The organism is Akkermansia muciniphila, from assembly GCF_040616545.1.
Classification (GTDB): domain Bacteria; phylum Verrucomicrobiota; class Verrucomicrobiia; order Verrucomicrobiales; family Akkermansiaceae; genus Akkermansia; species Akkermansia muciniphila_E.
This window is the reverse complement of sequence record NZ_CP156688.1, coordinates 2,938,900-2,996,570: the sequence shown is the minus strand read 5'-3', so window position 1 is coordinate 2,996,570 and position 57,671 is coordinate 2,938,900. Positions and strand designations below refer to the sequence as shown.

Here is a 57,671-nt window from a genome sequence, read left to right as displayed (position 1 = left end):
CCGTGGCGTCCCCGGCGGCATACGGCGCCCTGGTTCCGGGAAAATCCTCCAAGGCGGACGTTTACGACGTCCTGGGCCAGCCCTCCGACGCAGTCACCATGAAAAACGGGACGCTGTGGACCTACCGCTACCGCAAGGCTAAAAACAACTTCCTGGGGAACATCCCCCTCTTTGGCGTCAATCTGATTGCCGGAGGCAAAAACGGAGACGTCTATACGGTGCTGGCCCTGTTTGACCGGCAGGGCGTCCTGGCCTCCCGCTCGGCGGCGCGGCAAAAGCTTTACACGTCCAACCTGGCTTCCCTGAAACGCTCCCTGGACGGCATGCTGGAGGACAATTCGTCACACCAGCGGGTGGAAATGGAAATGAAGAAGGTAGGCCGTCCCTTTGACCCGTCTGCGGCCAAGGATGCGGACCTGCTGGAAAAGTCTCTTGATTAAAGGCCTGCGCGTCCTGCTTTACTTATTGTAATTAGTATGACAAGGAAGCGTTTTTTTCTAGTGGACTAAACTTCCTGCATACAGTAAGTAGGCGGCGTTCCCCGAAGGGGAGGGAGGATTCTCCCTGAATGCCTCCCGCTCCGGAGGGAGCAAACCCTATAGAAAAAATAGAATGAAAATGAAAAGAAAACTGGCATTGGTTCTGGCGAAGGCTTTCTCCGGAAAGTCCGTGCCGGAAAAGAAACGTGAAAAAGAGGCAAAGGCCTCCAGGAAACTGGAAGACTGGTTGAAGTCTTCCAGAATGCGCTCCTTCTAGCAAAGGCACGCTGACGGAAAAGGCGGATTCGGGCGCTGGACGCCCGGCTCGCCTGGGAGGCGGGGGAAAAAGTTGAGCCCTCCCTTTGTTCATCGTATGATGGAACGATGAAGCGTTTGAATGGGACGATGGGGCTGGAGCGGGAAGGGGGGACGAATGGATGACGGGCGTTTATTGCCGAAAGGAGGCGGATACAGGCAGCTTCTTTCATTCCGCAAAGCTCAGGTCATTTACGATTTGACGGTAGCTTTTTGCAGACGCTACTTGAGCCGCGATGCGCGTACCACTGACCAGATGGTGCAGGCGGCGCGTTCCGGCAAGCAGAATATTGCGGAGGGAAGCATGGCTTCCGTCACCTCCCGTGAAACGGAAATCAAGCTGACCAATGTTGCCCGGGCCAGTCTGGAAGAACTTCTGCTGGACTATGAAGATTATTTGCGTACGCGCAATCTGAGGCTATGGGAAAAGGATTCTCCGGAATCCCTCTTTATGCGGAAGGCTTCCCGGCGGTATGAGCATTCGGAATGGTTTTTGAACCTGGCTCTTTCCAGAAACGATGAAGTGTTTGCCAATATGGCGGTTTGTCTGATTCATCAAGCTGGTTTTTTATTGAAAAAACAACTGGATGTACTGTAAGAGCGGTTTTGCAGGAGGGCGGCTTAAGGGAAAGGATGACCCGGCTGCGGAAACAGAGAAGGAAGACGGGCAGCGCGTAAAAGCAATTGTCTCCCCGGTCTCATTCGTCCCAATGGTCATCCCGGGCAATTTACGGGCTGAGTAGTTGGTTAAAAGGTATGTCTTCATGACAGTTGCGCCTTGACTACGGCGGTGGAATGTCCGTTCATCTGAGCAGACATGACCATACCCGGAATTCTTGAAGAAAAGTTGTCCGCCGCGTTGAAAGCGGTGTTGGGGGAGGAGCTTCCCGCTGATTTTTGCGCCAGTGTGACGCCGTCCGCGGATTTGCGGTTTGGGGACTACCAGAGCAACGCCGCCATGGTGCTTGCCAAGCGGTGCCGCACGAACCCCCGCGCTCTGGCCCAGCAGGTGGTGGACCGGATGGGGCAGGACGACGTCTGTTCCCTGGAAATCGCCGGACCCGGGTTCATCAACTTCCGCATCAGGCCGGAATTTTACGCCGCGCGCCTGCTGGCCATGCTGGCGGATGACCGGCTGGGGGTGGAGAAGGTGCAGGACCCCAAAACGATCGTCATTGACTTCTCCGCGCCCAACGTCGCCAAGCCGATGCACGTGGGCCACATCCGTTCCACCATCATCGGGGACGCCCTTTCCCGCGTGGCTCGCTTTGTGGGGCACAACGTAATCACGGACAACCACATCGGTGACTGGGGCACCCAGTTCGGCATGATCCTGTGGGGCTGGAAGAACATTCTGGATGAACAGGCCCTGGCCGCCAACCCCATTGACGAGTTGCTGCGGGTGTACAAGGACGTGAACCTGATGTGCAAGGAAAAGCCGGAACTGCTGGATACCTGCAAGGCGGAGCTGGTGAAGCTCCAGGCCGGGGACGGCGAAAACCTGGCGATCTGGAAGCGCTGCGTGGAAGTCTCCAAATCCGGCCTTTCCAAAATCTACGACCAGCTTGACATCCACTTTGACTACTGGCTGGGGGAAAGCTTTTACAACGACGCCCTGGCACCGCTGGTGGACGGCATGATCGCCGCCGGAATGGCCAGGGAGAGCGACGGCGCCATCTGCGTGTTTTCCGACGGCTCCGTACCGCCCAGTGAAGACCCCTTCCTGGTGCAGGACAAGGGGGAATGGCGCGCCAACCCCTGCATCATCCGCAAGGCGGACGGCGGCTTCCTGTACGCCACCACGGACCTCGCGACGCTGGACCACCGCATCAAAACGTGGGGGGCGGATTCCATCTGGTATGTGGTGGGCGCCCCGCAGGCCCTGCATTTCCGCCAGATATTCTCCACGCAGCGCCGCCGCGGCATGGACGGGGACTACCGCCACATCGCGTTCGGCTCCATCCTGGGGGATGACCGCAAGCCGTTCAAGACACGCTCCGGGGATACCGTTTCCCTTCAGGACGTGCTGGATGAAGCCATTGAACGCGCCGCCCGCGTGGTGGAGGAAAAGAGCCCGGACATGCCGGAGGAGGAAAAAAAGCGCGTGGCGGAAGTCGTGGGCATAGGCGCCGTGAAGTTCGCGGAGCTCTCCCAGAACCGCATGACGGACTACGTCTTCAACTGGGACAAAATGCTGGCCCTCCAGGGGGACACGGCCCCGTACCTCCAGAACTCCTACGTGCGCGTCCGTTCCATCTTCCGCAAGCTGGACGGCAGCCCGCTGGACTGGTCCGCTCCCATTCAGCTTTCAGAAGATGCGGAAATCCACCTGGCGCGGCTCCTGGCCCGCTACGGGGAGGTGGTGCCCCAGGTGCTGGACGACTGCCGCCCGAACGTGCTGGCCGCCTACCTCTTTGACCTGGCCCGCGCCTTCCATTCCTTCTATGAAGCGTGCCCGGTCCTGAAATCGGAAGGGGCCGTGCGGCACTCCCGCCTGGCCCTCTGCGAGCTGACGGCCCGCACCCTCAAGCACGGGCTGGGCCTGCTGGGCATCCAGCTTCCGGACAGAATGTAACCCGCTCCTGACATGAAAGCCTCCTTCCGCCATGCTCTCCTGTCCGCCACCCTGGCGGGCTGCTGTTCTGCCGCTCCGGGCGGGGAACACGGGTACTGGATGAGCAGTCCGTCCCTGAACGGCTGGCGGGAGGCCGTCTTCCGCGCCGGCGTTCCGGCCCAGCCTGCCGTGCTCCCGCCCGGCGTGGAGATGATGATGGTAGGCTCCTCCTCTCCCGCCGTTCAGATTCTGGTGCTGGAGGGGATGACGCACCTGCTCACTTTCGGTGACATGCGCGCCACCCTGAAATTTGACGGCGCCCTCCGGCTGGACCCGGACTGCCTGATGGCCCACTGGGGGCGGTGCATGAGCCTGATGGGCGCAGGCCCGGAATTCCAGTCCCGGCGCGTCCAGTCCATGAAGCGCATGAAGGAGCTGGCGCTGCGCCCGGACTGCCCGGAACAGGAACGCGCCTATGCGGACGCCCTGGCCGTGCTGCTGATGGACGGCCCGGAGAAAGCGCGGGAATCATGGAAAAACATCTGCTCCACCTGGAAGCGCGATCCTTACGCCCCCCTCTTTTACGCCATGCTCCTGCGCGACGGCTTTGACGGAGACGGCAACCCCGGAGAAGGGCAGAAGGAGGCCGTCCGCGTGGTGGACGCCGTCCTGAAAGAACGCCCGGACTCCCAGGCGGCCCTGTTCATGCGTGTCCTGCTGGAGGAGGTGGCCCCGGTCATCTCTCCGGAGACGGTGGAAACCGCCCGCAAGGCCGCCGCGGCCAACCCCCTCTCCGCTTCCGCCCAGCATCTGCTGGGGCACTGCCTGTTCCGCACGGGGGACTATGAAGGAGCTTCCGCCGCCTTCCAGGCCTCTGAAAACCTGTGCCTGGCGTGGGAAAAAACGGAAAACGTGCCCCGTGCGCTGAATGACGCCTATTTCCGTTCCATTCTTTACCGTGCCGTCTCTGAATTCTGCGCGGGCCATTACAAAAAGGCGGAGGCCATCGCCTCCAGGGCGGCCGCCATGCCGCTGGACAGGGAACACCCCCTGGCTCCCGGCACGCTCCTTCAAATTTGGGAGGCCAGGACATTGCCCGTCCGGCTCATGCTGGCCAGGCCCTCCCTCCCCGCGCAGGCGCACCTGCTGAAGGCGTCTCCGGGGCCACTCCCCAAGGGATTTCCGGACTTGAGCAACGGCATGACGGCGGTGGTCACCCAGTACATGGGCGCCTGCTGCGCGGCCAAACAGGGCAGGCCGGGCGCCGTAGCGGCCGGCTTTGACAAACTGTCCGGCATCCTGCGCCTGTTCATGGAAGGCGCGGAAGCGGCCCGGCGCCAGATGAGCCTCTCCTACTGGGCGCGATGTCTTCAAATGGGAAGCCTTTACTCCTCGGAAATCCGTGCCCTCATGTTCCCGGACTCCGCCAACGTCTGGATGTCGGAATCCATTCGGAGCCAGCGTTACTCCTCCCTGCTGCTGCCCCCCGTGGTGCCGTACCCCGCGGAATGGAAGCTGGCCCAGGCCTACCTCCAGGGCGGCAAATACCGGGAATGCGCGGACATGTGCGGACAGGCGCTGAAGCGCTTCCCCAACCACGCCGGGGTACTGGCCACCATGAGCCAGGCGCGCGGCAAAGAAAAGGCCGCGCCCGTAACGCAGGCGCGGAAAAAGAACCGGACCAAATAAAATGGATACCTGTGAACGGCCGTATTTCCCTGGCGGGCGCCCTGGCTCCCTGGCGCGGCAACATTCCGGCAACCATTCATTTTCAATAACCACATACATCAATCAAATATGAACCATCCCTATCTGGACCCCTCCTTCCTGGTCTCCTGGTCACGGCTCACGCCGGACGCCATCAAGCCGGACATCACGGAGGCCATCTCCCGCGCCAAAGCCAACATCCAGGCCATCTGCGACCAGCTCCTGGACTCCCTCACTTATGAAAGCACCTTCGGCGCTCTGGAAAAAGCCTCGGAGGACCTGCACCTCGGCTGGGGCCGGGCCATGCATCTGGACTCCGTGAATGATGAACCCTCCCAGCGTGAAGCCATCGGTGAAATGCTGCCGGAGGTGGTGGCCTTCTCCTCCTCCGTGCCGCTGAACCCGTGCCTGTGGACGGTCCTGAAAGCCGCCGCGGCCTGTGACTGGGTGAAAGACCTCTCCCCCGTCAGGCAGCGCTTCATTCAGGAAACCCTGGCGGACTTCCGTGAAAGCGGGGCGGACCTGCCGGACGGCGTGAAGCCGGAATATGCGGAAATAGAAGCCCGGCTCTCCCTGAAGACCAAGAAATTCGCGGAAAACGTGCTGGACTCCACCAACGCCTGGGAACTCATCGTGGAAAATGAAGCGGAACTCTCCGGCCTGCCGGACTCCGCGAAGGAGGCCGCCCGGCTGGACGCCCTGGCCAATGGCCACGGCACGGAAGAAGCCCCCCGCTGGCGTTTTACGCAGAAATTCACCTCCCTCCAGCCCGTCATGCAGTTCGCGGACTCGGACGGCCTGCGCCGTCAAATGTGGGAAGGCTCCTGCTCCATCGGGAAGGACGGGGAATACGACAACGAGGCCCTTATTGCGGAAATCCTGGAACTGCGGGATAAAAAGGCCCGCCTGCTGGGATACGGGTGCTTTGCGGACTACGCCACCTCCCGCCGCATGGCCGGGAGCGGCGCCAACGCCCTGGACTTCATCAACGACCTGCACGACAAGGTGAAGCCCTCCTTCCTGAAAGACATGGAAGCCGTACGCCTCTACAAGGAGGAAAAAACCGGAAAACCCGTGGAAAAACTCTCACCGTGGGAAACCGGCTACTGGTCTGAAAAACGCCGCCGCGAGCTGTACGCCTTTGATGAGGAAGACCTGCGGCCGTACTACTCCGTGGAAAAGGTGATGGACGGCCTCTTCTCCATTTACTCCGGCCTGTACGGCATCACGGTAACGCCGCGCCCCACAGTGGCCTTCAAGCCGGGAGAACCCGGAGAAGTGCCGGAAGGCGCGGTGGAAGTATGGCACCCGGACGTGCTGTTCTATGAACTGCATGATGCGGAAAGCGGGGAGCACCTGGGCTCCTTTTATGCGGACTGGCATCCGCGGGACTCCAAGCGCGCCGGGGCGTGGATGAACTACCTGAGCGTGGGGGAACCCCCGCACGGCGGCAAGCCCCGCGTTCCGCACGTGGGGCTGATGGTCGGCAACATGACCAAGCCCGTGGGGGACAAGCCCGCGCTGCTCTCCCACCGGGAGGTGGAAACCATCTTCCATGAATTCGGCCACCTGCTGCACCAGCTCCTTTCCGATGTGGAGGTCAAATCCCTGGCGGGCACCAACGTGGCCTGGGACTTTGTGGAACTGCCCTCCCAGATCAATGAAAACTGGTGCTGGGAGCGGGAATCCGTGGACCTCTTTGCCGCGCACTATGAGACGGGTGAAAAAATCCCGGATGAACTCTTCTCCAAAATGCGCGCCGCCCGCAACTACATGAGCGGCACGGACTTCATGCGCCAGCTCTGCTTCGGCAAGCTGGACCTGGAGCTTCACGTGAACTGGCCGCAGTACAAGGGCGTTCCGCTGGAAGAAACGGATGAGCGCATCCTGGCGGACTACCGGGTGCCCATGACCCACCGCGGCCCCTCCGTGGCGCGCCGCCTGACCCACATCTTCGCGGACCCCACGGGCTATGCCTCCGGCTACTACTCCTACAAATGGGCGGAAGTGCTGGAAGCGGACGCCTTCAGCCGCTTCCTGAAAGAAGGGGTGCTGAACCCGCAGACCGGACGCGACTTCCGCCGCTGCATCCTCAGCAAGGGCAACAGCAAGCCTGCCGCGGAACTCTACCGCGACTTCATGGGCCGTGATCCGGACGCGGAAGCGTTGCTCGTCAAATCCGGAGTTCTTTAAATCAATTGATCATATAATCCTCATGCCTGAACAAAAAAGACTCTCTCTCGCCGGCATCGGGTGCGGCTCCCGTACGCGCACCTACATGAAGCTGGCCATGGAACAAAAAGACCGCTACCGCATTGCCGCCGCGGCGGACCCCGTCAAGCAGCGCACGGAAGCCGTGCGTGACTTTGCCCCGGAGGAGGAACGGGACTCCATCCGCCTGTTCAAGGACGCCGCCTCCCTGCTGGAGGAACCGCGCCTGGCGGACGTAGCCATCATCGGCACGCAGGACGACTACCACTACGGCCCGTGCAAAAAAGCCATGGAGCTGGGCTACCACGTCCTGCTGGAAAAACCCATCGCCAAGACGCTGAGGGAAGCGCTGGAACTGCGTGACATGGCGCGCCAGCTGAAGCGCCGCGTGGCCGTGTGCCACGTGCTGCGCTACACCCAGTTCTACCGCACCCTGAAAAAAATCATCGCCAGCGGGGAAATAGGGGACGTCATCACCTTCAATGCCAATGAAGGCGTGGGGGCGTGGCACTTCGCCCACTCCTTCGTGCGCGGTCACTGGGGCAACAGCAAAACCTCCACTCCCATGATCGTGGCCAAATGCTGCCATGACATGGACATCCTCTACTGGCTCATGGGGCGGCGCAAATGCCTCTCCGTAGCCAGCTTCGGGGAGCTCACCTTCTTCACGAAAAAAACGCTCTCCTCCCCCCGGCCGGAACGCTGTACGGACTGGACCTCCCCGGTGGGGGAAGACCCCTGGGACGCCCGCAAATACGCCACGGATGACGAATGCAAGCGCTGGCTGGGCATGGTCTACGACCGCGCGCAGGAAGCCACGGCGGAGGAAATCTGCGAGTGGCTCAAAACCTCGCCGTGGGGCAGGGACTACCTCCAGTGCGACAACGACCAGCCGGACCACCAGGTCTCCATCATGCGCTTTGAAGGTGGCCTGACCGGCACCTTCACGATGACGGCCTTTGAACAGGGACGCCATATCGAGGTATACGGCACCAAGGGCAAAATCCGCGCCGGAGCCTTCTACAAGGAAAACGGCCCCGGTGAAATCACCGTCACGCCCCACTTTGGCGGAAAAACCCGCGTGGTGGAGCTGGAAGAACTGGCCGGAGGCTACCAGGGCCACGGCGGCGGCGACTGGGGACTGGTGGACGCCCTTTATGACGACATGCTGACGGTGCCCACCCCGGCGGACATGACCACTTCCATTGAAGAATCCGCCCACTCCCATGTGATGGCCTTCGCCACGGAACACGCCCGGCTGACCGGCCAGGTAGTGGACGTGGCCGAATTCGAGCGCCGGGTCATGAGGGGTGAACTGGACTATTGATCCGGTAATTCAACGCCTCAATTTCCAGAAAACGGACGGGAAACCGTCCGTTTTTTGTTGATTCCGGGGCTGGAACCGTTGATGGTTGAAAACTTATTCCACCATGAAAAGGCAGAATAATTGGCCAAGTTTATAAATCATGATTCTTCCGGTTTTAAATGATAAAAAATAACTTATTGGTCAGGATGAAGTTATAAATCGGACGGATTTGGAATCCGGTATGAGTTCCCCAATCACGAAAAGCCGTCCTTCGCGATGCGCCGGGATGGCTTGCAGGAATGACAAGTTAACGCTCCATCAACATTTCCTTCATTACCTTTCACAGTTGCCTATCGCCTGGGAGTCAGCGTTCCGGCCCTGATGGCGAACCGCCGCCAGAATGCAAAGACGGTTATTAACTATTACTGGAACGCAAAGGAAGCCCATGCCTCAACAATACCTCCGGCAAATCACGGAGTATTGACGACTCAATTTCCTGGAACCATTTTTCTTTCAATTTTGTAGGCTTGACTTCGGATTCCAAATCCGGCATATATCTTGTGAATTGGTTAAAACCATGAAGAAATCATTCATTCTGCTATTATTGGCAGGGGCCGTCTCCGCGGCTTCTGCGGCTTCCTTGAAAATCAATCTGGGGTCTTCCTCCGCCGGGGATTCGGATTGGATCAGTGTGGCTACTCAAACGACTTCCATCACGGGAGGAAAAGCCACCTCCTACACTCCCATTGCTTCCTTGAGCAAAAACGGGGGCGCTGTTTCCTCTTCCCTCGTTCTAGGCAATCTGGATGGCCGGGACATCACGCTCAGCATGGCTTATAAAAGCACCGCCGCCATGAATGCGGGGTATCTGGACGCGGCGGGAACGGCTCCCTCCCTGAACTCCCTGTTCCCGGACACCGTAACGTACTCTTCCATCAACGGAAAGTGCAACGGGGTGAAAACTCAGGCCGTCGGCTTGCAATTCACATTGAGCGGCCTGGCGGCCAATACCACCTATTATCTCTACGTTCTGGGCAACAGCGGCTTCTCCACTAATAAAACCAGCATGACTCTTTCAGGCGGCGTCAGTGACGTCACCGGCAGCCTGATGGACGGTTATGAAGGTGCGGGAACGGTGGCCGGTTCAACCTTTCAGGGAACGACGGATTCCTCCGGCGTGGGGATGGAATGGACCTTCACTACGGACGGCTCCGGCCAGGTGACGCTCACATATGAACGCGCCGCGGGCGTGGCCGCGGATGTTTTAAGCGGGGATGTTGTTTTAAACGGGTTCATGCTGGCGACCGAGCCCATTCCTGAACCGTCTACGGCGTCTCTGGGGCTGGTCGCCCTGGCCGCATTGATGCTGCGGCGGCGCAAAAGATAGGAACATTCAGTTTTTTGACGAGATAACCGGAAAGGAGGGATGAAAGAGCATGGCAGCTGCCATCCCCCTTTCCGGCATTTTTTATTTGCAGAGCTTGATTTGTTAGATTATGTAGTAACTTTATATCTATGAAAAGGAAATCTCTCTTCTTTCTTTTTGGAGTCATGGTTGTTTCCGCTCTTTGCGCTCTGGGGAATTTGGCGCAGGGTGGGGGAACGGTGGAATCCTTCGGCGTGGATTTCGGCAATGCCTCCTCTGCGGCGCAGCCGGGATGGACGAATATGGGGGTAGTGACCACCGCCCCGTCCGCCACGCTGAAAAGCGTGCCCCTGCGGAGAAATAATCTGGAAGCCTCTTCCTCCCCCGTTCTGGCCGGAACATTGTTCGGGCGTTCCGTGTATCTGGCTGTGGCGGCCAAGTCGGAGGCAAGCGTGGGAAACATGTGTTACAACAACGCCAATTCCACGTGGCGGGAAAAGGGGGAAACCCGGGGAACGCAGGCGGGCGGCGTGCTGGAGGCGGAAAGCGTTTTCGCCTTCCCGAATCATGGGGAGGCGCTTAATACAAGTTTGATGCTCTTCACCAACGGCATGGCGGCCCGGGCCGGTACGGTACGGGTCTCCCTTTCCGGACTGGCTCCGGGCAAGGAATATGCCGTTTCCTTTTTCCTGGGCAGCGGAAGGCCTGCGTACCAGTCCGTTTCCCTGGTATCCGGAGGGCATGTGGACGTGAAGGCCCTCCAGACCTCCACCGGTTCCCGGACGGACGGCAAATGGAAGGGGGGCGTCAACACGGCGGATGCGGATACTTACATGGCGGTGGAATGGACTGCGGAAGCGGATGAGGCAGGGACGCTCGTTTTTGACGTGGTGAAGGAAGGAAGCTCCGCCGGAACAGGCTCCATGAATTTGAATGCGCTGACTGTCCGTACGGATGATACTGCGGCCCCTCCCGCTCCGGAGCCGCGGCCCGTCAGCGTGCTGCATAACAAGGCGCTGACCGTTCTTTCCTCCCCGGTGGCGCTTCCCGTTCCTGCGGACGCCTGGACCGGAAACGGGGAAATGACCTGTGAGCTGTGGATCAGGCCGGATGAGGACGCCGCCTCCGGCGCCATACTTTCCCTGGGGTCTTCCATGCTCTCCCTGAACGGGGGCCGTTTGCGCCTGGAAGCGGGGAATGCGGAAACTCCCGCTTCCCTGGAGGCTTCCGGCCAGTCCTTTGCCGCCGGAACCTGGCGCCATGTGGCGGTATCCCTGGGGGCGGAAAACGTCAGCCTGTATGTGGACGGAATACTGGCGGGGACCGCTCCCGCCGCGCCTTACCTCGCTGCCATGAAAAACGGCTGGACCGGGCTGGAGCTGGCGGCGCAGTTCAAGGGCGCCCGGGATGAACTGCGGCTTTGGAATGCGGAGCTGGGGGCGGAGGCGGATGACTTTTTCCTGACGGGGCCGTTGCCCATGGCACACCCCAGGTATGGCCGCCTGATAGGATTATGGAGGCTGGACGGCGACTTCCGGGACGCCAAATGGACGGAATTTGCGGGCAAAACGGGCAGTTCCTTCACCCGGCCTTACCAAGCGGTGACGCCGCCCGGAGCGGAATTCTCCATCGTCACGGACAACAACACCTTCCGGTACATGCTGGTGACCGGATACGTCCGTGAAAGCCATATCATGTGGAACTGGCCCTCCCGCCCCCACATGATCAATAACTCCGACCTCATTTACATCGGCGCCGCTTCCGCCGCCGCCAATGGGGACATCATCTTTTCCTACCCGGACAACGACGTGACGGAAAGCCGGGGCGTGCAGCTTCTCCCCGCTGACGGCACGCGGACGAACGTTCTGGAATTCACCGGAGAAAACGCTTATATGAACGTGGGCAACGGGCTGCTGGCGGGCAGCAATGCCAACGCGTTCACTATTGAAGTGAATCTGGCTCTATCCGCCGGGGAGCAGAATGTCACCCTGTTTGAAAACGACAGCGTGTCCATGACGCTGGCGTGGGCGGACGGCCATTACAAGGCGCGCCTGCAAGCGGGCTCCACCGCCGCCTGGGAGGCGGACCTGCCCGCAGTAGCCCTGCATGAATACTTCTGGCTGGCCTTCATCCGCAACTCCACGGCGGGAACGGGCGTCTTTTACCTGAACGGTTCCCCCCTGCAAACGGCGGCGGTTGCCGCCGGGGAGATGAACGGCACGCCGAATGCCGTCGTGGGCCGGAACCTGAAGGGGAAAATAGACGACATGCGCGTGTGGCATCTGGCCCGGCCCGTCAACCGCCTGGGCACGGAAGTGCAGCCCAACTGGAATGACCGCCTCATCGTGGCCCGCTGGGGGAACAGCGATGTCTTTGGCCGTGATACCGCCTCCTGGGCGGAACATGTGCGCACGCTGCGCGGCATGACGGAAGGGGTGGGAGGCATGCGCATCCGCCTGGGCATTGCCGGAGGAGCGTGGAGCGCCATGCTGCCTAATGCCGCCGCCCGCCAGAGATTTGCGGACGGCATCAGGGACCTGTTGAAAAAATATCCGCTGGACGGCGTGGACCTGGACTTTGAATGGCTGTACCAGGGAGACGGGAAATGGACCAGCTACGGCCAGCTGGCCCAAGCCATCCGGGAGACCAATCCGGACATGTTCTTTTCCATCTCCCTGCATACCGTCGCCTACTGGTTCCCCGCCGCGTACATGCAGTATGTGGACTACTTCACCTTTCAGAACTACGGGCCGTCCATTGACGTGAATACTTATAACAGCATGGTTTCCGCCTGCGGAAAATTCCGGAGCCAGGGCTTCCCGGACAACAAGATCATTTTAAGCGCCCCTTTCCAGGGAACGCCCGGAACCTCCGGACTGCCTGACGGCAAAAAGCCGGGGGACTACATCAAGGGATACAGGGAGATTGCCGCCAATTGCCCGGAAGCGGACAACCCCGACAATGACACGGCCGTTTATTCCTATTCCGGCCTGAACCTGACGCTGCATTACAACGGCGTCACCACCGTCAAAAAGAAAGCCAAATACATCAGCGGCCAGAAGCTGGCGGGCTTCATGTACTGGGACATGGGGCTGGACGTGGCGGACGCCACCGGAAGCAACAACTACTTTGACCGGCGCTCCCTGCTGCGCGCCGCCAACCGCTACGTGTCTTCCACGTCGTTCCCCGTGACGGCCTCCCCGTTCAGCCTGTCCCGGGTGGGGGCGTCCGTTCCCGCCGCCGGAGGCGCGGTGGATGTGGAAGTGCAGATGGAAGAGGAAGCCCTGGGCTGGGTGGTGGCGGAATCTCCGGAATGGATTTCCGTTTCCGCCGCCTCCGGCATTGGCCGCACCACGGTCATCCTGACGGCGGCGGAAAACAAATCCGCCGCCGCACGGTCCGGAACGGTGGTATTCCGCGCTTCCGACAAGCAGGAATGCGCCGTCACCGTCACGCAGGCCGGGGCCGACCTGGCGGGCTACGACAAATGGGTGCAGGACACCTTCCCGCCGGACGCCGCGGCGGACCGGACGGCTGCGGATGCCTCCCCCTCCGGGGACGGCATCACCAACCTGATGAAATACGCCACGGGCCTGGACCCGCTGAAACCCTGCGGAAGCGTCACGAAGGTGACGGCGGAAGAGGGCGCTGACGGAAAAATGCACATGGTCCTGCGCTGGCCCGTGAACCCGCAGGCGGCGGAAGTAAGGCATGAAGTGGAAGTCTCCCCGGACCTGGTCAACTGGACGTCCCTGGGGGAAGTGGAAACCGCCGGAAAGACGTCCGCCGAATTCCGGGATACGGAACCCGTGCAGGAGAGTGGAATGAGACGCCGCTTCCTCCGCCTGAAAGTGACGCGGGAATAGCTTTTTTACTCTCCCTTTGTGAAATAGAAAGGGCCGCAGAGGTCTGCGGCCCACCCCGTTCTGCGGTATTCCCGGGACAGGGGAGGAAACTATTTCCCCTTCTTCTTGATCTTTTCCTTCACCCGCTCCACATTGGCGCGGGCGTCCTCATTCCCCAGTTCCGCTGCCTGTTCGTACCACTTCTGCGCCTCGGCCAGGTCCTTGGCCACGCCCGTTCCGCGTTCATACATGGAACCCAGGTTATTCATGGACTTGGCGTCATCCTGTTCCGCGCCCTTAATGTAAAACTGGTAGGCCAGCGCCGTATCCTGCGGTATTCCCAGGCCTTCCTCATGCAGGTAGCCCAGCAGGAAATACATGCCCGGCACGGCATGGGTCTGGTTCTGCTCCAGCCTGGTCAGAATATCAAGCGCCGCCTTGGGGTCCGGCTCCATGTCCTCTCCCTTGATGAGCAGGCGCGCCTTCTCCACCAGGGCCTCCGGGTCCCTCGTCTCCGCGGCCTTCAGCACGTAATCCTTGTGCAGCTCCTTGTTCGGCTGCACGCCGATTCCCTGCTCGTAATACCGGGCCAGCCTCTTGAGGCCGCGCACATCCTCCTTTTTCACCAGCGCGGTGGCTGCCGTCATGGCGGAAGCCAGGAGCTGCTGCCGTTCCGCAGGGTCCTTTATGTTCCCGGCCACGGTTTCATAATAATTGGCCAGCTCGTCCAGGGCGGTCAGGCTGCCCAGTTCCACGGCCTGTTCCCACAGCTTCACGGCCTCCGGGTTAATGGCCTGTGGGGCGGGGGCCTGGCGTTCCTTGCCGGATGGCGTCATCCAGGGCGGAACGGCTCCGGCGTCCGTCAGGGTATCTTCCGCCTTATTCTTCGCGCCCGGCTTTTTGAGCCACGGGGGAGTATTTTCATCCGTCCCGTTCAGAGTCAGCTTCACCTGCTGGTAAGGGGAACTGGAGGAATCCTGCGCCGCCGCTTCCTCCATATTCTGGGGATAGGCGGCCTGGTTGGCCAGGAAGAGCAGGGAGGGAATGTGCCCCCGCGCCGCCAGGCCGTGCATCATGGCGCTGTAAGGCTGGAGGTTTTCATTATTGGAACTCCACATGTCCGCCGCATCCACATGGCCTTTCAGGGCTCCCCGGAACATCCAGGAATCCCCCTCCGCCATACGCTTTTCCAGACCGAATTCATAGATGAGGGCGCGACCCAGCACGTACATGCCGCAGGGGTCCCCCTGTCCGGCGGAAAGCCGGGCCCAGGCCAGGGCTTCCGGGTAGCCGGACTCCTCGCTCCTGTAGCTGAACAGCATCAGGTAGGCCAGGTCCGCCTGGCTGCGGGCGTCCCCTTCCTGCGCTTTTTTGCGGAGAACGGCGGTCAGGTCTTCCCACTGTTCCGGAGTGACGTACTCGGAAATGCCTCTCAGCGTGATGAAATCCCCTGTGGCGGCTTTCGCCAGGCAGTCATTCAGCAGGGTTTTGGCCGGTTCCATGGCAGGCCTGTCCATCAACTCCGGGTCCTCCATCTGGGCCAGGCGCAGTTTGGCCAGGGGGTGGCCTTCCTCCGCCGCCTGCTTGTACCACGTGCGCATGTTTTCCCGCGCTTCATGGGCCTTCCCCACGGAATCCATGGTGTTGGCAAGCTCCTCCTTCCACAGCTCGCCCAGCTGGACGCTGGAATCCGCGTCTCCCAGCTGGGAGGCAAGTTCCAGCTCCTTGTGCGTTTTGGCGTAGGGCGGGAGCTGGTTAAGCTTTTTCTGGGGCAGGGTAAGCGGTTCCTTCAGGAAGGGCATGCCCCGCTCGTCATGAAGGGCCAGCAGGTCCAGAGCGGCTTTGCGCAGCTCCTGTTCCTGCGGCGGCTTCTGTTCGGAAATCCACTGCGCGTACCAGGCATAGGCATTATTGCTCCCCAGTTTCCGGGCTTTGTCACAGATGCGCTTTACCTGCCCGCTCTCCAGCTTGAGGGTTCCGCTGGCGCCCCGGGAAATCAGGGCCAGCATGGTGGGAAGGTCCCCCCTCTCCAGAAGCTCCGTGAGGTATTCATGCTTGAGCCCGCCGCGGATTTCTTCAGGCAGGGTGGGAAGCATGGCGATGGCCGCGGCGTGCCCCGCTTCTGCCGCTTTGGAAAGAGTCTCAAAGGCCAGCTCCTGCCACTCCTTCCGGCGCGGATGGTCAGGGGAAGCTGTCTTTCCCAGAAAATGGGCCAGTTCCCCCATCCGGGCCAGAAGAACCGGTTTGGCGTTTTTCCGGTGCTTCATCAGGGAATCCAAAACGGCGGCCGGGTCCTCCTTCAGCCAGTCCACCTTGATGAAAGCGAGCTGGGCCAGCGCGTCCTGGTCGCCGGAGGCGGCTTTCTTCTCCAGGGGAGCCAGGTAGCGCCTCAACTCTGCCTCCGGCAGGTCTGTAACGGTGTACAGCGCGGTGACGGCGTCCATGTCCCCTTTCCCGGCCAGCTTGCGGCAGGCCTCCAGCCATTCCGCATGCTCCGGCTGCATGGTTTGCGCCTTGAAAATGCCGAAAATCCCGTAGGGGTCCGTCATCATGAGCCTGGGCGCCGGATGCCCGGATGCGGTCGCCGCGTCACGGAAAAAATGCTGCATGTGTTCCAGGCAGGCCAGCGGCAGGTCCCCGCGGTTCAGGTAATAAAGTCCCATCCAGTACTCCCCGGCCAGCATGTTGGCCCGGAAATCTCCCGTGGCGGCCTTGTCAAGCAGTTCCCCATACGTCCAGCCGCCGTCCATGGGCAGTTGGGAAAGGTCCCGGACCGGGGCGGACTCCGCCTGTCCGGGCGGATTTGCGGGCGCCTGGGACGGAGCGTCCTGGGCGTGGGCCGGGAGGGAAAAAATAAAGGGAATAAGCAGAAGACGGGCACGCATGGGTCAGCTCTTTTCTAGCAGGAAAAACCTCTGCCCTACAAGCGTTTTTCACGTGACTGAATGTTTAACTATTTATTATGTCACGTTCTTTAATTTAAAGCAGGCTCCTGAAACGGCTCCGGGGGTACGGACAGGGGCCATGGGAGCGGGCTTCACGGGCGGGAGGGGCGGAAGGAACCGGGGATTTCAAGCCCGCAGCGTCCCTCCGGTCCGCGCCATTTTAAATAAAAACTTCCGGCGGGCGGCGCACTAAACCTCCCGGCGTTTTTCCGGCTGTTCCCGCAGCAGGGCGCGCAGCCGGCTGCGGTCCAGTTTCCCCATCACCGTCAGGGGAAGAGGCGTCTCCATGACGGAACGGATGCGCTGGGGGCCGGGAGCCGCCGCATTCCATTCACGGCAGGCCTGTTCCAGCAATGCCGCGGAAGGCCCGCAGGCGACCAGTTCGGTTCCCGCGCGCGGATGCGGGACGGCCTCCACCACGGCCTCCGGAACGCTGCGGCGCAGGGCATCCTGAACGGCATCCGGGTCCACCAGTTCCCCCAGAACCTTGACGAGCCTGTCAGCCCGGCGCAGGAAGGTCAGCAGGCGCCCTTCCAGGCGCGCCAGGTCACGGGTGCGCCACCACTCCTGCGGGGCCACCCGTTCCAGCAGAAAACCTCCATCGGCCTGCGTCAGCAGGCGTCCGCACAACTTGCCTTCCCCCTGGAAGCGCAGGAGCCCTCCTTCATCCGTTGCCGCCTCCCAGTGCGGCAGAAGGGAAAGGCGGTCCGTGTGGTAGGGATCGCCGGGGAGGGCGGTAGCCAGCTGGGAGCCGGACTCCGTCATGCCGTAGCTCTGCACCACGGGCCAGCCCAGGGCGCGTGCCTTCCGCCCCATTTCCAAGTCCAGCGCCCCCCCGCCCACAATAATGCATCCGGCGGTGGCCGGAGCCTGGAGGCGATGGCTGACCAGGTCAATAACCTGCGTGGGGACCAGGGAGGACCAGCGGGCCCCGGAACTTTTCATCAGGTCCGCATAAGCATGCGGATTCCACTTGCCGTGAAGCGTATGGACGGCGGTCCCGGCCAGGGCGGCGCGCAGGTGGATCATGGCGCCTCCCACGTGCCAGACGGGCAGCGGGCAGCACCAGTCCCCGCGTTCCGCGTGCAGGTGGTCCAGCGCGCCGCGCGCGCAGGCGTCCAAGGCGCGGCGGGTGAATAAAATGGCTTTGGGCGGGGAACCGGAAGAACCGGACGTGGTAAAGGCAACGGCCTTGTCCATCCCCTGGCGGGAAAGAAAGGCCGCGGCACGTTCCCCCCAGTCCTTCAAATGGGGTGGCGCCATCACGCAGGGGCCGTTGTCCCGGTCCCAGGGCAGGGATGTTCCGGTGGCGGACATGGCGGCGGTTTACCGGGAGGCGTTCCTGCGCAGGGTATGCCAGCGCTCCTCCATGCGGGGTTTCAGATGGTGCTCAATCCACGCATAAGCCGCTTCCAGGCCGCCTGTCTTGAACGTGCGGCCTATTTCCGCCTCCACGCCTGTGGCGTTGCCGGTGCGGCGCAGGAAATCATTGCTGGTGAACTCAATGAAAAGCTTTCCGTTGATCGCTCCTTCTTCCGCCAGAATCCATTCCCTGACGTACAGCGCCAGAATGGCGTCCCCTACCCATGCCTCCACGCGGAGGCGTTCTTCTGTGGCCTTGTCCATATGATGGTTCATGAAAGTCTTGCCATGGAGGTCTTGCCGCCCAGCGGGTCCTTGATGGGGGGAGGGGCAATTCCCGGAGCCTTGTCTCCGGCAGGGGAGGACGGCTGGCCGTTTTCCCGGGGCAGCTCCGGCAGGTTATCCGTGGGGGCGGCAGGCGTTCCCGGCGTCTGGGGGCCTGCCTTGGGAGCTTGCGTCGCGGGCGCGGGGGCCGCTCCCGGAGCAAGGGGGACGTCCAGCACCGTGTCCTGTGCCGCGCGGCGGTTGGCCGCGTCCTTGGCCTCCAGGGACTTGCGCAGGGCCGTCTCCGATTCCGAATTCCAGTACCCGGAATCCAGTTCAATGTAAATATTGGAATAGGGCAGGGACGTCCTGGTCTTGATGACCAGCACGTTGAACTGCTTGGCGGCGTCTTCGATCAGGGAATTGATCGTGCGGCTCATCAACTCAAAATGCTGGCGTCCCGGAAGCATCTTGTTGATATTATTGCGGTAACGCTTGACGCCAGGAGCGTAATCCTCCGTGACGCTGCGCAGTTCAGAGCTGACCATGATGCGGGGAACCACATGGGCCTCCTCCTCCAGCATATTCAGCACGTCCATGAGCACTTCATCTGACGTCTTGTCGGAAACCATGGTCTTGATGCCCGCGCCCGTATAGGCGGGGAAGGAGGACTCCGCAATGACAATCCAGTTTCTGGCTCCCACGATCGCCAGATTTTTATACAACTGGTCCCTCCATTCCTGCTCTGCCGGATTTGCGTCCTGGCAGCCGCTGAGCAGGCTGATGATACACACGGGCAGAATGAGGGGGAGTCGGGTCATGGGATGGGCCCCGCCTTGCGGGGCTGGAAAATGGGCTAGAATTTATGGGACCGGGGTTCGCGGCATGCACTGGGGCAGCGGCCCTGTTCCGTGGCGAATGGCGCGCCCTGCGTGGGGGCTGCCTCCGTGAAGGCGACGCCGGGCAACTCAGTAGGTACGCCCTGAACCGGGAAATCCTTTCGCAAAGGAAAATAAGGATAGCCTTCCCACATCAGAATCCGGCGTAAATCCGGGTGGCCGGAGAATTTAATGCCCATCAGGTCCCACACTTCGCGTTCGTGCCAGTTGGCGGACTGGAAGAGTCCAGAGACGGAGGGCACTTCCTCACCGTCGTCCACCTTCGTCTTGAGGCTCAGGTTCACGCCCGTTTCCGCCTGCGTCAGCGTGTAGTTGACTTCAAAGCGGGGGCTCTCTCCCATATTGTCCACGGAGCAAAGGTTCACGATCATGTCAAATCCGGCGGAATCCCGCAGCCAGCGCACGACGTCCGCCACGGCGTGGCGTGCGACGGTCAGCGTAACGTCTCCGCGGAACTCATAGCGGTCCGTGATGACGTCTTTCCCAAAGCGTTTCTGGGCGTTGTCTGCGGCGGTCTTGATCTGTGATTCTAGAGAAGGCATGAAAAAGGAATGGTAAAAGGTGGAACGGTAGGAAAACAGTCGGGGGTCTGGCGTGTTATTCGAGGGGCATTTCCGTATCGACCGGAACGGGGGCGTTGGCTTCGCGCGGCTCTTCCTTCTTGAAGAAGGTGCGCGCGGGCTGCTGGGTATCCAGCTTCTTGCGCAGGGTGAGCAGCGCTTCCAGAATGGCTTCCGGGCGGGGGGGGCAGCCGGAAATATAAACGTCCACAGGAATAATCTTGTCCACGCCCTGGAGCACGGAATAAGAGCGGAACATGCCGCCGGTGGAGGCGCAGGCGCCCATGGCGATGCACCACTTGGGCTCCGGCATCTGGTCCCAGATGCGGCGGACGGCCAGGGCCATCTTGTAGGTAACGGTGCCGGCCACGATCATCACGTCAGCCTGGCGGGGGGAAAAGCGCGTCACTTCAGAACCGAAGCGGGAAAGGTCATACCGGGAGCACGCCACGGCCATGAACTCAATGGCGCAGCAGGAAAGCCCCATCGGCATGGGCCAGAGGGAATTTTTACGAATCCAGTTGATGGCGGCGTCCAGGGTGGTATAGACAAAACTGCCTTCCGCGTTGGAGTCCAGTACTCCTGTTTCGTAAATATTCGTTTCGTTCGTGGTGGCCATGATAACAGATGATTCTTGCTGAAGCCAGATTAGCGAGATGCCTTCAACTCTCAAGCCTTAATTTGGTTCAGCCATGATTTTCTGCGGCCTGTTCCGGCCTTGTTTTCCGGGCGGTCCGGAGCAGGGATGAATAAACCCGCACGGGGTTTCCCCCGTGCGGGTTTTTATCCAACTATATTACCTATGAAACTCAGAACTCCCCATTGTGGGTGGCGGTCTCTCTACCTCCCGCCGCCCGGTTTGTTACTGATGCAGGTTAGAGTCCCGGTGACGGCATGATGTTCAAAAAGTGGAGAAATTTATGACAGAAGCGCTGAAAAGGATTTGTTATGTATTGACGATGAAATGTTAATGTATGACCCCTCTTGGAGGGGATGAAGGCAGACCTTCCATGAATCCGTTCATTTTTCAGACTCAACCGCCCTGCGGGCTTCATGCTTCGCATCCCATCCGACCGGGTACGCCCGGGTTCCGGCGTTCGTACCTGTCTTAAAGCCGTTCCTGAATCAGCACGTGGAAATGGCCGCCCGCGCCATCCTCATCCGTCAGGAAGGCGTCCTGCGGCGTGTTCTCCGCGTAGGGGAGCAGGTAATCCCGCTGGGTCATCAGGGTGACCGTATCCCCCAGGCAATTGCGGGAAAGCTCCAGCAGGTCCGTAAAGTTCACGTCGCACGTCAGGTCCGTGAGGCCGGGGTGCCGGTACAGTTCCTCCCCGCTCAGCACCTGGTGGCTTTTATACCCGCGCAGGGAACCCTTGGGGCGGCGGTAATAAAGGCGCTCCATTTCATCCCCGTAATCCACGATGGTCATGACTCCCTTGCTCCACAGGGGCAGCCAGCCGGTGAACCAGCGCGCGTAGGAATCATGAATCTCCAGACGCTGCCCCGGCTGGGAATCGTACTCCAGCATATGGGAAAAAAGCGGCTTCTGGCGGACGGGGCGCAGTTCCTCCCGCACGGCTCCGTCCTTCACGGCAAGGCCTACCTCCTGCCACCCCTGTTCCGTATACTCAAACACGCGGGCCGGGAAGGCGTCCACCAGCTCGTTGGAAAAAATAAAGGCCCTGCCGTCGCAGTGCTTCAGCGCCTTCTCCATGGTGGCATAAATTCTGGCCTGGCTCCCGAGCAGCAGATGCTGGAATTCCCGCAGCCGGGGGGAGGACTCCACAATCACGTAATCCGTATTCAGGCGGTTCCAGAACCCCAGCTGCTCCAGGACCTTGACGGCCAGCGCGCCGGAACCGGCGCCTATCTCCAGCAGGGGCAGCCGCTTGCCGCAGCGGGCGCAGGCCTCCTTCCAGCGGGCGGCGATGGCTTTTGCCAGAATGGGGGACAGCGTGGGAGTGGTGGAAAAATCCCCGCGGCGCCCGATGTTCTCAATGGATGAAGAATAATACCCCTCCTGCGGGTGGTGCAGGGCCAGCTGCATGAAGGCTTCCAGGGAAAGCCAGCCGCCGGCGGCCGCGATGTGGTCGGAAAGGCGTATCATGCTCAGGGAAAACGGGTCAGGATTTGGACTGCTCCAGCATGCGCAGCAGCGGGGCTTCCGCTCTCTTGCGCAAGTCTTCCGGCAGTTCCACGGCGGGGGAAAGGTCCCGCAGGGCCAGGTACAGTTTTTCCAGCGTGTTCATCTTCATGTACGGGCAGGTGCTGCAGGAGCACTGCTCCGTGGGGGCCGGGATGAACTCCTTGCCCGGCACCAGCTTGCGCAGGCGGTGCAGGATGCCGGATTCCGTAACGATGATGAAGGACCTGGCAGGGCTTTCCGTGCAGTAGGGAATCATCTTCTCCGTGGAGCAGATGTGGTCCGCCAGCAGGCGCACGGCCTCCGTGCACTCCGGGTGGGCCACCACCGGCGCGCCGGGGTGCTTCTCCTTCAGGGCCAGAATCTGGTCCCGCGTAAACTCCATGTGCACGTGGCACGCGCCGTTCCACAGCTCCATGGGGCGGTTCAGCTGACGGCCTACCCAGGCGCCCAGGTTCTGGTCCGGCACGAACAGGATGGGGCGGTCCTCCGGAGCCTGGGACACGATCTTCACGGCATTCCCGGAGGTGACGATCACGTCCGCCAGCGCCTTCACGCCGATGGAGCAGTTCACGTACGCCACCACGTAATAATTCTTATGGGCGTTCTCTTTTAGAAAAGCTTCCAGTTCCCCGGCGTCGCAGGAGGCCTCCAGGGAGCACCCGGCGTCCGCGTCCGGCAGGATGACGGTTTTGTCCGGATTGAGGATTTTGGCGGTCTCCGCCATGAAATGGACGCCGCAGAAGGCGATCACGCCGCAGTCCGTATGCTGGGCCTTGTAGGCCAGCCCCAGGGAATCGCCCACGTAATCGGCCATGTCCTGGATATCCCCAGTCTGGTAGCTGTGCGCCAGAATAATGGCGTTGCGTTCTTGTTTCAGGCGTAAAATTTCCTCTTTCAGGTCAAAAGGTGCCATGCGGGAAAAGATGGGGGGAAGCCCCCGGCAAGTCAAGCATCATGTCCCATGCAGGGCGCACTTGTTGACGGGGGCGGGGAATTGTGGCACAGTCTGGCGCATCATACGATTATGTTTTCACTTTTAGCAGATAAACTGGATAACACGTTCCGGAGGCTGCGCGGCCTGGGCAAGATTTCAGAGAAGAACATTGCGGACGCCCTGCGCGACATCCGGCTGGCGTTGCTGGAAGCGGACGTGGAGTTTGGCGTGGCCCGGGAATTCATTGGCCGCGTGAAGGAGCGCGCCATGGGGCAGGAAGTCCTTAAATCCATCAAGCCCGGGGAACAGATCGTCAAAATCTTCCGGGATGAAATCGCCGCCCTGCTGGGCGGGGACGCCGTGGGGCTGGACCTGACGGACCCCGCCAGAATCATGGTGGTGGGCCTGAACGGCGCGGGCAAAACCACCACCAGCGCGAAGCTGGCCCTGCGTCTGAAAAACGAGGGGCGCCGTCCCCTGCTGGTGGCCTGTGACCTGGTGCGCCCCGCCGCCGTGGACCAGCTGGCCACGCTGGCGGCACAGATAGAAGTGCCCGTGTACAAGCCCGCCCCCGGCAGCCGGGACGTGGTGGCCGTGGCGCGTGAGGCCCTGGAATGGGCCCGGACCCAGAACGGGACCGTGATGATTTTTGACACGGCGGGCCGCCAGGAAGTGGACGAAGCCCTGATTGACGAGCTGCACCACCTGCACGCCTTCCTCTCCCCGCGGGAAACCCTGCTGGTGGTGGACGCCGCTACGGGCCAGCAGGCCGTGAACGTGGCCCAGACCTTTGACCGGGCCGTGAACGTCACGGGCATCGTCCTGACCAAGCTGGACGGGGACGCCCGCGGGGGCGCGGCCCTCTCCATGCGCTCCGTGACGGGCAAGCCCATCAAATTTTCCGGTGAAGGGGAAAAGCTGGACCAGTTCGGCCCCTTTGTCCCCGGCCGCATGGCGGACCGCATCCTGGGCATGGGCGACATCGTGGGGCTGGTGGAGCATGCCGCCGCCCGCATTGACGAGGAGCAGGCGGCCAAATCCATGGACCGCATGATGTCCGGCAAATTTGACTTCAACGACTTCCTGGACCAGATGAAGATGATGCAGAACCTGGGACCGCTGGAAGGCCTGCTGGGCCTGCTCCCCGGCTTCGGCAAAATCAAGAAGCAGCTTCCGGACGGCGCGCTGGACCCCAAAAGGATGAAGCACATGGAAGCCATCGTGCTCTCCATGACGGCCAAGGAAAGGAGCAATCCCAACCTGCTGAACCCGTCCCGCCGCCGCCGCATTGCCGCCGGCTGCGGCCGCTCCCTGATGGAGGTGAACAAGCTCATCAAGAACTTTTCCGAGATGCGCAAGATGATGTCCGGCAAGGGCAAAATGGGCGCCATGATGAAGCAGATGACGGCCATGAAGGGGAAGGGCGGCAAGATGCCCGGCCTTCCCGGCATGGGCGGCGGACTGGGTTCCCTGAAAGGTCTTGGTGGACTCGGCGGAGGATTAGGCGGCCTCTTCGGCGGCCGCAAATAACGGTTGTGACCAGAGGCGCGGCTGTGCAATCAGCCGCGCCTTTTTATTTGCGTGCACGGAGCGCGGCCCTCTTGGCGGCGCCCTTTGCGTGAAAGAACGGCTGGGGCGTTCCCGTACTCCGGGAATGACGGATCAAAGGCGGTTTTACCGGGTAGCGGCTGTGCTGGTTCTGGCCGGCTTGCTGAATGCGGAAAAAGGTAATGCCGTCCCGGCGGAGGAGGTGCTGCTCCCCGCGCCCTCCGCATGCAGGTCTGACCGCTCCGCCGTGGCGCGTCTCCCGCTGCGGCTGGCGGTCTATGCGCCGGAAAAGGATGCTCCCGTGGTGGAAGCTCTCCTGAATGTGCTCAACGCCCAGGGCGTCCTGTCCGGCCTCTCCATGACCGGGGACAGGGAATCCGCAGACGTGGTGTGCTCCGTGGAAGGAACCCCCGCGGGAACGGGAGAAGGATATGAGGCGCGCCTGGACGCCGGGAAGGAGGGCCGGGGCGTGCTGCATTTGAAAGCGGCGGCTCCCTCCGGGCTCTTTTACGCCTGGCAGAGCACGGTGCAGATACTGAACGCCAACCGGACCGCGGAAGGCTTCTCCGTGCCCGTTTTTTCCATCAGGGACGTTCCCCGCTTTGAATGGCGCGGCATCATGCTGGACGTCTCCCGCCACTTCTTCACCATGGCGGAGGTCAAGCGCATGATTGACACCATGTCCCTGTTCAAGCTCAACCGGCTTCACCTGCACCTGACGGACGGGCCCGGCTGGCGCATGGAAATCAAAAAATACCCCCTCCTCACCTCCATGAGCGCGTGGCGCGTGCCGCTGGCCAACGGGGAATGGAACTGGCAGGAAGTGAAGCTGGCCATCCAGGAGAATGACCCGGAGGCCACCTACGGCGGTTTTTACACCCAGGATCAAATGCGGGAAATCATCTCTTATGCCCGCAGCCGCCAGGTCACCATTGTGCCGGAAATAGACCTTCCCGGCCATTCCTACGCGGCCATGCATGCTTACGGGGATTTGATCTGCGACGGGGTGGACTTTCCCGTGGAAGGCAAAAAAGGCCGGGACGCCGTCTGCATGGGGCGTCCGGAAACGCTCCGCTTCGTGAAAGACGTGGTGGATGAACTCAAGGCCGTCTTCCCGCCCGGCTCCCCCATCCATCTGGGCCATGACGAGGTATCCGCGGAAGCATGGAAAAACTGCAAATATTGCCAGAGCCGTCTGAAAGACCTGAAGGAGACGGACCTCAGGGCCCTGAGCCGGGACTTTCTGCGGCAGATTGCGGACTACGTTCGCCAGGGCGGTTATGACGCCATCGTCTGGGATGAAGCCGGGGAGCTGGAGGCGGACAAGCACATCTTCGTCATGGCGTGGCGTGGCAATGACTTTGCCGCGGCGGCGGCCAGAAAAGGGCACCCGGTCATTCTGGCCCCGTGCTCCCACTTCTACTTTGACTACTACCAGTCCGCCGCTCCCACGGAGCCGAAGGCCATCGGGGGCCTGATACCGCTCAGGCAGGTCTACGGCTATGAACTGCCGGAACTCTCCCCGGAGGAGGCCGCCAAGGTGCGCGGCCTCCAGGCCAACATCTGGACGGAATACCTGTACAATATGGGACTGGTGGAATACATGGCGTGGCCCCGCGCCCTGGCGCTGGCCGAACGCGCCTGGAGCGACTGCGACCCGCGGGATTACAAATCCTTCCGCAGCCGCGCGGCCCTGGCCCTGAAACTCCTGGAAAAACTGGCCGTGAAATACCGCCCCATGGATGATGAAGAGTAACCCTCCCCGGAACGGGGACTCTTTAAATTCGTTCGTGAACGTTTCATTTCCTTTCGGCTGCCCCAGAGGCCTGCGGCGCTCCCTGAAGGCTCCCGGCTCCGCATGGTGAAAAGCTCCTACGCCGCTCTTCGGAAAAAGCTTGCGTCCGCAGAAGGGGTTTCCGGGGTTTTATTGACAGGAGAAGCCGGGTCATGTATGAAATGACTCTAGCTGATTGCCTGTTTATGAAAAAATACCGGTTTCTGTTTCTGGCTTCTCTGATGGCCCTCGTGGTGCTTGGCGGCATGGCGGTAATGTCTTGTTCCAACAACTTCAAGCATGTTCCCAAAACGGGATTTGTGACCCATCAGATAAAAAATGGCGACTCCCATATTCCCTTTGACGCATACTGGAATGCTGAGGATAAAAAAGCCTGGAATGACAAGGTGAATGGCGTGGATGGCAAAAAAGTCCTGATGGCCGTCGTTCCGGTGGATACGGTGCACATGGATGTGAGGCCGGATACGGCGGAAGGGTTTGATGCCCTGCGCGGTCTGGCGGAATACTTCCAGAAGAGCGTCACGACCAGCATGGAAAAGGAGGTTGCCGAAAATCCGCATTTTGAAATGGTGCCTCCGGGAACCAGGGGTGCCTATACGCTGGAACTCGCCATCATCTCCATCACGCCCACGAACGCCAAAGCGGGCATCTTTGTCACGGCGTTGAGCGGCATCAAGGGGGGAGGCCTGGTCAAAAAATTCATCAAAAAAGGCCATATCGCCATGGCGGGGCGCCTGCGGGACGAAGAAGGCCGCATCGTCTCCGAATTTGCGGATTATGAGGAAGACCACAGCGCCCTGTTGGGCGTGGATATCAAGGATTTTAAAAAATACGCCCACCATCAGCGCACCATTGACGAATGGTCCCGGGAAATTACGGATGTGTACTCCTCCACCTTCGGACACTGGACGCAGAAGCGCATGATTTCCTTAAATCCCTTTTAGGGGATGAGCTTCCGGAAACCCCGTCCGGGGAGATTGCCTTGCAGCCGGGAGCCCGCAAGCTGAATGGAGTGGTGCCTGCCCGTTCCAGGGACGGCGGAAACCGGGCTTGTCCCTTCTATTCCCCGTATTCCGCCCAGGAACTGCTGGTTTCCCACACGCGCACGCGTTCCAGTGTAACGCAGTCCCGCACGGGGTACTCCCCGCAGCTTTCCTTGGCTTTTTCCAGCGCATGCCGGGCAAAGTTGAAAATGGTGCGCGCCATCACCTCGCTGGTGGGGTCTTCCCGGTCAAACGGGATGATGCGTTCCCCGTACGCGGCCACAAAGGCGGCGTAATTGGGGTCTTCCGTATTCACGCACAGGGAATGGTCAAACTGCTGGAGAAAATCCCCCATCATCTGCTTGACGGCCTTGAAATCCAGCACCATGTCATTGGCGTCCAGCGTATCCGCCCGGAACACCATCTCCACGGAGCGCGTATGGCCATGGGGGAATTTGCAATTGCCGGGGTGCTTGGACAAAAGGTGCCCGCTTTCCAGTTCAATGGATTTGCAGATTCGGTAGGCCATGAGGGCAGGATAGCGTGGGAAGGGGCGGCGGGCAATCCCAATCAGAGTCTGTCTGCGTCCCCCTTTCCTGCGTGAGGAAGGGGCCGTGACGGCTCCGGCTGGCGGTGGGCAGGCTTTTCCTTGCATGCGGCTGTGGTTTCTGTCAACATCCGGAAAACCAGCCTTTTACCCTATGGCCTACCTTTCATGGTCCTTCCTGAAAATGGGAGAAAAATCGGATCGCAGGACAAGCCTCCTTTTCCTGCTCATGGCGGGCATCCCCATCATTTTTACCGCCTTCTTCGTCTTCATGCTGGGGGCGGCTGCGATCTTGTACGCCTGGGCCGCCCTGCTGCCCATGCTTCTTCTCTTCTATCTTCCCTTCGCCCTGCGGAAGGAAAAAGTGCAGGACATCCATGCCCGGAATATCCTGTTTGGCAGGGACCCGCTGACGGTCACTTTCAGGCCGGTGGCGAGGAACTGGGTATATGCCGTTTATGCCGTGCTTCCGGCGTTTCCCCTCCTGTTTTACGGTTGGAAGATGCCCCTGGACAATCTCGGGAACGGAAGGAATCTGGCGGAATTCTTCCTGATGTGGACGTCCCTGTATGCCGTCTTCACGGTGCTGGCGGTTTTCCTGGGAAAGGCGCGGTACTTGAAGCCGGGCAGACTGTTGCTGGCCGCTGGCGCCAATCTGGCGCTGATGCTGCTTTATTCCCTGCTTGGGTGAAGTGGGCGACGCACAGGTTCCGGAGGTTTTCCTGTGAGCGGATTGCGGCACGTGCGGAAAACAGGGCTGAAAGACAGTATTCGGCCGCTTGTGGGCATAACTTCTCAAATGAGAAAATCTTGAAATAAATGTTATTTTATGCACAATCTCCGTGCCGGGTTGGTCCCGGATTGAAAAAGGAGGTGTACCATGTGAATTACTGTATCATACTAACTAGGCTGATTGAATTACTCATTGTAATGTTCAGCTAACGAAAAGCCCCGTCCTGCTGACACAGGACGGGGCGATTTATTAGAGGTGATGTGATTTGTATGATACTAACTGGAGCTACTATAAAAAAATTCCATAAATAGTCAAGAGGGAAAGTCTCCAGGAAATGTCTTGCAAGGTTTTCTGGCGGCTGTGGATTTCCTCATGGAATGCTTGAACGGCGGACCGTGGGATGCTCGGGAGAGTTCACCCAAAAGCCCAAAAGGGATAAAAGAGTGCAGGGATGAAACGATTTTTGTCCCGCTTCCCGTAAGGAAGGATGAGGGATGGCCGCGGCTCTTCCTGTAAAAGCCCCGTAAAAAATCCCCTGTTCCGCGCGGCATGGCGGAACAGGGGGTAAAAATCCGGCGCTCTGTCCGGGCGGCTTAATGTCCGCAGCCGGCGCAGGCCCAGCCTTCGCGGATCTTCGCGAAGAAATCGTTGCCCTTGTCATCCACCAGGATGAAGGCGGGGAAGTCCTCCACCTCAATCTTCCAGATGGCTTCCATGCCCAGTTCCGGATATTCCAGCAATTCCACCTTCTTGATGTTGTCCTTGGCCAGGATGGCGGCGGGACCGCCGATGGAGCCCAGGTAAAAGCCGCCGTGCTTCTGGCAGGCGTCCGTCACCTGCTGGCTGCGGTTGCCCTTGGCGATCATGATCATGGAGCCGCCGTTTTCCTGGAACAGGTCCACGTAGGAATCCATGCGGCCCGCGGTGGTGGGGCCGAAGGAGCCGGAGGGGTACCCTTCCGGGGTCTTGGCCGGACCGGCGTAGTACACGGGGTGGTCCTTCATGTACTGGGGCATGCCTTCACCCTTTTCCAGGCGTTCCTTCAGCTTGGCGTGGGCGATGTCGCGCGCCACGATGATGGTGCCGTTCAGGCTCAGGCGCGTGGTGACGGGGTACTTGCTCAGTTCCGCCAGCACTTCCTTCATCGGGCGGTTCAGGTCAATGGAGACGGACTCGCTGGAGGTCATGCGCAGGGCTTCCGGAATATACTGTCCGGGATTGGTTTCCAGCTGTTCAATGAAGATGCCTTCCGGCGTGATCTTGGCCTTCGCGTTGCGGTCCGCGGAGCAGGAGACGCCCAGGCCTACCGGGCAGGAGGCTCCGTGGCGGGGCAGGCGGATGACGCGCACGTCCAGCGCATACCACTTGCCGCCGAACTGGGCGCCCAGCCCCAGCTTGCAGGCTTCCTCATGCAGTTCCTTTTCCAGCTCCAGGTCGCGGAAGGCGCGGCCGTACTCGTTGCCCGTGGTGGGCAGGTTGTCGTAATACTTGGTGGAGGCCATCTTCACCGTCTTCAGGCACTTTTCCGCGGATGTGCCGCCGATGACGAAGGCGATGTGGTACGGCGGGCAGGCCGCCGTGCCCAGCGTGCTCATCTTCTCCACCAGGAACTTCTTCAGCGTGGCCGGGTTCAGCAGGGCCTTCGTTTCCTGGTAAAGGTAGGTCTTGTTGGCGGAGCCGCCGCCCTTGGCGACGAAGAGGAAGGAGTACTTCATGCCTTCCACGGCTTCAATGTCAATCTGGGCGGGCAGGTTGGTGCCGGTATTCTTCTCCGTGTACATGTCCAGCGCCACCGTCTGGGAATAGCGCAGGTTGTTCTGGGTGTAGGCATCGTAAACGCCGTGGGAAAGCTGTTCGCAGTCATCGCAGCCGGTCCAGACCTGCTGGCCCTTCTTGCCCACGATGGTGGCGGTGCCCGTATCCTGGCAGAAGGGCAGGATGCCGGCGGAGGCTACCTCCGCGTTGCGGAGCATCGTCAGGGCCACGCTCTTGTCATTGGCGCTGGCTTCCGGATCGTCCAGAATGGCGGCCACCTGCTTCAGGTGGGCCGGGCGCAGGAAAAAGGCCACGTCATGGAAGGCTTCCGCGGCCAGCAGGCGCAGGCCCTCCGGCTGTACCTTGAGCATGGGGTGCCCTTCAAAGTCCCCCACGCTCACGTAGTCGGACGTGATGAGGCGGTACTGGGTGTCATCCTTTTCAATGGGAAAAGGGTCCTGGTAATGAAAATCCGGTGTTGCCATAACGGGAGGCAATATAGCGGAGCGCCGCCCCCGGTTCGAGCAAAAAAATCAGGGCCGGTCCAAGCCGGAATCAATCATTAAAAAAGGCTTCTGTTCGCCCAGGGTACGGAAGGGAACGCAGTTTTTAAAGAACCATGGGCAGGCGGGGGACAGCATGTCCCTGAGGATGAAGTACAGTAATTCCCGGTCCATGCGACGTTCCTCCTCCGGGGTGAGGATGTAAATGGCGGAAACAGGCTGAATGGTGGTAACCAGGGGGATTCCCCACATCTGCCACAAGCTGTTTCTGATGTTGAACACCTGGTGCACCTTCCCCCGGAAGGCAATCGCCACGGCCACGTTTCCCGCCGGGCTTCCGTCCATGAAGGAGCGCAGCTTCTTCCGCACCCGGGGCAGCAGGCCGCACGTGATGGTGCCGTTCTGCTCCCGTGACGCGTACCGGACATCCTCCGGGCCAATCAGGGATTCCGGCCGGATGAAGGCCCAGGACGGGACGGGCTCCGGGAAACCGGGGCGGTTGTAAGGAATGGAGCGGAACCCGCTTTTCAGGTGAATGGTTCTTCCCCGCCGGAGTTTCTGGAGGAACCTCTGTTCCAGCTCCGCGCTGCGGGGATGCACGGGATAAATGGCCAGCTCCTTTTTCGCCTCCCGCTGCTGCTGTTCCGTGAGCGGCGGGAGCTGGTTATTGATGGCCGTGCACAGGCCATCCAGCTGGCGGTCATCCCCCGGCACGGGAATGAGGGTGGCATGGGAAGGCGCTCCATGGAGCACGGGCGTGGACAGGATGGCTCCGCGCAGGACTACGGCTATCCTGTCCCTGCCGGGCCGGAGGGCGGCGCAGGCCTGTTCCAGCTTTCTGGCCCCTTCTTCATTCCAGACGATGTTCAGATGCCCCGGATAATCCAGATTGGGGCGTGCGGACTGGGCATAATCCCCGGTGACGATGGGGGCGTTCCCCAGAAACAGGTACTCCTTCTCCGCGTTCTTTCCTTCCTCCGCGCCCGGGCGGCTCCAGAGCCGGTAGCCCGGTACGGAAAGCGTTCCTTCCTTCACCAGCCGGCCGCTGTCCGGATGAACGGCATACAGGGCCAGATCACGGGGAGTGAAGGAAGTCGCCTTTCCGGCGGCAGCCTTGCGGTTAAGCAGTTCAGCCAGGTTTTCAGCTTCATTTTCCCCGTCCAGTCCGGAGACGGTGAAGGTATTGGAAAGAATGGCCATCACTACGGGAGCCGTGGTTACCCTTCCATGGACCAGAACCGCCAGCCGGTCATGCCCCAGATCCATGGCGGAGGTGGTTTCTTTCATGGTTCTTCCGCCCCGTGTGTTCAGGGTGATGTTGATCTGTCCGGGACTGCCCGGATCTGCCTGTGCACGCTCCACCTCCGCTTCCGTGATGACGGGAGTATCTTTCACAAACAGCCGTGTCCGTTTCATTTCCCCATTGTTTCCCCGGAACTCATGCACGCAGGCCGTGTACCCTTCCGGGGCCGGTTTGCCTTTGCCAGCCAGCTCCTGATTGTCCGGATGCACCATCCTGACGGCAATGGCGGGAACGGGCGGAGGAACTGCCTCCGCCAGGGCGGAAAGCGGGAGCCGGAAGGCGGAAAGGAACAGCAGGCAGAGTAGTTGTTTCATTGTTAATACGATAGACACCCTTGGAGATGCCAGGCAAGAAAAAAGAACGGACTGAGGCGCCGCAAGCCTTTGCGTTAATGTCCCCGCCGTGGCCCGCAGGACGCGCCTTCTTCATTAAGATGGTCTTGCTCATGACCGTTCCCGGTTCAGTTGCCGCAAGGCCTTGCGGCGCGCCAGGCGCCGGAATAAAAATCCCCCGAAACCGCAGGGTGCCGGGGGATTTGAGTCAAGGGAACCGTCAGAGGGCGGCCATTCCTGTTCCGGAAGGGCGGTTTACATCCCCTGTAGTTTACTGCCGTGGTTTGCGGCGGGGAGAAGAAGGGGCGGAGGACGAAGAACTGGAAGAGGAAGAAGACTTGGGAGCGCCGTATTCCTCCGGAATTTCCGCAGCCATGGGAGTATCGTTCACGAGGCTGCTTTCGTCGTCGTAATAATTCTTCATCCTCCTTTGGGCGTCCTTGATCAGAGTGGCTTCCGCCCATTCCTCCACTGTCATGTTGTCTCTTCTGGCAGCTTCTTCAATGAGCTTGTAATCCTCCGTGCTCAGCATGACGGCAAAGGGTTTCCAATTGGCTCTTGCCGCCTCCTTCAGTTTTTTCTCTCCTTCCGTCTTTTCCATCATGAGGCGGATGAGAGCTTCCTTGTCCTTGGGGATGGACACTTTGGCAAGCCAGTTGCGGACCGTGTGGGGAGAGACGAAGCATGCTGCCGCAAAATCACTGCGGGAGATGTTCTGGGCTTTCAGCCATGCCTTGATCTGCACCTTGAGTTCATCCTGATTCTCACTCATGTAATGATTTATAACGGGAATGGTGCGATTTTTCAACCTTTTTTGTAAAAGGTCACTTTAATGGTATATTTTCGTTGACTAAAGTACCATTTCAGGTGCATTATGACAGCGTAAGAGGGCTGTTGAAGCCATTATTGCACCAAAAGAAGGATTTTTATGAAGGCGGGAAATAAAAAAAAGAGTCAGAAAAAAATTCAAATCAAGGGGAAAATGCCGTTATCCGTCCATTTTTTCCGGGATGCGGAAGCTGAAGCCCTCCAGGTGGATCGCTGCCTGCTGGACAAAGCTACCCTGATTGCCTCTGCTGTCAAGCGTCTCCGGGAAGATATGGGCAACGGATCGTCCTCCCGTCAAAAACCTTCCGCATGACTCAAGAGATTTATTGGGAACTGCTGGCCTGGTTGTTCCGCTCCTTCCTGGCGGTGACGGCCTTCGCTTTTGTCGTGGCGGGGTACCAGGCGCTGCGGTGCCGCCCCCGGTGCGGGAACGGACAGGGCAGGCGGGAGAATCCGGGAAGAAGGAATGCGCTTCCACGGCGGCAGCCGGGCAGGGGCGCCGGGGAAATTGACTTCTCCCCCCGCCTCCCGTATCTTCCGGGAATGCCCCGCCGTCTTCCGGATAAAACCGCTTTGTCCTCCATGAGCCTTGAAGAGCTTTGGCGTCTGTTCCCCATTATCATAAGTGAGCCCAGGCCGGAATGGGCGGAAATCTACCGGAGGGAGAAGGATGCTCTGGAATCCGCCGTGCCGGGCCATTGCATCCGGCGCCTTTCCCACGTTGGCAGTACCGCCGTTCCCGGCCTCGCAGCCAAGCCCACCATTGACATTCTGCTGGAGGTGGGGCCTGATTCCCTTGTCTTTGAAGTTCCTGCCCTGGTGGAGAAGTGCGGCTACCGGGAGATGCACCGTGACGAGGCTCAGATGCGCCTGGTTCTGGTGAAGGGGTATACGGAAAAAGGCTTCCGGGGGCAGGCTTTCCACCTGCATGTGCGCCCCTGGCGGGACTGGGATGAACTCTACTTCCGGGATTACCTGGCCGCTCACCCGGAGGAGGCGCAGAAGTACGCCGGCCTCAAACACTCTTTAAAAGAGAAGTTTGAGTTCAACCGCGACGCCTATACGGAGGGGAAGACGGAGCTCATTACGGCCATGACCCGCCGGGCGCGGGAGGAAATGCCGGGCAGGTACGTTCCGTAAGGCCCGGGGCGGGGACTGTCCGTTTTTTATCAGGAGGGTGCGCGTGGCTTCGGCATGTGGCGGATGGGGCGTCCTTTTTCCCTCACCCAAAATATCCTTTACAGATTTTTTTGGCCTATTACGTTGTAAGGAATATAGTAATAGTGATGAATATTGGAACATTCCTCATGTTTTTCCCCTTGGCATGTGTTGCCGGAGAGATGGAAAACCCCGGACGGGACCGGATCAGGCCGGAGACGGCTGCTTCCATGAAAACGCTGTGCCGGGAAGTGACGGCGGCGGAAAAACAATCGTTCCAGAACCCCTCCTTTGATGGAACACGGTATAGCATTCCGGATGCTCCGCCGTATTGGGATGCGGCTTCCCGCTCCCTGGTTTCACGCAGCATGGGACGCAACGAGGCCAACAACCCCTGTTATACTGAAACCCGGAACACACTGAGTCCGGACGGAATGCTGCTGACCACCATCCGGATGCGGAAGGTAAGGGACTCCAGGCCGTTTTTTGAAAAGGAAGTTCACCGGGCCGTTTTTCCGTATCTTTTTGTGGATTCCCTGACAGATATCGTGGAAAAAAAGGAGGAGCGCCTCTATTTCACTTTTTGGGATGTGGACCTTTCCTCGGGGGAGCTGGTCCGGATTTACGTGCGGACCTATTTGCTGCACTCCCATCAATTGGTCTCGGAAGATATCCGGTATTCAAGCTCCCGGAAGGGTAAAGATGAATAAATGCCGGGGACAGGGGGCTCCGGCATTTGAGTATATAACGGCAGGTGGATGCTCTTTAAGAGGCAAGGGGAAAAATCCCGCTGAAAGGCGTCTCTCTGCTTGTTGACTGGACGGCACGGCGGCAGGCATTTTTAAGGGAATTTCACGGATGGAAATCCGTATTGCCAGAAGGGGGTAATGGCGGTAACATTCCGCCGCTATGAGTATTGAAAGTTTCGCAAATCAGCATGTGCTGGAGTTGGTGGCTTATCAGCCGGGCAAGCCGATTGAGGAGACGGCCCGGGAACTGGGCCTGGACCCTCATGATATTGTGAAACTGGCGTCCAATGAAAATCCGCTGGGGCCGTCCCCAAAGGCGGTGGAGGCCGTTGCCCGCGCGGCTACCGGCGTTAATATTTATCCGGACGGCGCGGCCTTCCGGCTGCGTTCCGCCATTGCGGAGTTCTGCGGCGTGGAATTTGACCAGACCGTGGTGGGAACGGGTAGCAGCGAGGTGATTGAACTGATGTGCCATGCCCTGCTGAACCCCCAGGCGGAAGTGGTGGCCGCCAGGCACGCCTTTTCCATGTACCCGGTTATGAGCCAGTTGTTCGGTTCCGCGTATGTGGAGGTGCCCAACAAGCCGGACTGGACGCATGACCTGAACGGCTTCCTGGACGCCGTCACGGACAGGACGCGCATCATTTTCATCACGAATCCCACCAACCCCGTGGGCACCGTCGTGACCCAGCAGGAAATTGACGAGTTCATGGACAAGGTGCCGGAACACGTGCTGGTGTGCTTTGATGAAGCGTACCGGGAGTTTTCAGACAACCCGCCGGACACGCTGAAGTTCGTGCGTGAGGGCCGCAACGTGATTGTGCTGCGCACCTTCTCCAAGGCTTACGGGTTGGCGGGGCTGCGCGTGGGCTACGGCGTGGCGCCGGAACACGTCACCGGCATGCTGCACAAGGCGCGCGCGCCGTTCAACCTGCATGTGCTGGCGCAGGAGGCCGCCCTGGCCGCCCTGGCGGACGTGGAGCACGTGCGCCGCACGGTGGAGAACAACGCCGCGGGCATGCGTTTTTATGAAGACGCCTTCAGGGAAATGGGCCTGGAATGGATTCCCAGCCAGGGCAATTTCATCCTGGTGAAGGTGGGGCAGGGCAGGAAGGTGTTCAACGACATGCTGGCCAGGGGCGTGATCGTCCGTGCGCAGGACGGCTACGGCCTGCCGGAGTGGATCCGTATCAGCATAGGCACTCCCGCGGAAAATGCCCGTTGCCTTGAAGTTTTAAGGGAAGTTCTTTAAACATTTTCAGCGTTCATCCTGTCTCACCTGTTATGATCTCCCCTGAACAGTACATTGACGGCCTTGAATGGCGCTACGCCTGCAAGAAATTTGACCCCCATGCCCGCATTGAGGAACCCACGTGGCACGCGCTGGCGGAAAGCCTGCGCCTCAGCCCGTCCTCCCTGGGCCTCCAGCTCTGGAAATTTGTGGTGGTGACCAACAAGGAATTGAAGGCGCGCCTGCGGGAAGTCTCCTGGAACCAGTCCCAGGTGGAGGACTGCTCCCATTACGTGGTGCTGTGCGCCCGCAGGACGGCTACCCAGCGGGACGTGGACCGCTACCTGGCCCAGATTGAGTTCACGCGCCACCCGTCCGCGGAAAAGCTGGCCTCCTCCGCTGATTTTTACACCGGATACGTAAAATCCCTGACTCCGGAAAAAATGCACACGTGGCTGGACTGCCAGGTGTACATCGCCGCGGGCTTCCTGCTCAGCGCGGCGGCCGCCCTGCGGGTGGACTCCTGCACCATCGGCGGCATGGACCGTGAAAAGTATGATGAAATCCTGGGGCTGGACGGCACGCCGTACCGCTCCGTGGTGAGCGTGGCCCTGGGCTACCGCGCACAGGATGATTCCTATGCCCGCGAGGCGAAGGTGCGCTTCCCCGCCAGTGAGGTGATTGACATCCGCGCCTGATCCTTTCCTCCTGCGGGAGCGGGACGGGCCGTCTTTCCGGGAGATGCCGCGCAGGCGGCATCTCCTTTTTTAATCCCTGCGGACTTTAAGCTTCGCTTTCCGTCCAACCGGATTGTCCGGTTTCCCGGCCTTCGCACTTAAAATCTCTGCCGGAGCGAAGCGGAGGGGAATTCCTTCCTCCCCGGTTTCCGTCCGGAAAATTGTCAGGGTCGGAAGTCCCTCCTTCCCGGCGGCCATTAAAAAACATCGCAGAAGAACCTGCCGCCCGCCATGGCCCGCACCCGCCGCTCCTCTTTCAAAATAGACATGGGGGAGCGCCTGTGCTATATGGAAGGGGCGGGTGTCCTTTTTTCCTGCTTCCGTGCAAGAAATGGAGGAAAGCCGCGTATTGTTTAGCACAACCCCGGACTTACCTTTTCCCCGGAACAAACCAACATAATGAAAAAGAACATATTCCTGATGCTTGCCGCCTTTGCGGCGTCTCCGCTGATGGGGCAGGATGCTCAGCAGATTGCGAATTCCCTTTCCATCCCTGAGGTGAAAGCGGGCGCAAAGCAGTTGCCGATGCCCAGCGCTTCCGGAGCCCAGATCAAGCTGCTGGGGGCCGATTACGAAGAGCTCATCAACAGCAAGGGGAAAATAGCGCCCGTCATTTCAGACACTCCGGTCAACGTCAGCTTCAAGGTGACCAAGGACGGCAAGGAAGCCGTCAGCAAGGATTATGAAATCATGCTCAAGGCCCCGAACGCCTCCCAGGGCAACCCGAAGCCCAGGATTATCCCGGAAATCCTGCAATGGAAGGGCGGCCAGGGTGAATACAAGCTGGGTAACACGGTTACCGTAGCGTGCCCGGAAAAAGAGCTGGCGCAGATATTTGCGGCGGATATGGAAGACGTGCTCGGCCATAAGGTCAAGTTTGTGGCTCCCGGCGCCAAGGCGGATATTTCCTTTTCCGTGCTCAAGGGCGGCAGCCTGGGCAAGGAAGGGTACCGGCTCCAGGTGACCAGGGACGGCATCCGCATCGGCGCGGCCACTCCCACCGGCCTGTTCTGGGGCACGCGCACCCTGCTGCAAATGCTCCGCCAGACGCCCGGCAGCGTTCCCTGCGGCACGGCGGTGGACTTCCCCCGCTTCCAGTTGCGCGGCTTCATGCTGGATATTGCCCGCACGCCGTATCCCCTCAGCTACCTGAAGGACGTGATCCGCACCATGGCCTGGTACAAGATGAATGACCTGCACCTGGTCATCAACAACAACTTCATCTTCCAGGAGCACTATGTGGACAAGGGGCGCGACCCGTTCAAGGAGGCATATACCGCCTTCCGCCTGGAATCCAACATGAAGGGCAAGGACGGCCAGCCCCTCACCGCCCGGGACCTTTCCTACACCAAGAAGGAATTTGCGGACCTGGTTGACTACGCCGCGCGCCGCGGCATCAGCATTGTGCCGGAGATTGACACTCCCGGACACGCGCTTTCCTTCACCCGGCTGAGGCCGGACCTCATTTACAAGGGGCCCATGAATCATGAAAAACGCCGCAACGAGATGCTGGACGCCGCCAACCCGGAGACCATCAATCTTGTGGGCAAGGTGTTTGACGAGTACCTGCTGAAGGACCCCAAGCTGGGCCGTCCGGTGTTCGGCAGCAACGTGGTGCACGTGGGCGCGGATGAATTTTACGGCAACAAGGAGGACTACCGCCATTTTGCGGACGCCGTGCTGAAGCACGCCCTGAAACGCGGTTACACGCCCCGCATCTGGGGCAGCCTGAGCACCAAGCCCGGCAAAACCCCCGTGGTCAGCAAGGGCGTTCAGATGAACCTCTGGAACACCGGGTGGATGCACGCCTGGGAAGCCGTGAACCAGGGCTACGACGTCATCAATACCAATGACGGCGCCCTTTACGTGGTGCCTTACGCCAATTATTACCGCATGGACCGGAACCACAAGGGCCTGTATGAGAACTGGGTTCCCAACCGCATCGGCAGTGAAACCCTTCCCGCCGGCCATCCCCAGCTCATTGGCGCGGCCTTCGCCATCTGGAATGACATGACGGACATCATGCACTCCGGCTATGCCCCGTATGACATCTGGGGAATCGTCTCCGGCTCCATGGACGTGCTGGCGCAGAAGATGTGGGGGAAGGCCCAGGCTCCGGACTCCTTTGAACAGCACCGTGAACTGGTGAAGGCCATCGGAGACGCCCCGCGCACCAACCCCCTCCACAAGTGGAAGGACTCCAAGCCCTTCTCCGTGGTTCCCGGCAAGCTGCCCCAGCAGTTGAACCAGCCCGCGCTGGGCCCCAACTACCGCCTTGCCATGGAGCTTGAACTTTCCGCCGCTCCGGAAGGAACGGAGCAGGTGCTGCTTTCCGGCCCGGAGGGCAAGCTGTTTGCCGTCATGAAAGACGGCACCATGGGCTTCCGCCGTGATGACTCCCTGGAATTCTCCTTCGGAACCAAGCTGCCCGTCGGCAAGAAGGTGAAGGTTGAGATTGTGGGGGAACCGGAGAAAACCAGCCTGCTCATTGACGGCCAGCCCGCGGGAACCATGACGCTCAAGAGCTTCCGCAACCCGGACGAAAACTTCGGACCCCGCACCCAGGGAGTGCGCTCCACCTTCGTGCTCCCGCTGAAGGAACTGGGCTCCTCCTTCCAGGGGAAGGTGTTTAACATGACCGTGCAGCCGCAGTAACTGCCCTTCCGGGCAGCTGCGTGCACCGTGGCCTTTACAGCGTCCCGCCGTCTCCGGATGGCGGGGCGCTCTTTGTTTCCGGTGCGCTCTTTGGGATGGCGCGTGTCACAGCATCCCCCTGTACCTCATGGGAAGGTAGCCGTTCTTCTCCAGGCTGGAGCGGCTGAAAACGTGCTCCCCGCATTTCCAGACGGGCAGGGGGCCTGCTTCACTACCCATGAACCTGTCTTTTGCCGTTCCCACCCATTGGATGAACAGGAGCACATGGCGTCCCGGCGCAATCAGGATATCCCCCGTGCGGAGCTCCTCCCACGGCACGGGCCGGGAAAGGGCCGGAAGCTCCCGCGTGGAAAAGGGCCTGTCCAGGCGCCAGCAGCGGGAGACGAAGCCGGAGCAGTCCACCCCGGCGGCAAAACGGCTGACGGCGGCATCCCCCGCCGCCTGTTTTTCCGCCGTTCCCATGTCTCCGGCGGCGGCAGGGGCGCCTCCGCTGGCGGCGTCCGCCTTCAACCGTGCGGCAAACTGGCGCGGGGTGTCAAAGCCGCCCCATTTGTACGGCATGCCCGTGGAACGCTTGCCGGGGCGCCACCACGCGCCGGCATGGTCGCCGGGAGCGGCCGCGTCCGGCGTGTCAATGCGGATGCCGTCCGGGTCTTCTCCATGGCGGACGTTCCGGGAGGAACCCTTCCAGACCATGGCGGTGTAAGCCCTGCTGGTTTCAAGGGCTTCACGGCGGGTGACGGAGGAGGCCGGAGGCAATATCTCCGGCACGCCGGGGGAGCAGGCCCCCAGGCAGACGGAAAAGGTGAGCAGCGTCAGGGCGTTGGTCATGGCCTGCATGTGTAGCTCCTTCCCGCCGTGGAGGCAAGGATGATTGCTGGAGAACGCTTTTTATTCGGAAAACGAACGGCCTGGAAGCTTGACTACATGGCGGAATATGTGAAAAAGGTGTTAACCAAGGCGGAAAGGAGTGGAAGAGGCTTCCGTTCGTTCTCCTCCGCTTTCCATCACTTTAAACTTTTATGGACGAAGAACAACAAATCATCCAGGAACCGGTTCAGGAGCCCGCTCCTGAAAAACAGACGGACAAGACGCAGGCCACCCTTACGGCGGTATCTCCGCTGGTGTCTGTCTTTTTCGGCTTCTCCACCGGCGTAAACATTATTCCGCCCCTGATCTGCTGGCTGGTCTGGAAGGAAACCAACCCCCTGGTGGACAAGGTGGGCAAGAACATCCTGAATGCCCAGATTTCCTGGGCGATTTATACGGTGGCGGCTTTCCTTTTATGTTTTGTATTGATCGGCTTCGTGCTGGCCCCCGCAATCATCATCGCCTGGATTGTTTTCGCCATTATCACTGCCGTGAAGGTGGCCAATGGAGATTATGATTACGTAGCACCCCTCACCATCAAATTCCTGAAATAACGGATACTTCCAGTTTCCAACTGCACAAAAAAGCCGCCGGCGTTCTGTGCCGGCGGCTTTTTTGTGCAGAGGGGTTCCGTCCCGGCGCGGTTCAGATGGGCAGTTCCTTCTCACTACCGCCGTACATGAAGGAGTGCAGCAGGCGCGTGACCTGGTTCTGTTCCGCCCGCAGTTGGGCGGCGGGGCGCAGGGCGGCATACGTCAGGCTGTCATGCCCGGTGAATTCCCGCATGTTGAAGCCCTGGAAGCTGGTCATGGGTTCGCTGTCATGGAAAAGCTTGCCTCTTCTGAGCAGCTCGTCAAAAACATGCTCCGCCTCCCGCGTGCGCGTCAGTGCGTTTTCCGGATGGGGCACGCGGATGACCAGCGCGCCGCCGTCCCCGCGGAAGTTGATGCCCGCGCCCGCCATCACGTCCGCGGAAGGCTGGCTGGTGACGCTGCCCAGCAGCAGCACACCGTCGTCCACCAGGTGGATGCGGCTGGCATGGGCCTCCTCCTTCACGTGTAGCACGCCGCCGTAAATGTGGGTGGAGACGTTCCCGGAAAACTTACGGATGCGCATCAGGCCGTGCCTGATGATGAGTTCCGAGTTCTCGGCGGGCAAGTCCACTTCAGAGGCGAACAGCCAGCCGTCCGTCATCACGATCCTGCCTTCGTGCTCCCGGGAGCCCAGGATGCGCCCCTGTCCCATCAGCAGGCGCCCCCCGTTGATCTCCAGGCTGCCCTTGGCCTTGCTGCCCAGAAACACGGTCATGTGGTCCGGCAGGTTGCCCAGGAGGGTCAGGGTGCCTCCGTTCCGGATGACCAGGTGCGCCGTGCCGTGCCCGTGGTCCGGCTGGTTGGGGCCTCCCACGTAAACGGGAGCGTTGATGATGTAAAGATTTCCGCCGGAATCAACGGTGAGGGAATCCTGAATGTCTGTCTGGCCCTGCACCACGTCATTGCTGATGGTGACCGGGCACATGTAGGAGACGCGGTTCATGGATGAGGCTGAAAGCGGCATCATCCCTGTTAGAATGAATGGGTTGATATTGCTCATGGCGTTGGTCCTATAGCTGGGTTGGCGTTCGCGGCGCGGTGGATGCGCGCCAATGATATTAGACCGTCCGGGAGGGAGAAATGTTCGGGTAAATTTACCTTATTTTCTTCCGGACGGGGGAAACGCAGTTTTCCGCATGGCGGACTACTCCCACTCCACGCGGGTCAGCTCCAGCTCCCGCCCGCGCAGGATGGCCAGGGCGGGGTCCCCGCAGCCGGGGCAGATGTAGCCGTGCTCCGTGAAGAAAAAATCCGCGCGGCACGCGTCGCAATGGCACAGGGCCTCCACCCAGGTGACGTCCAGGGAGGCGTCCCGCGCCGCATAAGCGTCTCTCAGGGCCAGGAAGGCGGATTGGAGGGCCTCCGGAACCACGCCGCTCAGGCTGCCTACGGTCATGTGCACGCGCATCAGCCGGGTTCCCCCGTTCTTTTCCATGAGCTGCCGGGCCATGTCCAGCGCCCCTTCCATGATGCCTACCTCATGCATGGGCGTCTTTCCGCGCCTCCTGTTCCGCCAGCGCACGGGAAATGAGGGTTTCCACCAGTTCCAGCGCCTGCGGCACGGCTCCCCGCACCTCTGCGGACATGGGCTGGCAGAAGTCCGTGTGCCTCGCCTCCACCCCCACCAGCGTGATGGCGCGCGGCAGGGTGCCGCACAGCTGGGCCGCGCCCAGAACCTCCTTCATTCCTATCTGGTGGGGAGAAATGACGTGGGAAAAATGGCGCGGGATTTCATCCCTGCTGCGGGTGACCACGCTCCCCGGCGTGGCGCCCGTCTTCACGGCGTCCAGCAGGATGACCGTATCCGCGTCCTCCAGCAGGGGCAGCAGGGTCATGCCCAGCGTTCCGCCTTCCTCCACATGGACCATCGGGCCGTAATCCCGCTCCTGGAGGCGGTGCGCCAGCTCCACGCCTATGCCGTCATCCCCCATGAGCGGGTTGCCCACGCCCAGCACGAGCACGGGATAGGCGTTCCCCTTCACGGGGCAGCCCCGGAGTTCTTCCGTATATTCCTCGGATTCCATGAAAAGTATGGGGAAAGGTAGTTATTCATCCCGGAATTTGACGCCCTTGCGCAGCCAGCGCCCTCCGCTGAACATGGAGGAGATGGTGCCGTCCCGGTCCACGTTCCCGGAGAGGATGGAGAGGTACACGTGGATCATGGCGAAGATGATGAAGCACCACATGCCGATCAGGTGCACCAGGCGCACGTACGGAATGCCTATCAGGTCATTCAGGGGCATGAACAGGTGGTAAAACCAGTGGCGCGGCTCATACAGGGCATACAGGGCCAGCCCGGTCACCACCATGGTGGTGAACAGGACGTAAACGCCCGTGTACGTCCACTGCTGGAGGGGATTGTGGCCGATGTACCGGGGGGCCAGGGCGCTCCGGGCGCACACATAATCCCACGCCGTGGCGAACAGGTCCTTCCACTGCTGTCTGGAAACGGGGAAAAGGGCGCGGAAGCTCTGGTACTTGTTGGACGCCATGAAGAAGCAGGAAAAGCGGAGCATCATCACCACCACCAGGGTCCACCCCAGCGCGTAGTGCACGAAGCGGAGCGTGCCGAACTGGAAGGCCCCGTGCAGGTCCCCCATCTTCAGGAACCACCCTTCCGCAATGCAGATGCCGGTGGCCGCCAGGCCGATGATGCAGAACACCCAGGTCCAGTGCAGCACGCGCAGCGGCCAGTCCCATACGTGGAAGTAGCGGAAGTTCGCCTTGGCCTTGGACAGGCTGCGGACGTCCCGCATGGCGTGCATGGGCACCACGCCCAGCAGTTGCCACGGGGCGCCGGGGCGGTGCACGGCGATGGCCACGGGTTCAAAGCCGGAGGAGGAATACTCCTCAAAGGCCTTCCTGATGTTCTCCCTTTCCTGGTGGCCCGCTTCACACAGCTTTTCCAGGGCCCTCAGGCTGCCGCGCGCCACCATGAAGGGGGCGGCGTCCTCCCTGTCCGCGGCTTTCAGCATGACCGTGCTGTACGGCCTTTCCCGGGTGGGGGCCTGCCAGGAATCCTTCTGCTGCGCGTACGGGAGCGCCACGTTCCGCTCCTTGGCGGCGTGGAGCAGGGCCAGATCCCCGGGGTCCGCGCTGCCGTCCGGAGAGGCGCACACGGCCAGGGCCAGCACCTCCTGCGGCGTGTTGGCCGGAGTGGCCGGAATGGCGTCCTCCACCGCCAGGGTGAGGTCATTGTCTATGAGAATCGTTTTCACGGGTCCTGTCTGGTCAGAATGGCCTCCCCTTCCTCGTCAAACAAATGGACGGCGCAGGATTGGCACGGATCATAGCTGTGAACGGTGCGCAGGGGTTCCACCGGGCGGGTGGGGTCCACCAGCGGGTGTTTTCCGGTATGGGCCAGGGAATACTCGTACGGCCCCATCTGCCCCTCCGCGTCGCGGCCGGAGCTGTTCCAGGTGCTGGGAACCACGGCCTGGTAATTCACCGTCTGGCCGTTTTCAATCCGCACCCAGTGGCTCAGGCTGCCGCGGGGCGCCTCCACCCAGCCCACGCCCTTGCAGGAGGAGGGCCAGGTTTCCGGCTCCCATTTTTCCGGGTTGAAGGTGGCGGTCTCCCCGTTCTTGATGCGGTCCGTCATCTCCTGGAGCTGGTTTACCATCATGTCCACGTTGATCAGGGCGTCCAGGGAGCGGCCGTACACGCGGCCCAGCGTGGAGTTCAGGAAGGCGTTGTCACGGGGAATGCCCAGCTTGTCGCAGGCGGCGTCCACCCGTTCCACGATGGCGGGCACCCCCTGGGCGTAACCGATCATCATGCGGGCGTTCGGGCCCACGGCCATGGCGTGGCCGTCATAGCGCGGGGCCTTCACCCAGGTGTACTGCGGGTGGTCGGAAAGCCACTTGTAGGGCGGGCGCGGGCCGTTGTAGTCCGCGTTCGTCTCCCCGTCATACGGGGCCAGGCCCGCGTCCCGGCCTTCCGTGTACTTGTACCAGGCGCTGGTGACGAATTCCTTGATCTTGTCCTGGTCAAACGGGAGCACGTTTTTATAGTCCCCGTTCAGCAGCACGCCGGGTTTGATCGTTCCCTTGCCAGCGGGAGCTCCGGTGTTGATCTCGGACGGGTCCCCGGTGCAGAAAAAGTTGGGGTTGGACGCGCCTATGTGGGCGTAATCCTTGTAAAATCCGGCAATGGCCACGATGTCCGGGTAATATACCTTGTGGATGAAGTCATGGCAGGTCTGCACGAGCTGTTTCAGGTAGCTCAGGGCAAACTGGTTGATGGCCTGGTCATTGTTCATGTTAATGGCGCAGGCCATGCCGCCCACCAGGAAGTTCGGGTGCGGATTCTTGCCGCCCAGGATGGTGTGGATCTTGATCATGTCCCGCTGCCAGACCAGGGCCTGGAGGTAATGCGCCACGCCCAGCAGGTTCACCTCCGGCGGCAGCTTGTAGGCCGGGTGGCCCCAGTAGCCGTTCGTGAAAATGGAGTACTGCCCGTGGGCGATGGAATCCTTCAGCTTCTGCTGCACGCCCGCAAAATACGAGGCGGAGGACAGGGGCCAGTCTGAAAGGGACTTGGCGATGGCGGCGGTCTCCTTGGGGTCCGCCTTCAGGGCGGACATCACGTCCACCCAGTCCATGGCCTGGAGCTGGTAAAAGTGGATGACGTGGTCCTGGATGCCCAGGGCGCCGCTGACCAGGTCCCGCATGAGGCGCGCCTGGACGGGAACGGGGTATTGCAGGGCGTCCTCCACGGCGGCCAGGGCCGCAATGGCGTGCGTGCCCGTGCAGACGCCGCAGATGCGTTCCACAAAGGCCCATACGTCCCGCGGGTCCCGCTTGCAGGCGATCACCTCAATGCCGCGGTACTGCGTGGTGGAAGTCCAGGCGTTCTTGATCACGCCGTCTCCGGCCTCCATCTCCACGCGCAGGTGGCCTTCAATGCGCGTCACGGGGTCAATGACCACGCGGCTGGATTCCGGAACGTCCGCTGATGTGTAATTGCTCATGGTAATCTGGTGGTGGTAAGGGCTTCTGTTTATTCTTCCGTTTCCTTGTCCGGGGAGCCGGGCGCGTCACCGAAGGCGGGGAGGGATACGTTCGCCTCCTCCTTCATGTGCTGCCGCTTGTAATGGATGGCGGAGCCCACGGCATGGGCGGCGATGGCCGCGCCCGCGCCCGCTACGCCCACCGCGCCGATCACGTTGGCGGACGCCTCCACGCCGAAGCCGTTCACGTTCGGCAGCGTCTTGTAAAAGGGAGTCATGCGGTCAAAGAAGTACAGCTCCGTACAGCCGATGCAGGGGTGGCCGGACTGGATGGGGAAGCTGACGCCCCCGTTCCATTTCACGATGGGGCAGGGGGAGAACGTATCCGGCCCCTTGCAGCCCACCTTGTACAGGCAGAAGCATTCCCGCGCGTTCTCGTCGTCAAACACGTTGACGAACTGGCCGGCGTCAAAGTGGGCGCGGCGCGGGCAGTTGTTATGGATGCGGGTGCCGTACGCCATCAGCGGGCGCGTTTCCAGGTCGCACTCCGGAGCGCGGTCAAAGGTGAGGATGTACATGATGACGGCGGTAATCACGTCCCCGATGGGCGGGCAGCCCGGCACGTTGATGACCGTGCGGTCCGTCAGGATGTCCCGGATGCCCACGGCCCCGGTGGGGTTGGGGCGGGCGGCCTGGATGGAGCCGAAGTACGCGCAGGAGCCCACCGCCAGGATGTAGGAGGCGTTTTCCGCGCAGTGGCGCAGCATGTGCTCCACCGTATCCCCGGCCACGGTGCAGTACACCCCGCCGTCATTGAGCGGAACGGAACCGTTGATGACCAGGATATGGGGTTCCTTGATCGCCTCTTCCAGGGCGGCGTTGGCCGCGTCCCCGGAGGGAGCCATCAGAAGCTCCACGTAAGGCATGGAGACGGCGGAAAGCACCATGTCCCCGATCTCCTCATTATAACTGCGGATGGTGCTTTCCAGGCACCCGGTGCACTCCTGGAGCTGGAGCCAGATGACCACCGGGCGTTTCAGGGCGGCCATCTTGTCCGCAATCTCCTGGGCGTTGGAAACGCCACCGGTCACGGTGGCGACGCCCATCAGGGCAATCATCTTCAGGCACCACTTGTTGAACTCACGCCGACTGACGCCGCGCCGCTCCATGTGTTCCCCCAGGGTCTCCCCCGGGCGCCAGGTGGTTAATATCTCATGGTTCAGGGAGGCCTGCTCCGCCTCCTGCATGGAAGGTTGCTGAGTGCGCTTCATGTGCGTGGTCCAGGTAAATCGTTTCCATTTAGACACGATTTTAAGGAAATGCGATCAATATTTTCCAATTTCTCCGGGCGCCCGTTACCAGGACCAGACGTTCTGGACCTGGAACACCACGGCCGTCTGGCCCCTGCGTCCGTTCACGGGATTCTTGACGAGCTGAATGTCAGGCTGGAGCGTCATGGTGGGCGTCACCTGCGCCACGTACGTCAGTTCAATGCCGTATTCATTCTTGTTCACGTACGGGCCGTTCTTTTTGGCGCCCTGCTGCCAGAGGAAGCCCAGGCCCAGGTACCCGTCATTGGAAGCTCCCTTGCCCCGGAAGGGGGAGAGAAGAACCAGCCCGGTGGTGGCTGCCACGCGCACGCCGGTCAGCGTGGCGGCGTCATCACTGGCCCAGCCGCCGCGGAAGAACCAGCCCAGGTGGCTGGCGCGGCCCAGCTGCTGCTGGAAGTTCACGGCTACGCCGCCGCCGTTGTCCCCGCCGCTGGTGGTGAAGAAGGGCTGGAGGCGGTACACGCCGGAACCCATGCCGCAGAAGTCCTCCGCCACGTAGCCGAATTCAAGCACGTTCGTCCAGTTGTCCGAGTTCAGGTTCCTGAACGGATTGTGGTTCTGGGTCATGTTGTTGGCGGCGGTGGCCCCCATCACATAAAAGGAGGTGGTGGGCTGCCACGCGAAATGGAACCCCAGGGAATTATCCGTCAGGGGGAGCATGGGATTGTTGCCGAAAACGCTGTTGGTCAGGTTATTGTTGTGGGAGTTGGCGTAGGCGTTGTGGTCCATGTAGTTGGTGGTGTCCAGCTGGCCCGCCATCAGCAGGAGCTTGCCGCCCGCGCCCACCCACGCCAGGCTCAGGTTGCTGAGGTGGGGGTCCGGCCCCTGGAAGGAGCTGGTGGGGTTCTGGAGGGAGCCCAGCGTGGTGGCGGGGCCCTTGTTCCCTTCATTGAAGTCAAAGCCGTTGCCGAAGTCGAACTCGGAGGCCAGGTACAGGCCGCTTCCCGTGGAATTGTTGCGGAAAATGGTGATGTTGGTCAGCAGGGAGCCGTTGTAGGAGGGGAAATCCGTCTTCCCCTCCAGGCCGCCGCCCGTCAGGCCCGTGTAGTTGAAGCCGAACTGGGCGGAATAGGTGATGCCGTATCTGGACAGGGCGGTCTTGATCTTTTGCGCCCCAGTGGAAATCATGTCTTCACGGATCCAGGCGTTCGGTTCCGCGCAGGTATTGCCGAAGACGTAGGAACTGTCCAGGTACGGCATCATCTTGAGCGGCTTGGCCGCAAACCATTCAATGCCGGGTGTGGAGGGCCTGGCCTCATGCTGGAGCAGTACGCTGGGCTTGGTGGGAACGCCGGGCGTCCTCTTGGTGATTTGTTCTTCCGGGCGCATGCCCTTCAACAGGCTTGGGCTTATTTCCCGGCCTTCCAGCGTTTTCACGCGCAGGCCGCGTTCCGTGTTCAGATAGGGAGGAGTGGTCGTGACTGGAGGGACCTGCTGGGCCAGGACGGGATCGCAGGAGGTGACGACGGCAGCGGCGCACAAGGTGGGGAGCATGACATGTTTCATATAGACAATCAGACAAGGCGGCGCCCGGAAGTGTCATAACTCAATTGAAAAGCTGACACGAATACCTGTTTTTTACCGTCTTTCCGGAAAAAGGGAAAACAGATTTCCTCCGTAGATGCGTGCGGAGTACTGAATCCGCCGCCAGGTTCCGGGCTTGGGAGGAAAGGTTTTTTCCCGGCTTTTGTGCATATAAAATCCGGCAGGCGGAGAAGGGATTCTTTTTTAGAGAATGGCGTACGGGGGCAGCGGACTGACGTAAGGAACGGGCCCCGTGGATGGAATATGGGAAGAGAGGAAGCGTCCACAGGCGGGTTCCCGAATATAAAAGGGCCGTTCCGGTTGTCCGGAACGGCCCTGAAGGTAAAGGAGGGTTTTGGAACCCCTGTGATTATTTCACGGCGATCGTCTGTTCGCGGTCGGGGCCCACGCCCACTGTGGTGATGGGGCAGCCGATGAGCTCGCTCATGCGCTTGACGAACTTCTTGGCGTTTTCCGGAATCTCTTCCCAGGAACGGCAGGCGGAGATGTCCTGCATCCAGCCGGGCATGGTTTCATACACGGGCTTGCAGCGTTCCCATTCATCCACCGTGGCGGGCGGGTAGGCCTGGATTTCACCGTCCAGGTCATAGCCCGTGCAGATCTTGATTTCCGGGCACTTGTCATAGCCGTCCAGGTTGGTCATGGCCATTTCGTCAAAGCCGTTGAACATGGCGGAGAAGCGGAGCAACACGCCGTCAGCCCAGCCGCAGCGGCGGGGGCGGCCCGTAGTGGCGCCGAACTCGCGGCCCATGCTGTGCAGGTGGTTGGAGATTTCTTCATCCTCCGTGACGAAGGGGCCGGAACCCACGCGGGTGGTGTAAGCCTTGCACACGCCGATGATGCGGTCAATCTTGTGCGGCGGCACGCCCGTGCCGGTGCAGGCGCCGGCGGAAGAGGTGTTGGAGGAGGTGACGAACGGGTAGGTGCCGAAGTCCACGTCCAGGTACGCGCCCTGCGCGCCTTCAAAGAGGATGCTCTTTCCGGAGGTCACGGCTTCATGCATGACCGGAATGGTGTTGGTGATGTGGGGGCGCAGCTCGTCCGCGGCGGCGGTTACTTCCTTCACCATCTTTTCTTCATCCATGGCGGGAAGGCCCATGCGCTCCATTTCCGCGTTCGCCATCTTGATGCGGCGGCGCAGCACTTCGTCAAAAATTTGGGGGTCCCTCATGTCCGCCATGCGCACGCCGATGCGGCGGGCCTTGTCCGCGTACGTGGGGCCGATGCCGCGCTTGGTGGTGCCGATGGCCTTTTTGCCGAGGGAGGATTCCTGGGCGGCGTCCATTTCCTTGTGGAAGGGAAGGACCACGTGGGCGCGGTCGGAGATGAGAAGATTGTCCTTGGTGATGGAAACGCCCTGGCCGCGGAGTTCATTGATTTCCTCCACCAGGCCGATGGGGTCCAGCACTACACCATTACCGATGACGCAAAGCTTGCCGGGCCACAGGATGCCGGACGGGACCAGGTGCAGGATATACTTCTTCCCGTTGGCGATTACGGTATGGCCGGCGTTGTTGCCGCCCTGGCCGCGTGCAACCACGTCGGCCGATTCCGTCAGGAAGTCGATCATTTTGCCTTTGCCTTCGTCGCCCCATTGGGAGCCGATAATAATGGTATTCATGATAAAAATGGAACTCGGAGACCTTAATGATATTCCCGCCTTATGGCAAGACAATCTTACCAAGTTGTTAAGTTTTCCTGATATTACAGGCAACCTTTCCGCACGGCGCGGAAGCCGGGGCATCAGCGGAAGTGCAGGGCGGAGCGGTGCGCCTCCTGCGGGACCAGCGTTTTCCAGACGTCTTCATCCGCGGCGATCATGCGCTGGATGTCCCGCGGCGTGTGGCGCAGCAGGAATTCGTTAAAGAAGGGGACGTCCACCACCAGGCCGTTGGCCAGGAAGTGCTGGTACAGGTGCACGTACTGCTCCGGGGCGCGGAAGGTGCGGGCCGTGACGAATTCCCCGGATTTGCGGTTCAGCCAGGGGGAGACGTACAGGCGCGTCTTGTTCTGGAAGGTGCGTCCGAAGGATTCCAGGATGCCGCCGGGGATGTCTTCCGTCCATTTTTCCTTGAACAGTTCATTCAGCAGGCCGATGGAGAGGGCGATGGCGATGGGCTCGTTCGTGTAGCGCGCGAGGAGTTCCGACAGGTTGTCAAACCGGGCCATCTTGGTGATCAGCACGTTTTTCCCCAGGGCCTTCAGGCTGTCCGCGCGGTCCAGGAACTCCAGGTGGTCCACGTCGTCCCCGCGGAGCAGGTTGTTCATGGAAATTTCACAGATCTCCAGGCAACGGTCCGCCTGCGTCTCGTTAATGTGGGTGAGGAAGGTTTTCTTTACCTGCGCCATTACTTCCAGATGCAGGTTGGAGACGGGGTTGAAGCTGCCCCTCATCAGCACGATGGGGCGTTTGTACAGTACGTCCGCCGCCTGGGCCACCTGGCCGTTTGCCAGGAACAGGGTGGCGGGGGTCAGGCCGGACTGAACCAGCTGGAGGGCAAAGAGGCGGTTGTCCACCATGGAGAAGCCGTGGCCCTCAAAACGGACCACGTCTATTTCCACCAGGCGGGGGTCCAGATTGTCTATCAGGGATTCAATGAATTCCTCCAGCCGGTCCCTTTTGAAAAAGACGGCGTGCAGAATGTTGACGCCCAGGATGCCCAGGTCCTTCATCTGGCTGTCGTGGTCCGGGTCATTCAGACGCACGTGGATAATCAGGTCGGAAGGTTCCGCCCCCGGCTTCAGCTGGAAGCGCACGCCTATCCACCCGTGCCACGGTCCGTTGTCCCGGTAGCCCTTCACCTTCACCGTATTGCAGAAGGCGAAGAAGCGCGTGTCCTTCCCGCGCTGCGGTCCCAGGCGGTTGACGAGCTGGGTGAACTCATAATCCAGCATGCCTTTCAGGCGCTCTTCAGAGACGTAGCGCTTGACGGGGCCGTACAGCGTGTCGCTGACAGTCATGTCATAGGCGGAGATGGTCTTGGCCACCGTGCCGGCGGCTCCGGACGCCCGGAAAAACCAGTTGGCCGTTTCCTGTCCGGCGCCGATTTCCGCAAAGGTGCCGTAAATGGTGGTGGCCAGATTGAGTTGGAGGGCTTTGTCCTGTGTTTGCGCTAATGCTTTGGAACTCATGGAAAACGGGGGAACCGGGTCTGGATTGGTCAGTTGGTGGCGGGAAGAAGGTTGCGGGTGGCGTCGCTCATCCACCCGGAATACAGCAGTTTGTCAATGATGACGGACTGGCCGCCGGGCAGGTCCGCCGGATAATGGATGAGCACGCAGGCGCGCACGGGGCCGTTGTAAAGGAGCTTGGTCAGTTCCAGGGCCAGGGGGGAATACCTGTCCACGTACGCGTTCAGGCGTTCGCCGTTGGGGAATTCAAGGTTGAAGCTGATGTAGGCCGTGTTGCGGTAGCTTTCCGGGGAGGACTCCTCCAGGAAGGGCGCCTGGTAAAGGCCGGACATGCTGAGGGCTATCCTGACGGGAACGGGCGTGGAGGGCCTCTTGGCTTCCAGCTCCGCCGGGAGCATGGGGGAATAACCTTCCCACGCCTCCCAGTCCAGCTTCCATTTGGCGGAATCCCGGTCATACAGGAAGACGGCGGGGCGCATGGTGTTGTCATCCATCAGCACGGAGATTTGGAGCAGGTCTCCGTTCTTGGAGCTCTTGCCCGCTTCCTGCGGCAGGTAGTCCTTATACCGTCCGTAAGCGGCCCAGTGCTTCATTTTGGGACGCGTGGCGGCGGGGTCCATCACGTAGTTGAGCCTCTCTTCATCTGATTTGGCCATGCAGTACAGGGCCAGTTGATTCATGGCCGCCGTGATGTGGGCGGACACGGTTTCCGCCTCCCGGTCATCCCCGCTGCGGGAGCGGGAGGCCAGGCGGTACTGCTGTTCCCTCTGCTGGAGTTCTCTCAGCAGTTCCTTGTTCACCTCCGGGGAGAAATCCGCTTCATGGTCCACAAACCGGTCGGAAATGTTCAGAATCTTGGAGCTTTCCGCTTCCATGTCCCTGCCGCGCAGGAACATGAACACGCCCAGGGAAGCCAGCACCAGGCCTGCGGCAAGCAGCCAGATGTGCCAGGTGGGGCGGCGCTCCGTGCGCGCGGCCTCCATGGCGGTGGGCTTGTATTCCGGTTCCGCCTGCGCCAGGGAGGCGCTGCGGGCGGTGGTGATGGCGGGGGCGGCGTTCCCCTGTTCCTTGCGTTTGCGGATTTTTGTGGTGTGTTCCGCAGGAACGGGAACCGGGGTTCCGGAAGCGGGGATGCTGCGCCTGTCCGCCTTTTTTTGAGGGGCCAGGGCGGATGCGGAAGAGGGGCTCTTTTCCTCCGGCTGCGCGGAGTTCTGCGGAAGGGAGGGTTCAGGTTCCGGGGTCTGTGCCGGGAGGGCGGCCGCCCGTTCTTGCGGTGCCTGTGCGGGCTTTTCCTCCTGTGCCGGGGCTGCGGCCTCCTTTTCCTTCCGGGCCGTGACCGGGGCGGAACAGATGGGGCAGGTGACCTGGCGTCCCAGAGAAGACGTTTCCACGGCAAAGAGGTTGCCGCATGACGGGCAGGTGCAGGCTACCGTATCCTGGGATGGGGAGGGCATGGGTGAAAAAAGAAGTTACAGGTGGATGAATTCCGGAACGGGAATGTTGATGGGCTTGGGCGCCGGGAGCGTGATGTTCGTGTCCGCGTGGTCCTGGGAAACGGGGTCCGCGGAAAGGGCCTGCGCCTCCGGCACGTTCTCTCCCGCGCTCAGCAGTTCAAAGTTGCGGTTGGCCGGCGCCTGGTTCACCTCCGTGTGGTAGGGGTCGTCCCCCTGGAGGATGGCCTTGGTGGGCAGGATGGGCGGCAGGGGGAGAATACGCGTCTGCGCCGTGAAGGGGGAGGCGGGGGCGGAAACATCCTCCCCGTGCAGGTCGCAGAAGGGAAGGCTGGAATCCCCCTTGCGGAGGTATTCAAACATGGTGTGGCGGCGGTACTTCTTGTCCACCGGGTCAATGTCGTAACAGCTGTGGGTGGCCCTCTTCCCGGTGGTCAGGCAGATTTCCACCCGCTCCACGCTGGAGGGCGGGGCCAGTTCCCCGGCGGGGAACAATTGCTCTGCCGTGGTCATGGCCGTACCCAGCACGGGGGCGCAGGTGTCTGAAGAAAAGGCCCCGTTGTAAATGGGCTTTTTCCCTTCCAGGAAGCCCACCCAGATGCCGCAGGTGACGCGGCTGTCATAGCCGAACAGCCAGTTGTCCGCAAAATCATACGTGGTGCCCGTCTTCACGCCGCCCTTGAAATCCTTGGGCAGGTGCGGGGCCACGCGCTGGGCGGAGCCGCTTTTCAGGGAGGAATGCAGGATGTTGTGGAGCTGGAAGGCCGTGGCGGTGGAGGCGGCCCCCTTCCGCACCTGGGAATTGTTCCGGGTTTCAATGGCCTGGGTGGACTCCCAGATCAACTGGCCGTTCTCGTCCTCAATCCTGTCCAAGTAATAAATGTCCTGCGGCCGGGAGCCGCCGTTCGGGATGGCGGTGTAGGCCAGCGTCATCTCCTTCAGGGAGGCGGGTTCCGTGCCCACGAAAATCTTGGGGCGGTAAACGGGGTTCACTTCCGTGCTCCCCGCTTCCCGCACGGGCTTGCGGATGCCGAAGTCCGTCAGCTTTTTCACGAACGGCGCCGTGCCCATGTCCATGCCCATGCGCAGGGAGGCGGCAATCTTGGAGGCGGACAGGCCGCGGTGGGCCGTAATCATGCCCTCATAACGGTTTTTGGAGCTTTCCGCGCCCCACTCCCCCAGGATGCCTTCCGACCCGCCGATGCCCGTCAGGCGGTTGTCAATGGCGTCATCCAGAATGTGGGTGACGGGGCTTTTGCCCGTGTCAAAGGCCGTGGCGTAAAGGAAGGGAAGCACAGCGGTGCCGGTGGGGCGGGCGCCGTCCTTGATGGCGTCATACTGCCTCTTGGTATAGTCGCGCCCGCCATGGTACGCCAGAACGGCGCCGGACTGGTTGTCCACCACCAGGACGGCTCCTTCCAGGTAGCGCGGCTTGTCCCCGGAAGCGCTGTGGTAATCCGCGGCCTTCTGGTGGCGGTAGCCGGGGCGCTGTTCAATATTTTCCAGGGCCTGTTCCAGGGCTTTTCCCGTGGCCTCCTGAAGCTTCCTGTCAATGGTGGTGTAAATCTTGAGCCCGGCGGCATTCACGCGCTCTTCCCCCAGGTAGGCGGTGATTTCCGCGGAAATGCGGTCGTAAATGTGGGAAACGCCGCGTTTCAGCGGTTTGGAATCCAGCCCCAGGTCCATGGCGGAAAGGCGTTCCGCTTCATCCGCCGTGATGTACTTTTCCTTGGCCATGCGGTTGAGCACGTGGTTGCGCCATTTCAGGTTGCTTTCCGGATTGTTGAGGGGGGAAAGGCCGTTCGGGTTCTTGATCAGGGCGGCGATGGAGGCCGCCTCCCGCGTGGTCAGGTCCGCAGGCTCCTTGCCGAAGTAGCCCAGGGAGGCGGCGCGGATGCCGTAGAACCCGCTGCCGAAGTAGACGCGGTTCAGGTAAAACTCCAGCACCTGGTCCTTGCTGTACCGTTCCGTAATGCGGCGCGCCAGGGCTATTTCCACAAACTTGCGGCCAAAGCTGCCTTCATTCCTAGCCTTGGCCCGGTTCTTCAGGTCATACGCGTTTCTGGCCAGCTGCTGGGTAATGGAGGAGGCGCCCTGGTTGGCGTCCCCGCTGTTATGGAGATATTCCTTCGCCGCGCGCAGAATCCCCAGGAAATCGTAGCCCGGATGTTCCCGGAAGCGGGAATCCTCCTGGGCGATCAGCGCGTTAATCATGGCCGGAGAAATCTTTTCCAGCGTGACGTAACTGCGGTTCTCCACGTAAATACGGCCTATTTCCTCCCCGTTCCGGTCATAAATAATGCTGGGTTTTTCCAGGTCGTTGATGCGTTCCAGGTCAAACTCCGCCGCCCAGTTGTCATAGCGCTTCCAGGCCATCATGAAGCCGAAGTAGCCTACGCCGCCGCCGATGACCGCCATGACCAGGCACCACAGGATCAGCTTCTTGACAAAGCTCCAGAATCGTTTCCGGGGCTTCGCCTTGGGTTGGCGCCTTTTGTTGGCCTGCATGTGCCTGCGCGGAGCTTGTGAACTTAATTCAGCCATGAAGATGAAACAGGGTGGGTCCCCGGGAGAGGAAAAAACGTGCGGAAATCCTAACGTATTCCCGTTTGTTTAGCAATACCGTACACTGCCGGCGAGAGAAAAAAGAAGGCATGCGCCCGTGGAGCCTCCCGGAACGCTCCGGGCCGCCTACTGGTCCTGTACGGCGTTAAAGATGTTGCCGGCCCTGGTGAGGCCGTGCTCCATGGTGTACAGCACGGCGTCCGTGGCCTTGCCCAGCATCACGTCCAGAAGCTCGCGCTCCTCCGGGCGGAATTTGCCCAGCACGTGGCCGATCATCTCCCCCTTGCCGCGCGGCAGGCCGATGCCGAAGCGCAGGCGCGGGAATTCCTGGGTGCCCATGTGGGCGATGAGCGACTTGAGGCCGTTGTGGCCTCCGGCGGAGCCCTTTTCCCGCAGTTTCATGACGCCCAGCGGAAAATCCACCTCATCATGGATGACGAACACGCTGCGCGGGTCCAGCTTGAAAAAGCGCATCATGGGCCCTACGCACAGGCCGGATTCATTCATGAAGGTGGACGGCTTCACCAGCAGGACGCCGGGGCCTGCCGCCAGCTCGCACTTGCGCTGCTTGTCCGCCTTGAACGCGCAGCCCCACCGGGCGGCCAGGCGGTCCAGCACCATGAAGCCCGCGTTATGGCGGGTGTCCTCATAAGTCCTGCCCGGATTGCCCAGGCCCACGATCATTTTAACGGGTGCGTCCACGAGATGAAAAATGGGAAAAAAGGAATGAAAGCCGCCGCATTTCCGGCTGCGGAAAGCGCGCTGGAATCCTGCACCCGTTCCGCGGAAGGATCAACCGTTCCGTGAGACAGCCGGGAGGTTATCTCCCCGCTTTCTTCTTCTGCCTGCCCATCAGGAACCCGGTCAGTACGTCCTCCAGGGCGTCTCCGGTCCTGATCAGGCGGTAATCCGCGTTAATGTCCGTGCAGATGCGGCGCGTCTCTTCCAGGTAATTGGCCACGATGGAGCGGTACTCGTCCGCGATCAGGTCCGGCTCCGTAATCAGGGAGCCGCCGCCCTCCATGTCCACAAAGCGGATGGGGCGGTCAAAGTCAAAATCAATCTCCAGCTGGTCCACCAGATGGAACACGGCCACGTCATGCTTGCGGAAGTGGAGGTGCCGGAGGGCGTTCTTGAGCTCCTCCGTATCCGTGAACAGGTCGGAAAAAATCAGCACCAGGGCGCGGCGGCTGACGCGCTCCGCCAGTTCATGCAGGGTCTCCGCCAGCACGGTTTCCCCCTTGGGGTAATGCGTATCCATCTGGCTGATGAGCACGTTCAGGTGGGCGGGGCGGCGGGAGGCCGGAATGTGCAGCGTGGCGCCGTCCTTCGTCTGCCGGGAAAAGCTCAGCCCCACGGCGTCCCCCTGGCGGATGGCGATGTAAGCCAGGTTGGCCGCCAGCCTGCACGCGCGCATATACTTGGACTCCACCTGCTCCGGGTGGTAATTCATGGAGCCGGAAAGGTCCATGACGATGTAGGC

General features: G+C 60.9%; 45 protein-coding genes (2 of these 45 only partly in view). 19 read left to right on the top strand and 26 right to left on the bottom strand.

Features of this window, described 5'->3' with window-relative positions; translation table 11 throughout:
* From ABGM91_RS12140 to ABGM91_RS12105, 8 genes are all read left to right on the top strand, one after another.
* Positions 1-440: the 3' portion of a hypothetical protein gene (locus ABGM91_RS12140; protein WP_354832673.1), read on the top strand. 85 nt of this gene lie to the left of the window's left edge; 440 of the gene's 525 nt are visible here — the last part of the coding sequence; its start codon lies beyond the left edge, outside the window; its stop codon occupies positions 438-440.
* 580 nt (positions 441-1,020) lie between these two features.
* Entirely contained in the window at positions 1,021-1,392 is a 372-nt protein-coding gene (locus tag ABGM91_RS12135) for a four helix bundle protein (protein WP_354832671.1), read from the top strand.
* Positions 1,393-1,611: 219 nt separating this feature from the next.
* The gene (argS, locus tag ABGM91_RS12130) at positions 1,612-3,369 is read left to right on the top strand and encodes an arginine--tRNA ligase (RefSeq protein WP_354832669.1); all 1,758 of its coding nucleotides are present in this window, start codon (positions 1,612-1,614) and stop codon (positions 3,367-3,369) included.
* Positions 3,370-3,381: 12 nt separating this feature from the next.
* Entirely contained in the window at positions 3,382-5,037 is a 1,656-nt protein-coding gene (locus ABGM91_RS12125) for a tetratricopeptide repeat protein (RefSeq protein WP_354832667.1), read from the top strand.
* A 108-nt stretch (positions 5,038-5,145) separates the two neighbouring features.
* The gene (locus ABGM91_RS12120) at positions 5,146-7,248 is read left to right on the top strand and encodes a M3 family metallopeptidase (RefSeq protein WP_354832665.1); all 2,103 of its coding nucleotides are present in this window, start codon (positions 5,146-5,148) and stop codon (positions 7,246-7,248) included.
* 22 nt (positions 7,249-7,270) lie between these two features.
* Positions 7,271-8,593 carry a Gfo/Idh/MocA family oxidoreductase gene (locus ABGM91_RS12115; protein ID WP_354832663.1) on the top strand — a complete coding sequence of 441 codons (1,323 nt, stop codon included), beginning with the start codon at positions 7,271-7,273 and terminating at the stop codon, positions 8,591-8,593.
* A 556-nt stretch (positions 8,594-9,149) separates the two neighbouring features.
* Positions 9,150-9,959, top strand: coding sequence for a PEP-CTERM sorting domain-containing protein (locus ABGM91_RS12110; RefSeq protein WP_354832661.1), 810 nt, complete (start codon positions 9,150-9,152; stop codon positions 9,957-9,959).
* A gap of 164 nt (positions 9,960-10,123) precedes the next feature.
* Positions 10,124-13,804 carry a LamG-like jellyroll fold domain-containing protein gene (locus tag ABGM91_RS12105; RefSeq protein WP_354832659.1) on the top strand — a complete coding sequence of 1,227 codons (3,681 nt, stop codon included), beginning with the start codon at positions 10,124-10,126 and terminating at the stop codon, positions 13,802-13,804.
* An 89-nt stretch (positions 13,805-13,893) separates the two neighbouring features.
* On the opposite strand, the gene ABGM91_RS12100 is transcribed toward ABGM91_RS12105, so the two are convergent.
* The 8 genes from ABGM91_RS12100 to nadA form a co-directional block, all read right to left on the bottom strand.
* Entirely contained in the window at positions 13,894-16,668 is a 2,775-nt protein-coding gene (locus ABGM91_RS12100; protein WP_354832657.1) for a hypothetical protein, read from the bottom strand.
* A 249-nt stretch (positions 16,669-16,917) separates the two neighbouring features.
* Entirely contained in the window at positions 16,918-18,045 is a 1,128-nt protein-coding gene (locus ABGM91_RS12095; RefSeq protein ID WP_354832655.1) for an AMP-binding protein, read from the bottom strand.
* A gap of 9 nt (positions 18,046-18,054) precedes the next feature.
* A complete protein-coding gene (locus tag ABGM91_RS12090; protein WP_215428483.1) occupies positions 18,055-18,354 on the bottom strand; it encodes a hypothetical protein in 300 nt (99 codons plus the stop codon).
* 8 nt (positions 18,355-18,362) lie between these two features.
* On the bottom strand, positions 18,363-19,175 hold the full coding sequence (locus ABGM91_RS12085) for a hypothetical protein (RefSeq protein ID WP_354832653.1): 813 nt from the start codon (positions 19,173-19,175) through the stop codon (positions 18,363-18,365).
* Positions 19,176-19,210: 35 nt separating this feature from the next.
* Positions 19,211-19,795 carry an NADH-quinone oxidoreductase subunit C gene (locus ABGM91_RS12080; RefSeq protein WP_215428485.1) on the bottom strand — a complete coding sequence of 195 codons (585 nt, stop codon included), beginning with the start codon at positions 19,793-19,795 and terminating at the stop codon, positions 19,211-19,213.
* Between the two features lie 55 nt (positions 19,796-19,850).
* On the bottom strand, positions 19,851-20,432 hold the full coding sequence (nuoB, locus tag ABGM91_RS12075) for an NADH-quinone oxidoreductase subunit NuoB (protein WP_215428486.1): 582 nt from the start codon (positions 20,430-20,432) through the stop codon (positions 19,851-19,853).
* 489 nt (positions 20,433-20,921) lie between these two features.
* Positions 20,922-21,920, bottom strand: coding sequence for an SAM-dependent methyltransferase (locus ABGM91_RS12070; protein WP_354832650.1), 999 nt, complete (start codon positions 21,918-21,920; stop codon positions 20,922-20,924).
* Between the two features lie 16 nt (positions 21,921-21,936).
* Positions 21,937-22,872 (bottom strand): quinolinate synthase NadA, encoded by a 936-nt coding sequence (gene nadA / locus ABGM91_RS12065; protein WP_215428488.1) that lies wholly within the window; start codon positions 22,870-22,872, stop codon positions 21,937-21,939.
* Positions 22,873-22,983: 111 nt separating this feature from the next.
* Here nadA and ffh point away from each other — a divergent pair, with 111 nt between their 5' ends.
* The 3 genes from ffh to ABGM91_RS12050 all read left to right on the top strand — a co-directional run bounded on the left by ffh (position 22,984) and on the right by ABGM91_RS12050 (position 27,180).
* On the top strand, positions 22,984-24,423 hold the full coding sequence (gene ffh, locus ABGM91_RS12060) for a signal recognition particle protein (protein ID WP_354832648.1): 1,440 nt from the start codon (positions 22,984-22,986) through the stop codon (positions 24,421-24,423).
* Positions 24,424-24,547: 124 nt separating this feature from the next.
* The gene (locus tag ABGM91_RS12055; RefSeq protein ID WP_354832646.1) at positions 24,548-26,197 is read left to right on the top strand and encodes a beta-N-acetylhexosaminidase; all 1,650 of its coding nucleotides are present in this window, start codon (positions 24,548-24,550) and stop codon (positions 26,195-26,197) included.
* A gap of 224 nt (positions 26,198-26,421) precedes the next feature.
* A complete protein-coding gene (locus ABGM91_RS12050; protein WP_354832644.1) occupies positions 26,422-27,180 on the top strand; it encodes a hypothetical protein in 759 nt (252 codons plus the stop codon).
* A 115-nt stretch (positions 27,181-27,295) separates the two neighbouring features.
* Here ABGM91_RS12050 and ABGM91_RS12045 read toward each other — a convergent pair whose 3' ends face one another.
* A complete protein-coding gene (locus ABGM91_RS12045) occupies positions 27,296-27,748 on the bottom strand; it encodes a 6-carboxytetrahydropterin synthase (RefSeq protein ID WP_215428492.1) in 453 nt (150 codons plus the stop codon).
* Between the two features lie 172 nt (positions 27,749-27,920).
* Here ABGM91_RS12045 and ABGM91_RS12040 point away from each other — a divergent pair, with 172 nt between their 5' ends.
* Positions 27,921-28,457: a hypothetical protein gene (locus ABGM91_RS12040; protein WP_354832642.1), complete on the top strand. Its 537-nt coding sequence runs from the start codon at positions 27,921-27,923 to the stop codon at positions 28,455-28,457.
* Positions 28,458-29,092: 635 nt separating this feature from the next.
* Here the strand turns inward: ABGM91_RS12040 and ABGM91_RS12035 are convergent.
* From ABGM91_RS12035 to ABGM91_RS12025, 3 genes are all read right to left on the bottom strand, one after another.
* Positions 29,093-30,739, bottom strand: a complete 1,647-nt coding sequence (locus tag ABGM91_RS12035) for a fumarate hydratase (RefSeq protein WP_102713342.1) — start codon at positions 30,737-30,739, stop codon at positions 29,093-29,095.
* A 48-nt stretch (positions 30,740-30,787) separates the two neighbouring features.
* On the bottom strand, positions 30,788-32,374 hold the full coding sequence (locus ABGM91_RS12030) for a hypothetical protein (RefSeq protein ID WP_354832640.1): 1,587 nt from the start codon (positions 32,372-32,374) through the stop codon (positions 30,788-30,790).
* A gap of 289 nt (positions 32,375-32,663) precedes the next feature.
* Complete coding sequence (locus ABGM91_RS12025) at positions 32,664-33,164, bottom strand: hypothetical protein (RefSeq protein WP_215428495.1); 501 nt, start codon at positions 33,162-33,164, stop codon at positions 32,664-32,666.
* Positions 33,165-33,320: 156 nt separating this feature from the next.
* Between ABGM91_RS12025 and ABGM91_RS12020 the strand changes: the two genes are divergently transcribed.
* The 6 genes from ABGM91_RS12020 to ABGM91_RS11995 all read left to right on the top strand — a co-directional run bounded on the left by ABGM91_RS12020 (position 33,321) and on the right by ABGM91_RS11995 (position 39,750).
* The gene (locus ABGM91_RS12020; protein WP_215428496.1) at positions 33,321-33,533 is read left to right on the top strand and encodes a hypothetical protein; all 213 of its coding nucleotides are present in this window, start codon (positions 33,321-33,323) and stop codon (positions 33,531-33,533) included.
* The gene (locus ABGM91_RS12015) at positions 33,530-34,360 is read left to right on the top strand and encodes a GrpB family protein (RefSeq protein ID WP_354832638.1); all 831 of its coding nucleotides are present in this window, start codon (positions 33,530-33,532) and stop codon (positions 34,358-34,360) included. Before ABGM91_RS12020 ends, ABGM91_RS12015 begins: the two co-directional genes overlap by 4 nt.
* 200 nt (positions 34,361-34,560) lie before the next feature.
* Positions 34,561-35,088: a hypothetical protein gene (locus tag ABGM91_RS12010; RefSeq protein WP_354832636.1), complete on the top strand. Its 528-nt coding sequence runs from the start codon at positions 34,561-34,563 to the stop codon at positions 35,086-35,088.
* A 199-nt stretch (positions 35,089-35,287) separates the two neighbouring features.
* Positions 35,288-36,379 carry a histidinol-phosphate transaminase gene (gene hisC / locus ABGM91_RS12005; RefSeq protein ID WP_354832634.1) on the top strand — a complete coding sequence of 364 codons (1,092 nt, stop codon included), beginning with the start codon at positions 35,288-35,290 and terminating at the stop codon, positions 36,377-36,379.
* Positions 36,380-36,411: 32 nt separating this feature from the next.
* Positions 36,412-37,056 carry an NAD(P)H-dependent oxidoreductase gene (locus ABGM91_RS12000; RefSeq protein ID WP_215428500.1) on the top strand — a complete coding sequence of 215 codons (645 nt, stop codon included), beginning with the start codon at positions 36,412-36,414 and terminating at the stop codon, positions 37,054-37,056.
* A gap of 438 nt (positions 37,057-37,494) precedes the next feature.
* Positions 37,495-39,750 carry a family 20 glycosylhydrolase gene (locus ABGM91_RS11995; protein WP_354832631.1) on the top strand — a complete coding sequence of 752 codons (2,256 nt, stop codon included), beginning with the start codon at positions 37,495-37,497 and terminating at the stop codon, positions 39,748-39,750.
* Positions 39,751-39,855: 105 nt separating this feature from the next.
* Here ABGM91_RS11995 and ABGM91_RS11990 read toward each other — a convergent pair whose 3' ends face one another.
* Positions 39,856-40,581 carry a hypothetical protein gene (locus ABGM91_RS11990; protein WP_354832629.1) on the bottom strand — a complete coding sequence of 242 codons (726 nt, stop codon included), beginning with the start codon at positions 40,579-40,581 and terminating at the stop codon, positions 39,856-39,858.
* 191 nt (positions 40,582-40,772) lie between these two features.
* Between ABGM91_RS11990 and ABGM91_RS11985 the strand changes: the two genes are divergently transcribed.
* Positions 40,773-41,174, top strand: a complete 402-nt coding sequence (locus ABGM91_RS11985; protein ID WP_354832627.1) for a DUF4870 domain-containing protein — start codon at positions 40,773-40,775, stop codon at positions 41,172-41,174.
* Positions 41,175-41,265: 91 nt separating this feature from the next.
* Here the strand turns inward: ABGM91_RS11985 and ABGM91_RS11980 are convergent, their stop codons facing one another.
* From ABGM91_RS11980 to ABGM91_RS11920, 13 genes are all read right to left on the bottom strand, one after another.
* On the bottom strand, positions 41,266-42,156 hold the full coding sequence (locus ABGM91_RS11980; RefSeq protein ID WP_215428504.1) for a hypothetical protein: 891 nt from the start codon (positions 42,154-42,156) through the stop codon (positions 41,266-41,268).
* A 201-nt stretch (positions 42,157-42,357) separates the two neighbouring features.
* Entirely contained in the window at positions 42,358-42,699 is a 342-nt protein-coding gene (locus ABGM91_RS11975) for a hydrogenase maturation nickel metallochaperone HypA (RefSeq protein WP_290565259.1), read from the bottom strand.
* The gene (locus tag ABGM91_RS11970) at positions 42,692-43,237 is read right to left on the bottom strand and encodes a HyaD/HybD family hydrogenase maturation endopeptidase (protein WP_354832624.1); all 546 of its coding nucleotides are present in this window, start codon (positions 43,235-43,237) and stop codon (positions 42,692-42,694) included. The genes ABGM91_RS11975 and ABGM91_RS11970 overlap by 8 nt, the downstream gene beginning before the upstream one ends.
* Before the next feature lie 21 nt (positions 43,238-43,258).
* Positions 43,259-44,431 (bottom strand): cytochrome b/b6 domain-containing protein, encoded by a 1,173-nt coding sequence (locus ABGM91_RS11965; protein ID WP_354832622.1) that lies wholly within the window; start codon positions 44,429-44,431, stop codon positions 43,259-43,261.
* Positions 44,428-46,185 carry a nickel-dependent hydrogenase large subunit gene (locus ABGM91_RS11960; RefSeq protein ID WP_354832620.1) on the bottom strand — a complete coding sequence of 586 codons (1,758 nt, stop codon included), beginning with the start codon at positions 46,183-46,185 and terminating at the stop codon, positions 44,428-44,430. The genes ABGM91_RS11965 and ABGM91_RS11960 overlap by 4 nt, the downstream gene beginning before the upstream one ends.
* 29 nt (positions 46,186-46,214) lie before the next feature.
* Entirely contained in the window at positions 46,215-47,435 is a 1,221-nt protein-coding gene (locus ABGM91_RS11955; protein ID WP_251841442.1) for a hydrogenase small subunit, read from the bottom strand.
* A gap of 84 nt (positions 47,436-47,519) precedes the next feature.
* Positions 47,520-48,989, bottom strand: coding sequence for a carbohydrate porin (locus tag ABGM91_RS11950; RefSeq protein ID WP_354832618.1), 1,470 nt, complete (start codon positions 48,987-48,989; stop codon positions 47,520-47,522).
* A gap of 400 nt (positions 48,990-49,389) precedes the next feature.
* Entirely contained in the window at positions 49,390-50,661 is a 1,272-nt protein-coding gene (locus tag ABGM91_RS11945) for an adenylosuccinate synthase (protein ID WP_215428510.1), read from the bottom strand.
* Positions 50,662-50,783: 122 nt separating this feature from the next.
* A complete protein-coding gene (locus ABGM91_RS11940; protein ID WP_215428511.1) occupies positions 50,784-52,172 on the bottom strand; it encodes a TonB-dependent receptor in 1,389 nt (462 codons plus the stop codon).
* A gap of 29 nt (positions 52,173-52,201) precedes the next feature.
* Positions 52,202-53,626, bottom strand: coding sequence for a hypothetical protein (locus ABGM91_RS11935; protein WP_354832615.1), 1,425 nt, complete (start codon positions 53,624-53,626; stop codon positions 52,202-52,204).
* A 15-nt stretch (positions 53,627-53,641) separates the two neighbouring features.
* A complete protein-coding gene (locus ABGM91_RS11930) occupies positions 53,642-56,167 on the bottom strand; it encodes a transglycosylase domain-containing protein (RefSeq protein WP_354832613.1) in 2,526 nt (841 codons plus the stop codon).
* A gap of 147 nt (positions 56,168-56,314) precedes the next feature.
* Complete coding sequence (gene pth, locus ABGM91_RS11925) at positions 56,315-56,890, bottom strand: aminoacyl-tRNA hydrolase (protein ID WP_354832611.1); 576 nt, start codon at positions 56,888-56,890, stop codon at positions 56,315-56,317.
* A 118-nt stretch (positions 56,891-57,008) separates the two neighbouring features.
* Positions 57,009-57,671: the 3' portion of a DUF58 domain-containing protein gene (locus ABGM91_RS11920; protein WP_215428515.1), read on the bottom strand. 240 nt of this gene lie beyond the right edge of the window; 663 of the gene's 903 nt are visible here — the last part of the coding sequence; its start codon lies off the right edge, out of view; it ends in the stop codon at positions 57,009-57,011.

Coding starts and splice junctions, on each gene's coding strand:
- argS (WP_354832669.1), top strand. CDS start 1,612: ATGACCATACCCGGAATTCTTGAAGAAAAGTTGTCCGCCGCGTTGAAA.
- ABGM91_RS12125 (WP_354832667.1), top strand. CDS start 3,382: ATGAAAGCCTCCTTCCGCCATGCTCTCCTGTCCGCCACCCTGGCGGGC.
- ABGM91_RS12120 (WP_354832665.1), top strand. CDS start 5,146: ATGAACCATCCCTATCTGGACCCCTCCTTCCTGGTCTCCTGGTCACGG.
- ABGM91_RS12115 (WP_354832663.1), top strand. CDS start 7,271: ATGCCTGAACAAAAAAGACTCTCTCTCGCCGGCATCGGGTGCGGCTCC.
- ABGM91_RS12110 (WP_354832661.1), top strand. CDS start 9,150: ATGAAGAAATCATTCATTCTGCTATTATTGGCAGGGGCCGTCTCCGCG.
- ABGM91_RS12105 (WP_354832659.1), top strand. CDS start 10,124: ATGGTTGTTTCCGCTCTTTGCGCTCTGGGGAATTTGGCGCAGGGTGGG.
- ABGM91_RS12100 (WP_354832657.1), bottom strand. CDS start 16,668: ATGCGTGCCCGTCTTCTGCTTATTCCCTTTATTTTTTCCCTCCCGGCC.
- ABGM91_RS12095 (WP_354832655.1), bottom strand. CDS start 18,045: ATGTCCGCCACCGGAACATCCCTGCCCTGGGACCGGGACAACGGCCCC.
- ABGM91_RS12090 (WP_215428483.1), bottom strand. CDS start 18,354: ATGGACAAGGCCACAGAAGAACGCCTCCGCGTGGAGGCATGGGTAGGG.
- ABGM91_RS12085 (WP_354832653.1), bottom strand. CDS start 19,175: ATGACCCGACTCCCCCTCATTCTGCCCGTGTGTATCATCAGCCTGCTC.
- ABGM91_RS12080 (WP_215428485.1), bottom strand. CDS start 19,795: ATGCCTTCTCTAGAATCACAGATCAAGACCGCCGCAGACAACGCCCAG.
- nuoB (WP_215428486.1), bottom strand. CDS start 20,432: ATGGCCACCACGAACGAAACGAATATTTACGAAACAGGAGTACTGGAC.
- ABGM91_RS12070 (WP_354832650.1), bottom strand. CDS start 21,920: ATGATACGCCTTTCCGACCACATCGCGGCCGCCGGCGGCTGGCTTTCC.
- nadA (WP_215428488.1), bottom strand. CDS start 22,872: ATGGCACCTTTTGACCTGAAAGAGGAAATTTTACGCCTGAAACAAGAA.
- ffh (WP_354832648.1), top strand. CDS start 22,984: ATGTTTTCACTTTTAGCAGATAAACTGGATAACACGTTCCGGAGGCTG.
- ABGM91_RS12055 (WP_354832646.1), top strand. CDS start 24,548: ATGACGGATCAAAGGCGGTTTTACCGGGTAGCGGCTGTGCTGGTTCTG.
- ABGM91_RS12050 (WP_354832644.1), top strand. CDS start 26,422: ATGAAAAAATACCGGTTTCTGTTTCTGGCTTCTCTGATGGCCCTCGTG.
- ABGM91_RS12045 (WP_215428492.1), bottom strand. CDS start 27,748: ATGGCCTACCGAATCTGCAAATCCATTGAACTGGAAAGCGGGCACCTT.
- ABGM91_RS12040 (WP_354832642.1), top strand. CDS start 27,921: ATGGCCTACCTTTCATGGTCCTTCCTGAAAATGGGAGAAAAATCGGAT.
- ABGM91_RS12035 (WP_102713342.1), bottom strand. CDS start 30,739: ATGGCAACACCGGATTTTCATTACCAGGACCCTTTTCCCATTGAAAAG.
- ABGM91_RS12030 (WP_354832640.1), bottom strand. CDS start 32,374: ATGAAACAACTACTCTGCCTGCTGTTCCTTTCCGCCTTCCGGCTCCCG.
- ABGM91_RS12025 (WP_215428495.1), bottom strand. CDS start 33,164: ATGAGTGAGAATCAGGATGAACTCAAGGTGCAGATCAAGGCATGGCTG.
- ABGM91_RS12020 (WP_215428496.1), top strand. CDS start 33,321: ATGAAGGCGGGAAATAAAAAAAAGAGTCAGAAAAAAATTCAAATCAAG.
- ABGM91_RS12015 (WP_354832638.1), top strand. CDS start 33,530: ATGACTCAAGAGATTTATTGGGAACTGCTGGCCTGGTTGTTCCGCTCC.
- ABGM91_RS12010 (WP_354832636.1), top strand. CDS start 34,561: ATGGAAAACCCCGGACGGGACCGGATCAGGCCGGAGACGGCTGCTTCC.
- hisC (WP_354832634.1), top strand. CDS start 35,288: ATGAGTATTGAAAGTTTCGCAAATCAGCATGTGCTGGAGTTGGTGGCT.
- ABGM91_RS12000 (WP_215428500.1), top strand. CDS start 36,412: ATGATCTCCCCTGAACAGTACATTGACGGCCTTGAATGGCGCTACGCC.
- ABGM91_RS11995 (WP_354832631.1), top strand. CDS start 37,495: ATGAAAAAGAACATATTCCTGATGCTTGCCGCCTTTGCGGCGTCTCCG.
- ABGM91_RS11990 (WP_354832629.1), bottom strand. CDS start 40,581: ATGACCAACGCCCTGACGCTGCTCACCTTTTCCGTCTGCCTGGGGGCC.
- ABGM91_RS11985 (WP_354832627.1), top strand. CDS start 40,773: ATGGACGAAGAACAACAAATCATCCAGGAACCGGTTCAGGAGCCCGCT.
- ABGM91_RS11980 (WP_215428504.1), bottom strand. CDS start 42,156: ATGAACCGCGTCTCCTACATGTGCCCGGTCACCATCAGCAATGACGTG.
- ABGM91_RS11975 (WP_290565259.1), bottom strand. CDS start 42,699: ATGCATGAGGTAGGCATCATGGAAGGGGCGCTGGACATGGCCCGGCAG.
- ABGM91_RS11970 (WP_354832624.1), bottom strand. CDS start 43,237: ATGGAATCCGAGGAATATACGGAAGAACTCCGGGGCTGCCCCGTGAAG.
- ABGM91_RS11960 (WP_354832620.1), bottom strand. CDS start 46,185: ATGAGCAATTACACATCAGCGGACGTTCCGGAATCCAGCCGCGTGGTC.
- ABGM91_RS11955 (WP_251841442.1), bottom strand. CDS start 47,435: ATGAAGCGCACTCAGCAACCTTCCATGCAGGAGGCGGAGCAGGCCTCC.
- ABGM91_RS11950 (WP_354832618.1), bottom strand. CDS start 48,989: ATGCTCCCCACCTTGTGCGCCGCTGCCGTCGTCACCTCCTGCGATCCC.
- ABGM91_RS11945 (WP_215428510.1), bottom strand. CDS start 50,661: ATGAATACCATTATTATCGGCTCCCAATGGGGCGACGAAGGCAAAGGC.
- ABGM91_RS11940 (WP_215428511.1), bottom strand. CDS start 52,172: ATGAGTTCCAAAGCATTAGCGCAAACACAGGACAAAGCCCTCCAACTC.
- ABGM91_RS11935 (WP_354832615.1), bottom strand. CDS start 53,626: ATGCCCTCCCCATCCCAGGATACGGTAGCCTGCACCTGCCCGTCATGC.
- ABGM91_RS11930 (WP_354832613.1), bottom strand. CDS start 56,167: ATGGCTGAATTAAGTTCACAAGCTCCGCGCAGGCACATGCAGGCCAAC.